Origin of the sequence: Pseudomonas sp. SWRI77 (assembly GCF_014269105.1) — a bacterium.
In the GTDB taxonomy this organism is placed as follows: Bacteria; Pseudomonadota; Gammaproteobacteria; order Pseudomonadales; family Pseudomonadaceae; genus Aquipseudomonas; species Aquipseudomonas capeferrum.
Window position 1 is genome coordinate 112818 of sequence record NZ_JABWRV010000008.1, and the last position, 56992, is coordinate 169809.

The following is a 56992-nucleotide window of genomic DNA, read 5'->3' on the forward strand; positions in this document are numbered from 1 at the left end:
TTGCTGCCGGAGCGTTTCGGCAATGCCGACTACGTATTCGCCGCCAACCCGTCGCGGCATGTCGAGGAAGGCAGCAAGGACGAGAGCTACAGTTATATCCGCCCATTGATGACCATCACCCCCAGCGCCATCCGCCAGGGCCTGCCGGTGAACATCGACTACGGCGCCAACGATACCGACGAGCTGGCCGAAGAACTGCTGAGCGACAAATACCGCAACGCGACGGTCTACACGGCCTGGTCCCACGGGTACCTTCCCGAACTCATCAATACCGTGGCCGGCAAGGCCCTGGGTGAAGAGCGGGTGATCACCGAGGACTGGAACGGCGATGATTTCGACACGCTGTACGTGCTGACCCTGACCTGGCACGACGGCAAGGCCAGCCTGCTCAGCCGTAACGTGCGCCAAGGCCTCAACGACGGCGCGCATAGCTGCCCGACCTGATCCGCTGTTACTGTCTTGGCAGGGAAGCCGAAACAGGGGCACTGCAAGATGCAAAAAGTCACGATCATTGGCGGCGGGGTGATTGGCCTGGCGACAGCCTATGCGCTGGTGCGCGAGGGGCTGGCTGTGGACCTGATCGAGGCGCGGGACCGCCTGGCGTCTGCCACCAGTTTCGCCAACGGCGGGCAGCTGTCTTACCGCTATGTGGCGCCATTGGCCGACGCCGGTGTGCTCTGGCAGGCGTTGGGCTGGATGCTGCAGGGGGACTCGCCGCTGCGCTTGCGGTTGCGCCTGGACCCGGCGCAGTGGCGCTGGTTGATGGCGTTCATGCTGGCCTGCCGGCGCAGCGTCAACCGCCGCAACGGTGCACAACTGCTGACGTTGGCGCTGGAAAGCCAGGCCGCCCTGGCGCGTTGGCGCGAGGCCGATGGGCTCACCGATTTCGCCTGGCGGCGTAACGGCAAACTGGTCGCCTTCCGCAGCGAGCGGGCGTTCGCCCATGGGCGTGAGCGCCTGCTTGATCGGAGCAGCCAACGGGTACTCGATGCCGCCGAACTGCGCGCCTTGGAGCCGGCATTGGCCGAGGCGCCGTTCGTGGGCGGGGTTCTGACGCCTGACGAGGAAGTCGCCGACTGTCACCGTTTTTGTGAACGCCTGGCCGAGCGCTTGCGCGCATCCGGGCAGTGCCGGTTCCTGCTTGGCAGGCCCGTGACGCGGCTGGTCGCCCATCAGGATCAGGTCGTTGCGCTGCACCTGGGGGGCGAGCAGGTTGACGTTCAGCGCCTGGTGCTGTGCGCGGGGCATCGCAGTGCAGGGCTGGCGCTACCGGGCTTGAGGCTGCCGGTCTATCCGCTGAAGGGCTACAGCCTGACAGCGCCGATCAACACGGAACATCGGGCGCCAGAACTCAGCCTTACCGACTACGAGCGCAAGATCGTCTATGCCCGCCTGGACCGGCAATTGCGGGTTGCAGCGATGGTGGACATCGTCGGCTTCGACGAATTGGTGGATGCGCGCAGGCTCAACAGCATGCGCCGTCTGGCACTCAATACGTTGCCCGATGCCGCCGACTACGGGCGGGCGGTAGAGTGGGCGGGGATGCGGCCGGCGACCCCTACCGGGGTGCCGATCATTGGTGCTACGGCTTACCGAAACCTGTGGCTGAATCTGGGGCATGGGGCTCTAGGCTTTACCTTGGCCTGTGGCAGTGGGGAGCGGTTGGCCAGGATGTTGCGCTGACTGCACCGGCCACTTCGCGGGGCAAGCCCGCTCCCACAGGTATTTGCGCTGAGTTGGAGAATAGCGCGCACCTGTGGAAGCGGGCTTGCCCCGCGAAGTGGCTGGTCTTGACGAAGCCCCCTTACCGCCCGAAGCGCATCGGCCAGCCCACCACCTTCTTTACCCTCGGCGTGGCATAGGTGCGTACCTTGGAGGTACTCAAGCCCATGCGCACCAGCGATTCGGCAATGGTCACCGCTGCACTCACACCATCGACCACCGGCACACCGGTACGCTGGCGAATCTGCTCATCCAGCCCGGCCATGCCACCGCAACCCAGGCAGATGACCTCGGCCTTGTCCTCCCGCACGGCGCGTTCGGCCTGTTCGACAATGGCCTCCACGGCACGCTGCGGGTCGGCTTCAAGCTCAAGCACCGCCAGGCCACTGGCGCGCACCGAGGCGCAGCGGTCATACAGCCCAGAGAGCTTCAGGCGGTCCTCGATCAGCGGCACGGTGCGGTCCAGTGTGGTCACCACCGAGTAAGCATGGCCCAGGTACAGGGCAGTGCTGGCGGCTGCATCGGTGATGTCCACCACGGGCACGTTCAGCAGCTCCTGCAGGCCTTCGCGGCCGTGCTCGCCGTAGCCGGCCTGGATCACGGCATCGTAGGGGCCCTCGTAGGCCAGCACCCGGTCCATCACCGCGATGGCGGCCAGGTAGCTTTCGAAGTTGCCCTCCACCGACTCGGCACCAAACCACGGGGTCAGCCCGATGATCTCGGTACCCGGCGCGGCAACGGCGCGTGCCTGCTCGGCGATGGCCTCGGTGATGGCTTCAGTGGTGTTGACGTTGGCAATCAGAATACGCATGGACGGTTCTCCCTGATCAGTGGCTGCTGTGGTCGACGGCGATGCACTCGCCGCTGACATCCAGGTAATGGCGGTTGCGGGGCGCGATCAGCAAATAGACGGCGGCAGCAATACCGGCACCGATCAACCAGGAGAACGGCGCCACGCTGTGGAAGTTGGGCACCAGGGCGAGGACGATGGCCAGCAGTGCGGCCGGCACGAAGGCGGCCACGGCGCGCAGGTTGATGCCCTTGGTGTAGTGGTAGGCGCCAGCCGGGTCTTCGCTGTACAGCTGCGGCACGTTGATGCAGCCTTTGCGCAGCAACCAGTAGTCGGCCATGATCACCCCGTACAGCGGGCCGAGCAGGGCACCGAGGCCCGACAGGAAGTACACGATCACCAGCGGGCTGTTGTACAGGTTCCAGGGCAGGATCAGCACCGCAAGGGTGGCGCTGATCAGGCCGGCACGGCGGAAGTTCAGGTGGCGGGGTGCCAGGTTGCTGAGCACGAAGGCCGGGGCGACGAAGTTGGCCATGATGTTCACCGCCACCGTGACGATCAGGAAGGCCAGGCAGCCCAATACCAGGAACGGTGTGCTGGGAATGCTGGCGACGATCTGGGTCGGGCTGTCGATGATCTGGCCGTTGATCTGGAACTGCGCGCCGCACAGCACCACGGTGATCATCGCGAACACCAGGATGTTCACCGGCAGGCCCCAGAAGTTACCGACGCGGATGGTCTTGCGGCACGGCGAAGAACGCGCGAAGTCGCAGAAGTTGAGCACCAGAGTGCCGTAGATCGCCAACCACAGCGCACCGCCGGCAAAGATGTTGCGCCACATCTCGTAGCCGGTCAGGGGCGCTGCCACCGACCAGGCGATGCGCGCGTCGGCCTTGAAGTACATGAACACCGCCAGGCTGGCCACGGTCAGCAGAATCACCGGGCCGGCAAAGGCCTCGTAGCGGCGCACCATCTCCATGCCGTAGGCGAGGATCACCAGCTGCACCAGCCAGATCGCCACGAAGCACACCCAGCCCAGGCTCGACAGGCCAAGGATGCTGTCATGGTCGTACACGGCCAGTTGCGGCCACACGGCCGTAAGCAGCACGCGCAGCACCACCGAGGCCAAGTAGGTCTGGATACCGAACCAGGCAATGGCGATGACTGCGCGGATCAGCGCCGGTATCTGCGCGCCGTGGATACCGAAAGCGATGCGGCTGATGACCGGGAACGGTACGCCGGTCTTCTGCCCCATGTAGCCGGAAAGGTTCATGAAGAAGTACACCAGCGCAGCGCCGATGCCCAGCGACAAGAGGATCTGCCAGCCGCCCAGCCCCAAGGCGAACAGCCCCATGGCGAAGGAGTAGTTGGCGATGTTGTGCACATCGTTGGTCCATAACGCGAAGATGCTGTAACCGCCCCAGCGCCGGCCTTCGAGGCGTGTCGGGGCAAGGTCGCGGTTGTGCAGGCGCGGGCTCAGGTCGAGTGCTGGCGCAGGCCCGGCAAGGGTGGACGCGGGGTTGCTGCTGGCGACGGAAAGGTCAGGGGCAAGGTTGAGGCTGGTACTCATTCCGGCAGGCTCCTGATGCACGTGGACTGCGATGAGCGGGCAATGCGCACGGGCTCGCCATCTCGTCGGTGCAGCGTTGGCATCACTGGGTTCTGGGCGCGGCGGCCGGGTTCTGGTCGGCGTCGCGAGTTCTTGTGTATTTATGTTTTGCTTAACTTGTATACAAAACACGAACACACAAAAGCGAGTTCCATGCCAGGCGAATAGCGACATCGAAGTTGCCACTATTATGAATCTGTCTTGTTGAACGGTAAGTTAATGAAATAACGTCGATATAAGTTGACCAGTTGAACAGCTATTATTTTTGCGTGCACTTGTTAGTTGATCAAATGGTCAGAAATGGCGCTGAAAAGGTTGTAACGTATTGGGGCAGGGTTGAGAAAAGTGCACACAAAAATGGCACCTAAGGTGACATTCTTGTGTACAAAAAATAGTCAGCTTTCCACTGTGGCTTTCTTTAGGCCGCAGATTCAATCCATCGGCGGCAGGCGTCGCTTCACCGGGCTTTTCTTGATGATCGCGGTATTGGTCTCGGCCAGCACATTGATCCGGTCGAGCAGGGTGTCGAGCTGTTCCATCGAGCGCACATGCAGGCGGGCAATGAAGCAGTCCTCGCCGGTCACCTTGTCGCATTCAGTGAATTCGGGCAGCGCAATGATTTGCCGCTCCACTTCCTGCAGTTGCCCCGGCAGCGGGCGGATACGCACGATCGCCTGCAGTTGATAACCGAAGCTGCGCGGGTCGACATCCACCGTGTAGCCGCGCAACACACCGCGCTCCTCCAGGCGGCGCAAGCGTTCGCTGACGCTGGGGGCGGACAGCCCGCTGATCTGCGCCAGGGCCTTGAGCGAACGCCGCGAGTCTTCCATCAGTGCATTGATCAGCAGTTGGTCGATTGCATCGGTCATGCTTCACCTCGTCAGGCTGTTCGATTGATTTGCCTTGATAGTAAAGGCAGGTTGGCTGATACGCCTTTGATATCCGCTGGAAGGTCACCCTCCGGCCTTTGCATACTGTTGCCATCGTCAACGGGAGGTGTGAGATGGACAGTTCATTGCGCCGTGGCTCGCTGGAAATGGTCGCTGCCATGCTGATTTCCGGGACCATCGGCTGGTTCGTGCTGGTGTCGGGCCAGCCGGTGCTCGATGTGGTGTTCTGGCGGTGTGTGTTCGGCACCGGTACGTTGCTGGTGATCTGTGCGGCCTTGGGCTTCCTCAAGCCGGGGGTGATCGGCCGCACCGCATTTTTGCTGGCGATTGCCAGCGGCGTGGCCATCGTTGGCAACTGGGTGTTGCTGTTCGCCTCCTATTCGCGCGCTTCGATTGCCATCGGCACGGCGGTGTACAACGTGCAGCCGTTTATCCTGGTGGGGCTGGCGGCGTTGTTTCTGGGGGAGAAGATCACCCTGGCCAAGGTCACCTGGCTGAGTGTCGCCTTCCTTGGCATGTTGGCTATCGTCAGTGCCCACGGTGCGGGGCAGGGCAGTGGCGAGGATTACTTGCTGGGCATCGGCCTGGCGCTGGGCGCGGCGTTCTTGTATGCAATCGCTGCGTTGATCATCAAGCGCCTCAAAGGCACGCCGCCGCACCTCATCGCCTTGATCCAGGTGGCAACCGGTGTGCTGCTGCTGGCGCCGTGGGTCAAGTTGGGCGGTCTGCCTGGCGAAACTTCGGCATTGGCCAGCCTGGTGACCCTGGGTATCGTGCACACCGGGGTGATGTATGTGCTGCTGTACAGCGCCATCCAGCGCTTGCCTACGGCACTGACCGGCGCGCTGTCGTTCGTTTACCCGATTGCCGCGATCCTGGTCGACTGGGTGGCCTTCGGGCATCGGCTGGCACCCCTGCAATGGCTCGGCGTGGCGCTGATCCTGCTGGCGGCGGCAGGGATGCAGCAAGGCTGGTGGTTCCGCCCTGCACGGGTTGCAGTCAAGCATTGAAGAGGCGGACAAGGGTAGAATGCCGCTTTTTCCAGCTTGCGACCCGCCATGACCTCGCCGATCCAGACCCTCGAGCAACACCTGCTCACCGCCCTCGACCCCGCCCCGCAGGAAACCCGCCGGCTGTTCCACGGCCGCGGCCGCTGCTGGCCGGGCCTTGAGCAAGTGACTGTGGACTGGCTCCAGGGCGTGCTGTCAGTAGCGCTGTTTCGCGAGCCGCCGGAGGGCCAACTGGCCGAGCTGGAGGCCATGCTGCAGAGCCTGGCCCAGCGCCCGCAATGGGCCGGCCAGGCCATCCTCATCCAGCACCGCTACCTGCCGGACAGCCCCGGCCAATGGTTGCTGGGCGAGCCGTGCCAGCAACGCGAGGTGGTCGAGGATGGCCTGACCTACCTGCTGGACCTGGGCGTGCGCCAGAACAACGGCCTGTTCCTGGACATGCGCTATGGCCGGCGCTGGGTGCGCGAGCAGGCGGCGGGCAAGCGGGTGCTGAACCTGTTCGCCTATACCTGTGGTTTTTCGCTGGCGGCCATCGCCGGGGGCGCCGAACAGGTGGTGAACCTGGACATGGCCAAGTCGGCGTTGTCCCGCGGGCGCGACAATCACCGGCTCAATGGCCACGATGCGTCGCGGGTGGCGTACCTGGGGCATGAATTGTTCAAATCGTGGGGCAAGGTGCGCAAGTACGGCCCTTATGACCTGATCATCATCGACCCGCCGACCTTCCAGAAGGGCAGCTTTGTGTTGACCCAGGACTACGCGAAGATCTTGCGGCGCTTGCCCGAGTTGCTGAACGAGGGAGGCACGGTGCTGGCGTGTGTGAACGACCCGGCGATCGGCCCGGAATTTCTGATCGAGGGCATGGCCGAGCAGGCGCCAACGTTGGCCTTCGTCGAGCGGCTGGAGAACCCGCCGGAGTTTCCTGATGCGGACCCAGCGGGGGGCTTGAAGGCCTTGGTATTCCGCCAGGCCTGAGTCTTCCTGTTGCGCCCCTTCGCGGTTTCCCCGCGAAGGGGCCGGGCCTGCTTGCATCAAGCAGTAACGGCACGCACCGGCAGCGGGTACACCTGGGCAAAGCTCACCTTCTCGGTCTGGTCCACACGTTTCTTGAGTCGTTCATTGAACGCCCGGCTAACCGCATACTGCCCGCCGGAAATGGTACGGAACTGCGCCGTCAGGACAAACCCGTTCAAGTCCATGCGGTCCACCCCGAACACTTGCAGCGGCCCCTGCAGGTTGATGCGCAGCAGCGGGTCGTGGCTGATTGACTGCCCCACCTCGTGGATTAGCGCCAGCGATTCATCGACGTCGCTGTCGTAAGTGAACTGCACCGAGAAGAACGCATAGGCGAACTGGCGCGACTGGTTGGTGACTGCCTTGATCTGGCCGAACGGCACCGAGTGCACGAACCCCTTGCCGTCGCGCAGGCGCAGGGTGCGGATGGTCAGGCTTTCGACGGTGCCGGCGTGGCCTGAGTCGAGCACTACCCAGTCACCGATCGAGATGGTGTCTTCGATCAAGATGAACAGCCCCGTGATCACGTCCTGCACCAGTTGCTGCGAGCCGAAGCCGATGGCCAGGCCGATTACCCCGGCACCGGCCAGCAGCGGTGCGACGTTGATGCCCAGGTTGGCCATGGTGGTGATGGTGCAGATGACGATCAGCACCACTTTTACGGCATTGCGCAGCATCGGCAGGATGGTCCGCACCCGGGTACTCGGCTGGCGCGCCGCGCGGCGCCCGACGGCGGGTTTCAGCGCTTCCTGGATGGCGGTGTCGAGGACCACCCACAGCAGCCAGGTCACCAGCAGAATCAGGCCGATGCTCGACAGCGAATTGCTGATCGCCTGGCCCAGGCTGTTGCTCAGGGCGAAGCCGATCACCGAAACGCCCCAGATGCGCCCGAGCAGCTCGATGAAAGCCACCGCCATGGCGATGCGCAACAGCGCGTGGGCGAGGCTGCGCAGCAGTTCCTTGTAAGGCCGAACCCGTTGCCCGGCATCCGCTTCGCGGGGCGCCAGCAGGTGCTGTAGCAAGGTGCTGAGAAACACCGAGGACACCAGCAGCACGGTAGTCAGCAAAGCCTTTTGCAGCGCCTTCTGGCTTTCTTCGCCGGCGCCGATCAGGTGAATCGCCGAGACCAGGATCATCAACAGGATCGGCAGGTACCACAGCACCGAGAAGATCCGCAGGGTTTCCTGCACGGCCCGGTGTTGCACGCGGTCCTTGAGCGCACGGTTGCGAATCAGATGGGCCACCGGACGGCGCAGGCGGATCACCAGGCTGGCGAAGATGAACGTGGCGGCCAGGCCGGTGAACACGGCGATGCTGGCGGTGATGTTACCGCCCAACTGGCGGGCGATCTGCGGGCTGGTCAAGGCATCGCTCCAGGCCGCCAGGAAGCCGATCAGAAACAGCGGTCGCGGGGCCAGGCGCTTGATCACGGCCACGGCCGGGCGCTTGTGGCCGGCATCAAACAACGTAATCAAGCACAGGATGATCGAGGTCGAGAACAGGCCGCTGCTGGTGGCGTAGGCCAGGCTCAGGCCCAGGGCACGGGCTACCGAGGGGTCGAGGAAACGGCTGATGTAGAGGGTCAGCGGCAGGCTGGCCAGCGCCGGCAGGGTATAGGGCAGCAGGTAGCCGAGCAGGCTGCTGGCGCGCTGGCGCTCGTTCAGCCATGGGGTGGCCGAAGCGCGCTTGCTGAGCCAGCGGCCGAGGCTGGTAAGCACCGCGAAGCTGGCGGCCCAGGTGAGGGTCAGCAAGATGAAGTTGCCCGCCAACTGCAGCGAATCGCTGGCCGAATGGCGGTCGACCAGGCGTTCCATTTCCTTGGCGGCACGGTCGGTGCGCAGGCGCCAGGCATCGACCAGGTGGGCATCGAGGTCAAGCTCCTGGGCGGCGCTGTCCAGGCCGTCGGCCAGGGCGCCGAGCAGCCCGCCTTGCAGGACCGGTTCCGGTTCGGTGGGTTGTTCTCCGGCAGGTGCAGGGTCTGCAGCCAGCAGATGGGTGCTCAGCAGGCAGCCGAGCAGCAGGGTGGAGAGGTAACGCAGCACTGGAGTACTCCTTCGGCCGGGGTGAGCGGGGCAGGGTTACTCAAGGAACTGATTGGTGGGGGTGGGGAAAGTTCGATGGGGTGTGTTGCCAGCACTGGCCTCTGCGCGGGTAAACCCGCTGCCACAGAGGCCGACACTGGCTGGGTCAATTACTGATTGGTGTAGATCTGGTCGAACACGCCCCCGTCGTTGAAGTGGGTTTTTTGCACGGTGCGCCAGTCGCCAAAGGTCTTCTCCACCGACAGGAAGTCCACTTTCGGGAAGCGGTCGGTGTACTTGGCCAGCACTGCCGCATCGCGTGGGCGCAGGTAGTTGTTGGCCGCGATTTCCTGGGCTTCTGGCGACCACAGGTACTTCAGGTACTCCTCGGCCACTGCCTGGGTACCTTTCTTCGCCACCACCCTGTCGACCACGCTCACCGGTGGCTCGGCTTCGGCGGACACACTTGGGTAGACCACTTCGAACTGGTCGCGGCCGAACTCGCGGGCGATCATTTCGGCTTCGTTCTCGAAGGTCACCAGCACGTCACCGATCTGGTTGGTCATGAAGGTGGTGGTGGCGGCGCGGCCACCGGTATCAAGGACTGGCGCCTGCTTGAACAGCTTGCCGACGAAGTCACGGGCCTTGGCCTCGTCACCGCCTTGCTTGAGCACATAGCCCCACGCCGACAGGTAGGTATAGCGGCCGTTACCCGAGGTCTTGGGGTTGGGCACGATCACCTGCACGCCGTCCTTGAGCAGGTCGGGCCAGTCTTTCAGTGCCTTGGGGTTGCCCTTGCGCACGATGAACACGGTGGCCGAGGTGAACGGCGCGCTGTTGTTCGGCAGGCGGGTCACCCAGTTGTCCGGCACCAGTTTGCCGTGATCGACCAAGGCATTGATGTCGGTGGCCATGTTCATGGTGATGACATCGGCCGGCAGGCCATCGATGACTGCACGCGCCTGCTTGCTCGAACCGCCGAAGGACATCTGCACGTTGACCTTCTCGTTGTGCTCGGCCTCCCAGTGCTTCTGGAACGCTGAGTTGTAGTCCTTGTAGAAGTCACGCATCACGTCGTAGGAGACGTTGAGCAGGGTCGGGGCCGCCTGGGCGAAGTTGCCCAGGGCAAGGCCCGCGGCCAGCAGCGAAGCAGTGAACAGTTTTTTCACGACGCATTCCTTGTTCTTGAACAGTATTGGGCAGAGTGCCAGCGACTATAGCGGGTGCCTTGCTGCTGTTTAAAGAACAAAAAACGCTTTGGTTATTCCCGCTTGGGAAACAGCGCATTGCCACAACGCGAGCAGAATGCGGCGCCGTGTTCGTGGCTGTTCTTGCGGCAGGTGGGGCAGTCATGCTGCAACTGTTCACCACGCATGGCGTTGGCCAGCTCTGCGGTGAAGATGCCGGTAGGCACGGCAATGATCGAGTAACCGGTAATCATCACCAGCGACGACAGCACCTGGCCCAGCGGGGTCTTCGGCACAATGTCGCCAAAGCCTACAGTGGTCAGGGTGACAATCGCCCAATAGATGCCTTTGGGAATGCTGGTAAAGCCATGCTCCGGCCCTTCGATCACGTACATCAAGGTGCCGAACACGGTCACCAGGGTCGACACGGTGACCAGGAACACGATGATCTTCTGCTTGCTGCCGCGCAGCGCCGCCATCAGGTAGTTGGCCTGCTTGAGGTACTGGCCGAGCTTGAGCACGCGGAAGATCCGCAGCATGCGGATCACGCGAATGATCAGCAGGTACTGCGCGTCGCTGTAATAGAGGGCGATGACTCCAGGGACGATCGCCAGCAGGTCGACCAGGCCGTAGAAGCTGAAGGCGTAGCGCAAGGGTTTGGGCGAGCAGTACAGGCGCGTCAGGTATTCGGCCAGGAAGATCGCGGTGAAACCCCATTCGATGCCCGCCAGCAGGCCGGCGTAGCCCTGATGGACAGCGTCGATGCTGTCGAGGATCACCGTGACCAGGCTGGCGAGGATGATCAGCAGGAGGGTTTTGTCGAAGCGTCTTCCAGCCACGGTGTCGGTCTGGAAGACGATGATGTAGAGCCGCTCGCGCAGGCTCGCAGGGTTGTTCATTGGCTCGTCCACAAAGCGATAAAGAAAGCGATGGGCTGAGCCTAGGGGCTGCGTTTCAGCTGTGCAAGCGGGATGCATTGCGCCGCTGATTGAGTTGAGCCAGGTAGTTGCCCAGGTGCATGAGCCAGCAGGCTGTGACGAAGGGGGCGGTCAGCCCGGCCACCGGCAACAAGGCGAACAGGGGTTGCAGCAGCAGGGCCAGTGCAATCGCCAGCAGTGTCACCCCTGGTCGCTCGCCTTGCCTGCTGAACGCCAACGCTGCCAATGCGGCGTTGAAGCCGTACAAACCCATCCAGGCTACCTGCGTCTGGTCGGTCAGTAATGCGACGCCACCGCCGATGGCAGAGCCGATCACCGCCCAGGTTGCTGCATAAGGATTGGCAAGGTACATGCCGATGACGATCAGCAGGCCCGCCATTGGCTTGTCGAGCAAGAACACCTGGCCCACGCCACGCAGCAGCGCAGACAGCGGGTCGGCTTCGACAGGGAGTGCGGTCGAGGGCTCGGCCAGCAGCAGGGTACCCCAGCCGAGCAGGACGAAGGGGGCGGTGTAGGCGACCAGCAACTTGCCGCCGCGCTTGCGCCACTGGTGGGTGATGATGCTCGACAGCCCGCCAGCGGCAATGATTAGCGGCGGCAGGATGGCCGACCATGGCAGCACCGCACTGATCAGGATGCCGATCAGCACGCCGTTGTAGCAGTACAAGCCGGCTTGGCGGTCGGCGCGGTCGTAGCCGCGCCGTTGTGCAGTGAGCAGGCCGGCGAGGGCGCCGAGCAGGGCGCCACCGACCAGGCTGGGGGCGGTCAGCAGGATGGCCAGCAGGCAGCACAGGCCGCACAGGGGGTTGCGCAGCAGCAGCACTTGGCTGAAGCCGTTGAGCAGCGCCGTGGCCCAGTCAGGGCACGGGTTGACGAAATTTTTGGTGTACATGGGGCAGTCGGTAAGGTTGAGGGTTGAGCGGTGGGCCTCTTTGGGCCTCGGGTTTTCCGCAGGTCTGGTGTAACGGTGTTCGGGGAGGGCTTTGCCCTCCATTCGCGAGGCAAGCCCGCTCCCACAGGCGCAAGGCAATTGAATGCCATGCAGTCCCTGTGGGAGCGGGCTTGCCCCGCGAAAGGGCCCGGGATCAGACCAAGGTCTCGATCCGTAGCGTATTAGTCGAGCCTGGCTTGCCGAAAGGCACACCAGCGGTGATCAGCAGCGTGTCACCGCGGCTGGCCATGCCTTGGGCCTGGGCAATCTCCAGCGCGGTCGAGCAGATCTCGTCAACCTGGCGCAGGCGGTCGTTGACCACCGAGTGCACGCCCCAGGCCACGCTCAGGCGGCGCGCGGTGTTCAAGTTCGGCGTCAGGTTGAGGATCGGTGCCCGTGGTCGCTCGCGGGCGGCGCGCAGGGTCGAGGCGCCCGACTCGCTGTAGTTGACCAGCACCGCCACCGGCAGGATGCCGCTGATACGGCGGATCGCGCAGCTGATGGCGTCCGACACGGTGGCCTCGGCTTTTGGCCGGCCAACGTCGAGCTGGGCCTGGTAGTCCGGGCCGTTCTCCACCTGGCGGATGATCTTGCTCATCATCTGCACAGCTTCCAGCGGGTAATCGCCCGACGCAGTCTCGGCCGACAGCATCACCGCATCGGCACCTTCGGCCACGGCGTTGGCCACGTCGGTGACTTCGGCACGGGTCGGGGCTGGCGAGAAGCGCATCGACTCAAGCATCTGCGTGGCCACCACCACCGGTTTGCCCAGCTGGCGGCAGGTGTCGATGATGCGTTTCTGGATCTGCGGCACGCTTTCGGCCGGCACTTCCACGCCCAGGTCGCCACGGGCCACCATGATCGCGTCGGACAGCTCGGCGATCGCTTGCAGTTGTTCGACGGCGGACGGCTTCTCGATCTTGGCCATCAGGTAGGCGCGGTCACCGATCAACTGGCGCGCTTCGGTGATGTCTTCCGGGCGCTGCACGAACGACAGGGCTACCCAGTCCACGCCCAGTTCAAGGCCAAAGGTCAGGTCGAGACGGTCTTTTTCAGTCAGCGGGGAGAGCGCCAGCACTGCTTGCGGCACGTTGACGCCCTTGCGGTCGGACAGCTCGCCACCGGCCAGCACTTCGGTGTCGATGGCATCGCTGTGCTTGGCGGTCACCCGCAGGCGCAGCTTGCCGTCGTCGAGCAGCAGGTCCATGCCTGGCTCTAACGCGGCGATGATCTCCGGGTGTGGCAGGTTGACCCGGCGGTTGTCGCCCGGGGCTTTGTCCAGGTCCAGGCGCAGGGCCTGGCCGCGCTGCAGTTGCACCTTGCCTTCGGCAAAGCGGCCAACGCGCAGCTTCGGCCCCTGCAAGTCCATGAGGATGCCCAGCGGGTAGTTCAGTTGCTGCTCGACTTCGCGGATCCACTGGTAGCGCATGGCGTGGTCGGCGTGCTCGCCGTGGCTGAAGTTGAGGCGGAAGATGTTCACCCCGGCTTCGACCAGCTGGCGGATGTCGTCGATACCCTGGGTCGCAGGGCCGAGGGTGGCGAGGATTTTGACTTTTTTATCAGGCGTCATGATTGCGGAGTCTCGAGGATCAGGATGGCGCGGAAGTCGTTGACGTTGGTGCGCGTCGGCTCGGTGACGATCAACGCATCGAGCGCGGCGAAGTAGCCGTAGCCGTTGTTGTTGTCCAACTCGTCGCTGGCCGAAAGGCCCAGGGCTTCGGCACGGGCGTAGCTGCCCGGGGTCATGAAGGCACCGGCGTTTTCTTCGGAGCCATCGATGCCGTCGGTGTCGCCGGCCAGGGCGTACACGCCTGGCAGGCCCTTGAGGTTCTCCGTGAGGCTGAGCAGGAACTCGGCGTTGCGCCCGCCACGGCCGTTGCCGCGCACGGTGACGGTGGTTTCGCCGCCAGAGAGGATCACGCAGGGCGCCTTGAGCGGCTGGCCGTGCAGCACGATCTGCCGGGCAATACCGGCGTGCACCTTGGCCACTTCGCGCGATTCGCCTTCCAGGTCGCCGAGTATCAGCGGGCTGAAACCGGCCTGGCGGGCTTTGACCGCAGCGGCTTCCAGCGACTGCTGGGGCTTGGCGATCAATTGGAAATGGCTGCGAGCCAGGGCCGGGTCATCGGCCTTGACGGTTTCCGAAGCCGGGTTGTTGAGCCAGTCGATAACCGCCTTGGGCGCGTCGATGCTGTAGCGCTTGAGGATGGCCAGGGCGTCGGCGCTGGTGCTCGGGTCGGCGACGGTGGGGCCGGAGGCGATGACGGTGGCCAGGTCGCCAGGCACATCGGAAATCGCATAGGTGTAGACGGTGGCCGGCCAGCAGGCTTTGGCCAGGCGGCCGCCCTTGATCGCCGAGAGGTGCTTGCGTACGCAGTTCATCTCGCCGATGGTGGCGCCAGACTTGAGCAGTGCCTTGTTGATGTGCTGCTTGTCGGCCAGGGTCAGGCCCTCGGCAGGCAGGGCCAACAGGGCGGAACCGCCGCCAGACAATAGGAAGATGACGCGGTCGTCTTCGTTCAGGTTGCTGACCAGTTCCAGCACGCGTTTGGCCACGGCCAGGCCGGCGGCATCGGGGACCGGGTGGGCGGCTTCGACCACCTCGATCTTCTGGCAGTTGGCACCGTGGCCGTAGCGGGTGACGACGAGGCCGGACACTTCGCCCTGCCAGCTTTTCTCGACCACTTCGGCCATGGCGGCTGCGGCCTTGCCGGCGCCGATGACGATGACCCGACCGCTACGGTCGGCGGGCAGGTAGGGTTCGAGGACTTGGCGCGGGTGGGCGGCGGCGATGGCTGTGTCGAACAGCTCGCGAAGAATTTTTTGCGGATCGACCGACATGGCAGGCTCCCAATTATTGTTGTTCTGCAGAATCGAAAACGCCCCTGGAACTGCCTCCGTGCAGGCCGAACCAGGGGCGGTCCCCAGAGCTGCAAGCTTCAAGCTACAAGCCACAAGTAAAAGCAGACCTGCTTTTGCTTGCCGCTCGAGGCTTACAGCTTGAAGCTTATTTCTCGTCGCGGATCGAGAAGTTGGCCATGTGCTCCAGGCCTTTGATCAGCGCCGAGTGGTCCCAGTTGCCGCCGCCCAGGGCCTGGCAGGTGTTGAACACTTGCTGGGCGTTGGAGGTGTTGGGCAGGTTGATGCCCAGCTCCTTGGCGCCTTGCAGGGCCAGGTTCAGGTCCTTCTGGTGCAGGTTGATGCGGAAGCCTGGGTCGAAGGTGCCTTTGATCATGCGCTCGGCGTGTACTTCGAGGATTTTCGACGAAGCGAAGCCGCCCATCAGTGCTTCACGCACCTTGGCAGGGTCGGCGCCGTTCTTGGCGGCGAACAGCAGCGCTTCGCTGACGGCCTGGATGTTCAGGGCGACGATGATCTGGTTGGCGACCTTGGCGGTCTGGCCGTCGCCGTTGCCACCCACGCGGGTGATGTTCTTGCCCATGGCTTCGAACAGCGGCAGTGCGCGCTCGAAGGCTTTCGGGCAACCGCCGACCATGATGCTCAGGGTCGCAGCCTTGGCACCGACTTCACCGCCGGACACCGGGGCGTCCAGGTAGGCGGCGCCAGTGGCCTTGATCTTCTCGGCGAAGGCCTTGGTGGCGGTAGGGGAGATCGAACTCATGTCGATCACTACCTTGTTCGGGCCCACACCTTCGGCCACGCCGTTTTCACCGAACAGGACGGCTTCGACCTGTGGGGTGTCGGGGACCATGACGATGATGAACTCAGCTTCCTGGGCAACTTCTTTCGGGTTGGCCAGGGCCACGGCGCCGGCGGCGATCAGGTCGGCCGGGGCAGCATCGTGGTGGGTGGAGACGAACAGGCTGTGACCTGCTTTTTGCAGGTTCTGAGCCATGGGCTTGCCCATGATGCCGGTGCCGATAAAACCGATTTTAGCCATGAGAGATTACCTCGTTGTATTTGTTGAATCTCGATGGAGCAGGCGACGCGTCCCATTGTAGGAGCGGCCTTGCCGGGGCGCCGGACCGGTCGGAAAGGGGGCGCAGCGCCCCCAGAATTTCGGCCACAGCAAAGATTGCCGGGGCTGCTGCGCAGCCCATTGCGACGCAAGGCCGCTCCTACAAAGTGCGTATTCGCCCTTAAATTGCGTTATGGGTCTTCAGCCAGCCCAGACCTGCTTCGGTCGTGGTCAGTGGCTTGTATTCTGCGCCCACCCAGCCCTGGTAGCCGATGCGGTCCAGGTGCTCGAACAGGAAGCGGTAGTTGATCTCGCCGGTGCCTGGTTCGTTGCGGCCCGGGTTGTCGGCCAGCTGGATGTGGTTGATCAGTTTCAGGTTGCCCTCAATGGTGCGGGCCAGGTCACCTTCCATGATCTGCATGTGGTAGATGTCGTACTGCAGGAACAGGTTGTCGCTGCCGACTTCGGCCTGGATGTCCAGCGCTTGCTGGGTGGTGTTCAGGTAGAAGCCCGGGATGTCGCGGGTGTTGATCATTTCCATGACCAGGCGAATGCCTGCGGCCTTGAGCTTGTCGGCGGCAAAGCGCAGGTTGTCGACGAAGGTCTTGCGCACGTCGGCGCACTGCAGGCCCTGCGGGCGAATGCCGGCCAAAGCGTTGACCTGGGTGTTGCCCAGTACCTTGGCGTATTCGATGGCCTTGTCGACGCCGGCGCGGAATTCTTCGACGCGGTCCGGGTGGCAGGCAATACCGCGTTCACCTTTGCCCCAATCGCCGGCCGGCAGGTTGAACAGCACCTGGGTCAGGCCGTGAGCGTCGAGCTGTTGCTTGATTTCGGCAGCGCTGAAATCGTACGGGAAGAGGTATTCGACACCGCTGAAACCAGCATCGGCGGCGGCCTTGAAGCGGGCCAGGAAGTCCTGTTCGGTGAACAGCATGGACAGGTTGGCAGCGAAGCGAGGCATGGTTGTCTCCTTGCAGATTAAAGCCCCCGGCGCCACATAGGCGGGATGCACGGGGGCGTCAGGCAATCAGTCGAGCATCGAGATCGCGGTTGGCGCGTCGTTGCCGACCAGGGCCAAGTCTTCGAACTCGTTGACGGCGTTGATCTCGGTACCCATGGAAATGTTGGTGACACGCTCGAGGATCACCTCGACCACAACCGGCACGCGGAACTCTTCGGCCATCTTCTGCGCCTTGAGCAGGGCAGGGGCGATTTCGCCTGGTTCGAATACGCGGATGGCCTTGCAGCCCAGGCCTTCGACCACGGCAACGTGGTCGACACCGTAGCTGGCAGCGTCGGTCGAGTTGATGTTCTCGAACGCCAGTTGTACACAGTAATCCATGTCGAAGCCACGCTGCGCCTGGCGGATCAGGCCGAGGTAGGCGTTGTTCACCAGCACGTGAACGTACGGCAGGTTGAACTGCGCACCGACAGCCAGTTCTTCGATCATGAACTGGAAGTCGTAGTCACCCGACAGGGCGACAACCTTGCGCGATGGGTCGGCCTTGACCACGCCCAGGGCGGCAGGGATGGTCCAGCCCAGCGGGCCGGCCTGGCCGCAGTTGATCCAGTTGCGTGGCTTGTACACGTGCAGGAACTGCGCACCGGCGATCTGCGACAGGCCGATGGTGCTGACGTAGCAGGTGTCCTTGCCGAATACCTGGTTCATCTCTTCGTACACGCGCTGCGGCTTGACCGGCACGTTGTCGAAGTGGGTCTTGCGCTGCAGGCTGGCCTTGCGCTGCTGGCAGTCTTCCAGCCAGGCGCTGCGGTCCTTGAGCTTGCCGGCGGCTTTCCACTCGCGGGCCACTTCGAGGAACACGTCCAGCGCCTTGCCGGCGTCCGAGACAATGCCCAGGTCGGGAGTGAACACGCGGCCGATCTGGGTGGGCTCGATGTCCACGTGCACGAATTTGCGGCCTTCGGTGTAAACATCGACGGAGCCGGTGTGGCGGTTGGCCCAACGGTTACCGATACCGAACACCAGGTCGGATTTCAGCAGGGTGGCGTTGCCGTAGCGGTGCGAAGTCTGCAGGCCGACCATGCCGACCATCAGGGCGTGGTCGTCCGGGATGGTGCCCCAGCCCATCAGGGTCGGGATCACCGGTACGCCGGTCAGCTCGGCGAACTCGACCAGCTTGTCGCTGGCGTCGGCGTTGATGATGCCGCCACCTGCAACCAGCAGTGGGCGTTCGGCATCGTTGAGCAGGGCCAGGGCTTTTTCGGCCTGGACGCGGGTGGCGGATGGCTTGTTGACGGCCAGTGGCTCGTAGGCGTCGATGTCGAATTCGATTTCGGCCATCTGCACATCGAACGGCAGGTCGATCAGTACCGGGCCTGGGCGGCCGGTACGCATTTCATAGAAGGCCTTCTGGAACGCGTAAGGCACTTGGCCTGGCTCCAGTACGGTGGTGGCCCACTTGGTGACCGGCTTGACGATGCTGGTGATGTCGACGGCCTGGAAGTCTTCCTTGTGCAGACGTGCACGCGGGGCTTGGCCAGTGATGCAGAGGATTGGAATGGAGTCGGCCGACGCGCTGTACAGGCCGGTGACCATGTCGGTGCCGGCAGGGCCGGAGGTACCGATGCACACGCCGATGTTGCCCGGGTTGGCACGGGTGTAGCCCTCGGCCATGTGCGAGGCACCTTCGACGTGACGAGCGAGGACGTGATCGATGCCACCGACTTTTTTCAGGGCTGAGTACAGCGGGTTGATGGCAGCCCCTGGGATGCCGAACGCGGTATCTACACCTTCACGGCGCATGACCAGAACGGCTGCATCGATTGCTCTCATTTTGCTCATGGGTTGTGCCTCATCGATTTTGTAATTGTATACAACTTGCTTTGCGACAGAGTGTATTCACGCCTGGCGGGCTAGGTCAATGGATTTTCATCGGGGAAGGTGGCTTTCGTCGGAGAGCCCGTGAAAACTGGGTTCTGTCGGATCTGGTACGATCGTTTAAAAATATTGTATACAAAAATATCTTTCGTTGTGTTCTATTTAGGTCATCGGTTTTCAACTGCCCTCAGGGCTTCTCACAACAAGAAGAGGACCTTTTCATGAACGTTCTGAACCTGAAAGTCGCGGTAAGCCTGGTGAATGCCGCGCTGGCCGCAGGCCGCAAGATCAATGCGGCGCCACTGACCGTGGCGGTGCTGGATGCGGGCGGGCACTTGCTGGCGCTGCAGCGGGAAGATGGCGCTAGCCTGATTCGCCCGGAAGTGGCCACCGGTAAAGCCTGGGGTGCGATTGCCTTGGGCAAGGGCTCGCGTTTGCTGGCACTGGATGCGCAGCAACGGCCGGCGTTCTTTGCCGCGCTGAATGGGTTAGGGGAGCGGCCGGTGGTGCCGGCGCCGGGTGGCGTATTGATTCGTGATCAGGACGGCAAGGTGCTGGGTGCGGTAGGGATCAGCGGCGATACGTCGGATATCGACGAGCAGTGCGCGATCAGTGCGATCGAGGAGGTTGGGTTGACGGCGGATGCGGGGGTGGTGGCGTAATAACTTAGATTGTTGGGGCCGCTTTGCGGCCCATCGCGACACAAGGCCGCTCCTACAGGAGCGGCCTGGGCTGCATAGCAGCCCCATTGGCCCGATCAGGCCGCCTCAGGCTCACAGCCCTTGAGCACCAGCCGGATGATGGTCTCGGCCGCCGCGTCATAATCACTGTCGGCCAGCTTGGCCTTGCCCGTCACCGCCGAGATCTGCCAATCGAAATCGGCATAGGTCTGGGTCGCCGCCCAGATGCTGAACATCAGGTGATGCGCATCCACATTGGCAATCTGCCCGCGCTCGATCCAGCCCTGGATGCACTCGATGTTGTGCCGCGCCTGTTCGTTGAGCTGCTCGACCTGGTTGGGCGACAAATGCGGCGCACCGTGCATGATCTCGCTGGCAAACACCTTGGATGCATGCGGCAGGTCGCGCGAGATGCGGATCTTCGAGCGAATGTACGAACTCAACACTTCCTTGGGGTCACCGTCGGCATTGAACGGCGTCGAGGCCTGCATGATCGGCGCGATGATGCTCTCCAGGACCTCGCGGTAGAGGTTGTCCTTGGATTTGAAGTAGTAGTACACGTTTGGCTTGGGCAGGCCGGCCTTGGCCGCGATATCGCTGGTCTTGGTGGCGGCGAAGCCCTTGTCGGCGAATTCCTCGCTGGCCGCGCGCAGGATCAGTTCCTTGTTGCGCTCGCGAATGGTGCTCATGGTCAGGGATCTTCCTCGTGTCTGGCCACCTCTAAGAGGGATCGGGCATGGTAGCACCGGGCTCGACGGGCGCTCAAGGCAGCGACTTTGGGCTAGACTCCGGCGCATTCATTTCACGGGAAACAGGCAAACATGGCAGGCAGCAGTCTACTGGTACTGATCGACGACATCGCCACGGTGCTCGACGACGTGTCACTCATGACCAAAGTCGCGGCGAAGAAGACTGCTGGCGTATTGGGCGACGACCTGGCGCTCAATGCTCAGCAGGTCACTGGCGTACGCGCCGAGCGCGAGATCCCGGTGGTGTGGGCGGTGGCCAAGGGCTCGTTCGTCAACAAGGCGATCCTGGTGCCGGCGGCGTTGCTGATCAGTGCGTTCATCCCTTGGGCGGTAACGCCCTTGTTGATGATCGGCGGCGCTTACCTGTGCTACGAGGGCTTCGAAAAGCTCGCGCACAAGTTCTTGCACAGCAAGGAAGAGGACGAGGCGCAGCATGAGGCGCGCAAGGAAGCCGTGGCCGACGCCAATGTCGACCTGGTGGCCTTCGAGAAAACCAAGATCAAAGGCGCGGTGCGCACCGACTTCATTCTCTCGGCAGAAATCATCGCCATTACCCTGGGCACCGTAGCCGATGCGCCGTTGACCCAGCAGATCATCGTACTGTCGGGTATCGCCATTGTCATGACCATCGGCGTTTACGGGCTGGTGGGCGGCATCGTCAAGCTCGATGACCTGGGCCTGTGGATGACGCAGAAGGCATCGAAGCTGGCCCAGGTGGTGGGTAACGGCATCCTGCGCGCGGCGCCTTACATGATGAAAAGCCTGTCGGTGATCGGCACTGCGGCGATGTTCTTGGTCGGCGGCGGGATTCTGGTGCATGGCATCGGGCCGTTGCATCATGCGATCGAGGCGTTCAGCGAAGGGCGCGGCGGGGCGCTGACGGGCGCATTGCTCAACGGGGGTGTGGGCATTGTTGCGGGCGCTGCCGTGTTGGCGGTCGTAAGCGGTTTGAGCAAGTTGTGGCGGGTAATGCGCCCGGCTCAGTGACCGTGACACAGGGGCCGCAATGCGGCCCCTGTGGTCTTTCAGGTCAGAAGTGAACCTTGACCAGGAAGCTCGCCGTATTCTGGTCGGTCGTGAATGCATCGCTGTCCTTGATGCCGTACTTGTTCTTCCAGTAGTCGTACTCAAAACCTACGTACAGCTGCTTCTCACCCAGGTGCAACGCCTTGCCCAGGTCATATTTGACCTGCGGGTTGAAGTGCAGGTTGGCCTGGTAGGTACCGCGACGGTTCTCGTCGTTGTCCACCACCCAGTCCATGAAACCGTCGATGAGGATGTCGGACGAGCCCACAGGGATGGTGTACGACCACACCGGGGTAATCTGCCAGACGTTGTCACCCGCACGGCTGCCGTCGGTGGTGCGCTGGTAGAAGTTCAGTTGGAAGTAGTCGAAGCCCGGAATGTCCAGGTCGAAGCCAGGGCCGATCAGGTAAGACTCGGTATCCCCCTCGCCAAACTCGTAGGTCATCGCCAACAGCACGTCCTTGACCGGGCCGAACGCCAGCTTCTGGTCGAAGATCTTGCCAAACGACAGGCGCGGGCTGATTTCACCGTAGTAGGTGTTGGGGCCGTTCCCGGCGTCTTTCTTGCCCTGGTAGAAGATCTTGTCGACGAAGATGAAGTTGTCGCCGTACTTCCAGCCATCGGCATGCTCGAACGTCACCGTCTGCTGGATCTCGGGGTTGACCTTGAAGTTCTTGCCCCATAGGTAGGTGAGGCTGTTGTTCTGCCACTGCAGCAGGTCGCCGCCGAAGGTGGTGCCGCAGGCCAGCAGGCCGCCGGCGAGGATCAGGCTGTTGATGGTACGCATTGCGAGTGTCGCTCCCTTGATTGATCTGTTGTCAGCGCTCGTTGTTGGCGCTTTTTTGTCTTTTGAGTCAGCTTTTTTCGATAGGCCACAGCTGTTTGGCAAGAGCTGCGCCAACTTTTCGGGGCTGGCACAACCTTCCTGCTCGACTACGTTCTGAACGGATGAAAAGGGTTTTTCAGGCTGGCAACACGTTGGCCAACCGCCCGAATTCATTGACTGAGCGGTCAGTAAACGCAGGCAGAATCCGTTCTGCCCTGAGCGAGGGGGCGCGCAGATTACTGGCTTGCGCGCCGGTCCTCAAGTGCCCCGTCCTGGAGCGCTGTGAAACAAACTTGTGCGTTTGGTCAGTTTCTTAGAAATGGACTTTGACCAGGGCGCTGGCGACGCTCTGATTACTGTCCACGTTGCCACGGCTGTCGATGCCGTACTTGTCCTTCCAGTAGCTGTATTCAAAGCCTACGTACAACTGCTTGGCGCCCAGGTTCAGGGCCTTGCCCAGGTCATACTTGACCTGTGGGTTGAACTGCAGGTTGGCGTGGTAGGTGCCGCGGCGGGTCTGGTCGTTGTCCACCACCCAGTCCATGTAACCGTCGATCAGGATGTCGGAGCGGCCCACGGGGATGGTGTAGGACCACGCCGGGGTGATCTGCCAGACGTTGTCCCCAGGGCGGCTGCCCTCGGTGTTGCGCACGTAGAAGTTCAAGGTGAAATAGTTGAAGCCGGGGACGGCCAGATCGAAACCGGGGCCGATCAGGTAGGCCTCGTTGTCGCCTTCGCCACGCTCGTAGGTCATGGCGATCAGCACATCCTTGATCGGGCCGAACTCGAATTTGTGGCCGGTCATCTTGCCAAGCGACAGGCGCGGGCTGAATTCACCGTAGTAGGTGGTCACGCCTTTGCCGGGGTCGGCCTTGCCATTGTAGAAAATCTTGTCGACGAACATGAAGGTGTCGCCGTACTTCCATTTGTTGGCGTGCTCGAACGTGATGGTCTGCTGGATACCAGGGTTGACCTTGAAGTCCTTGCCGTACAGGTAGCTCAGGCTTTCGCCGTGCCATTGCAGCCATTCGCCTGCATGCGAGGGGAGGGTGGCCAGCAGGCTGCTGCCCAACAACAGGGACGAGGTGATGCGCTTCATGTTGTGATTCCCGGACTTATTGTTTTTGTTGGCGGTGTTTTTAGCGCGCAGGGGCGCCCCGAGCGGCCCATTCCGGCGGGCCGACGGTGTAGCGGTTACTGCGGGTTTGAGTGAGGGGCGGCCAATGCGCCGCCCCTCGGGCTCAATGCTGGTGACAGGCGTCGTTATGCGCTGCGCGGTCGGCGCCACCGAGGATGTTGAACAACACGTTCAACACCAGGGCGCTGACCGTGGCCATGGCGATGCCACTGTGGGTGATCGGTTCCATCCACTGCGGCATCTGCGCGAAGAAATCCGGGCGCACCACGGGGATCAGCCCGAAACCGACGCTCACCGCCACCAGCAACTGGTTGCGACGGTCGCCGATGTCCGCTTCCTGAAGAATCTTGATCCCGGTGGCGGTGACCATGCCGAACATGGCAATGGACGCGCCGCCCAGTACCGCAGGCGGGATCGAGGCAATCAGGTAGGCCGCCTTGGGCAGCAGGCTGAGCATGATCAACAGCGCACCGGCCACCACGGTAACGTAGCGGCAGCGTACCCCGGTCATCTGCACCAGGCCGATGTTCTGGGCGAACGAGGAATGGGTGAAGGTGTTGAAGAAGCCCGCGATGAACGACGCGCCGGCATCGCACAGCAGGCCGCGACGCAGCATGCCGGGGGTGACTTCACGATCGGTCACCTTGCCCAGGGCGAGGAACATGCCCGTGGACTCGACGAAGATGATCACCACCACCAGGCACATCGACAGGATCGGCGCCAGGCTGAAGGTCGGCATGCCGAAGTGCAGTGGGGTCACCACTTGCAGCCACGGTGCCTGGCTCAGGCCAGACAGGTCGACCATGCCGATGGAGCCGGCCAGGATGTAACCCAGGCCCATGCCCACCAGCACCGAAACGTTGACCCAGAAGCCGCGCATGAAGCGGTTGATCAACAGGATCACGGCCAGCACCAGGCCCGCGACCATCAGGTAGATGGGCGAACCGAAGGCTTCTGCTTCATGGCCGCCACCGGCCCAGTTGACCGCAACCGGGAACAGCGACAGGCCGATCGAGGTGATCACGGTACCGGTAACCAGGGGCGGGAAGAAGCGCACGACCTTGGACATGAAGGGCGCGATCAGCATGCCGAAGAACCCGGCGGCGATGGTCGCGCCGAAGATCCCCTGCAAGCCCACGCCGGGCATGCCGGCCATGGCCACCATGCTGCCGACGGCAGCGAAGCTGGCACCCATCATCACCGGCATGCGGATCCCTACCGGGCCGATACCGAACGACTGGATGATGGTGGCGACGCCTGCAACCAGCAGGTCGGCGTTGATCAGGAAGGCAACTTCTTCACGGGACAATCCAGCAGCCTGGCCAATGATCAAAGGCACGGCAATCGCGCCTCCGTACATCAGCAGTACATGTTGCAGGCCTACCAGAATCAGTTGGAACAGGGGCAGAGGCTGACGCGGCGGCGCAACAGGGATGTACGCCTTGCGTGACTCGGACATGCAGCACCTCGAGTTTTGTTTTTATTCTCGGATCCAAGCGTCAAGCTCCAAGCGGCAAGCTTCAAGAAGAAGCTTGGTGATCCGCGTTGGAGCTTGACGCTCGATGCTTGCTTGTTACCTACGACTTACAGCTTGAGGCTTGAAGCTTGCGGCTTCTATCAGTTGACCTGGGCGCCTTTGGCGATCCAGTCACCAACGAGCTTGCGCTCTTCGGTGGTCATCTGGGTGATGTTGCCCAGCGGCATGATCTGGCTGGCGACCGCTTGCGCCTGGATGCGCGCGGCCTGGGCCTGGATCTGCTGCGGGGTGTCGAACATCACGCCGGCAGGGGCGGCGCTGAACAGTGGGCTGGTCGGTTTCGACGAGTGGCACACGGTGCAGCGTTCCTGGATGACATTGTGGATCTTGTCAAAGTCGCCACCACCGGCCTGGGCAGCGGCCTGGGCCGGTGCTTGCGCAGGTGCGGCTGGCGCTTGCGCAGCCTTGGCGGCGTCCTCGGCGCGCTGCTCGGCAGCGGTCTTGCCACCGACAGCAGTTGCAGGCAGCGGCTGGTACTCGATCTTCGCTGCGGCTTGCTCAGGGCTTACGGCCATCGGTTTCGGGCCGGTGACGTAGGCCAGGCAGATCATCGCCAGGGCGCCTACCGGCAGGGTCCAGGCGTACTTGTTGCTGTCGTGGCGGGTGTTGAAGTAGTGGCGGATCAGAACCGCGGCTACTGCGATACCGGCCAGGATCAGCCAGTTGTACTGGCTACCGTAGGTGCTCGGGAAATGGTTGCTGATCATGATGAACAGCACCGGCAGGGTGAAGTAGTTGTTGTGGCGCGAGCGCAGCAGCCCCTTGGCCGGCAGGCGCGGGTCCGGGGTGGTGTTGCTCTCGATCGCGGCCACCAGCTGGCGCTGGGCCGGCATGATGATGCGGAACACGTTGCCGACCATGATGGTGCCGATGATCGCGCCGGTGTGCAGGTATGCGCCACGGCCGCTGAACACCAGGCTGAAGCCCCAGCAGGCGGCGATGATCAGCACGAACAGCACACCACCGAGCAGCGCTGGCTTCTTGCCCAGGGGCGAGTCGCACAGGAAGTCGTAGATGAACCAGCCAGCGATCAGCGAACCGATACCGATGGCCACGCCTTCGGCACCGCTCAGGGTGCTGCCAGGGGCCAGCAGGTACAGGGCCGGGTTCCAGTAGAACACCACGCACAGCAGGGCGATACCGGACATCCAGGTGAAGTAGGCTTCCCATTTGAACCAGTGCAGGTTCTCGGGCATTTTCGGGGGTGCGAGTTTGTATTTCTCCAGGTGGTAGATACCACCGCCGTGAATCGCCCAGAGATCACCCGACAACCCATCGCGCGGGTTGCTTCGGTTCAGGTGGTTCTCCAGCCAGACGAAGTAGAACGATGCACCGATCCAGGCGACACCGGTGATCATGTGAACCCAGCGAATGCTCAGGTTCAGCCATTCGTGAAGGTGTGCTTCCACAGTATGTACCTCTGCCAATCACCTTGCGATGATCGACCTTTTCTTATTGGTGGGGATTGAGGATCAGCATCTGTTCCTCGGTGAAGTAATGCTCATCGCAGTTGTTGCCAGAACCACTGCGATCAACCACCAGGAAATCATCCCGCTTTTCGATCGTCAGCACCGGGTGGTGCCAGACGCCGCGATGGTAATTGATGCCCTGCCTGCCGTTACTGCGGAAGGCGCGGACCAAACCTGATACAGGTGCATCGCCAACGGGCGCGACCACGATCAGAAAGGGGTTGCCGAGCAGCGGGATGAAAGCCTGGCTGCCCAGCGGATGGCGTTCCAGCATGCGTACGGTCAGCGGCATGTCCAGCGCGTCGGCGCGGAAGATGCTGATGATCGCTTTGTCTTCAGGCTCGGCGGTCTCGACCGTGGCGAGCTTGTGAAAGCGCATGGTCGAGCCGTTGTTGATCATGAAGTGGTCACTGCCATCGGTTTCGATCACGTCACCGAACGGGGCGAAGGCTTCTTTGGTCAGGGGCTCGATCATCAGGGTGCGCATGCGGTTATCTCTTCTATGTTCGTTATTCTTGAAAGGGCTCTAACGTTCGTTGCAGCGGTAATTACAGCTGCAGCAGACGGAACAGGGCGATCAGGTTGATCTGCGCCAGGGCTTCCTTGAATTCGGCATCGCTGTCGTTGTGGATGCGTTTTTCGAAAGCGGCGAGGATCTGGTGCCGGTTGCTGCCCTTGACCGCCATGATGAACGGGAACTGGAACTTGGCCTTGTAGGCGTCGTTGAGCTCGGTGAAACGGGCGAACTCTTCGGCGGTGCACTGGTGGATACCGGCGCCGGCCTGCTCGTTGGTGCTCGATTCGGTCAGCTCGCCCTGGATGGCCGCTTTGCCAGCCAGGTCCGGGTGAGCGTTGATCAGCGCCAACTGGTCGGCGTGGCTGGCGCTGAGCAGGATGTCGCTCATACGCTGGTGCAGCGCCTCGACCTCGTCCAACTCGATCAGGTTGCCCAGGCCATAGGCTTTTTCAGCGACCCACGGCGAGTGCTCGTAGATGTCGGCGAAGGCGGCGACGAATGCGTCACGGCCCAGGGTGGAGGGCTTGAGGGTCTTGAAGGCGGTCATCAGGCGTTCTCTTTCTTGTACGGGTGGGTGGCGTGCCAGTGGCGGGCGATGTCCGCGCGACGGGCGAACCAGACCTGGTCATGGCTCTTGGCGTAGTCGACGAAGCGCTTCAGCGCGGCCAGGCGCGCCGGGCGGCCGACCAGGCGGCAGTGCAGGCCGATGGAGAGCATCTTCGGTGCTTCGGCGCCTTCGGCGTAGAGCACATCGAAGGCGTCCTTGAGGTACTGGAAGAACTGCTCGCCGCAGTTGAAGCCCTGTACCTGGGTGAAGCGCATGTCGTTGGTGTCCAGGGTGTAGGGGATCACCAGGTGCGGCTTGCCGGTCGGGTTGTTCGGCTCCCAGTAGGGCAGGTCGTCGTCGTAGGTGTCGCTGTCATAGAGGAAGCCACCTTCCTCCATCACCAGGCGGCGGGTGTTCGGGCCGGTGCGGCCGGTGTACCAGCCCACCGGGCGCTCGCCGGTCAGTTCGGTGAGGATGCGGATGGCCTCGAGCATGTGCTCGCGCTCCTGCGCTTCATCCATGTTCTGGTAGTCGATCCAGCGGTAGCCGTGGCTGCAGATCTCGTGGCCGGCTTCAGCCATGGCGCGGATCACGTCCGGGTGGCGCTGGGCGGCCATGGCCACGGCGAACACGGTCAGCGGCACGCCGCTGTCCTTGAACAGCTTGAGCAGGCGCCACACGCCGGCACGGCTGCCGTACTCATACAGCGATTCCATGCTCATGTTGCGCTGGCCCTGCAACGGCTGGGCAGCCACCATCTCGGACAGGAAGGCTTCGGACTCTTTGTCACCGTGCAGGATGTTGCGCTCGCCACCTTCTTCGTAGTTCAGGACGAAGGACAGTGCAATGCGGGCGTTGCCCGGCCATTGCGGGTGAGGTGGGTTGTTGCCGTAACCGATCAGGTCGCGAGGATAGTCAGCGCTCACTGCAGTCTTCCTTCTTGTGCGTTAGTGCGGGGGTGGGCGGGCCGCGTCGGGATGTCGCACCACCGGATGGGCTGATTGTATACAACTTCTGAAATCTTTTGTAAGCCTGTTTTTCCGCATTTCTTCCCTTTTGTCGCCTGAGAATCCCTTGCAATAAACCTGCCTGGTTGGTCAGCTAATGACGTGGGTGTCGGCATGGCGTCTGTATTTGCGACTGTATGGCGGCTTTAGGGAGGCGGCGACGGATGGGTTCAAAAAATTGTGTACAATTTGGCGATGGAATGTCTTAATAACGCCATTCCCGCACATCGCAGGCCGTTTGGCGTGATGATGGCCGTGTATTTTTTGCCCACAGATTGAACAAGAGGCGACAAGCAATGGGACGTTTGACCACACACGTACTGGATGCCGCGCATGGCTGCCCGGGCAGCTCGATCAAGGTCGAGCTGTACCGCGTCGAAGGCCAGCAGTTGGAGCTGGTTAACACCGCCCTGACCAACAGCGATGGCCGCGTCGATGCGCCGCTGCTGCAGGGTGACGATTACCGTACCGGCGTTTACCAGCTGCAGTTCAGTGCTGGCGCCTACTACCGTGCTCGCGGCGTACAGCTGCCGGACACGGCGTTTCTGGATGTTGTTGTGCTGCGTTTTGGCATCGACGAGCAGCAGGAGCACTACCACGTGCCGCTGCTGATCTCGCCGTATAGCTATTCGACCTATCGCGGAAGCTAGTTGGTCGCTAGAAGAATCTTCGTAGGTCCTTTGGCCCGCTCTCACACTGGCGGGCTTTTTTTCGTCTGGCGGAAAGTGATGGGGGGCGGCTTGGATGTTGTAGTGGCCATGAGATCGAGCGCCGCGGGGGCGGCGCTTGATCTTGAATGCACTGAAACTCTAAAGCCGGGTAAGCAATGCCTTAAAGGAACACGAACTTGGCAATGAAGATGGCGCACAGCACCCAGAGGCTGGCCGAGATTTCCTTGTACTTGCCAGTGCCCGCCTTCAATGCCACATAGGTGATAAAGCCCAGGGCAATACCGTCGGCGACCGAGAAGGTCAGCGGCATCATGATCACTGTGACGATCGCCGGAATGCTGTCGGTGGCTTCGTCCCAGTGGATATGCGCCATGCTGCCCATCATCAGCATGGCCACGTAGATCAATGCACCCGCAGTGGCATAAGCCGGAATCATCCCGGCCAGCGGCGCGAAGAACATCGCCGCAATGAACAGCAGCCCCACCACCACAGCCGTGAGGCCAGTCCGGCCACCGGCGGCCACGCCTGCGGCACTTTCTACATAGCTGGTTACCGGCGGCACACCGACCACCGCGCCGAATACGCTGGACGCACTGTCTGCCTTCAGCGCCCGTGACAGGTTTTCGATACGCCCATCAGGCGCCACCAGGTTGGCCCGTTGTGCCACGCCCATCAGGGTGCCGGCGGTGTCGAACATGTGCACGAACAGAAACGCCAGCACCACGCTGATCATGCTGACGTTGAACACGCCGGCGACATCCATGGCCATCCAGGTCGGCGCCAGGCTCGGTGGCATCGATACCACCCCGCCAAACTTCACCAGGCCCAGCCCCCAGCCGGCGAGGGTGACGCCGATGATGCTGATCAGGATCGCGCCGAATACCCGTTTGTAGCTGAGGATGGCAATCGACAGGAAGCACACTGCCGCCAGCAGAGGGCCGGGTTCATGCAGCGAGCCCAGCTTGATCAGCGTGGCCGGGCTGTCGACGATGATGCCTGCGGTCTTCAGGCCGATCAGTCCGAGAAACAATCCGACGCCGGCCCCCATCGCATGGCGCAGGCTCAACGGGATGCTGTTGAGCAGCCACTCGCGCACCTTCGACAAGGTGAGGAACATGAACAGCACACCCGAGACGAATACCGCGCCCAGTGCCGTTTCCCAGTTGTAGCCCATGGTGCCGACCACGGTGTAGGTGAAGAAGGCGTTCAGGCCCATGCCGGGCGCCAGGCCCACCGGCCAGTTGGCATACAGGCCCATCAGCAGGCAGCCCAGCGCTGCGGCGATGCAGGTGGCGACGAAGGCCGCGCCGTGATCGATGCCGGCGTCGGCCATGATGTTGGGGTTGACGAAGATGATGTAGGCCATGGTGATGAAGGTGGTCACCCCGGCGATCATTTCAGTTTTGACGGTGCTGCCGTGTTGCTTGAGTTTAAAAATCCGTTCCAGCCAGCTCGTTTCGAGCGGTGGGGCGAGATCCAGCGTAGGGGCTTCGGATTTGCGGCTTTCCACAGCGGGTACTCCTCAAGTCTTTCTTGTTGTGTCGGAGCCATTGTCCTGCGCATGCACTTGGCGGCTCCGCGAGGGGAAGGCAGACGCCTGACCATTTTGTTGACTTATGGGTCAGGAAGTCGCACGGTGGATTATGCTTTTGTGTACAAAGAATGCAAATAATGTTTTATCTTTTGTGCGCACAAATGCGCGTACAACGGCTATATATGTGAAAGGCCACCTGCAGAAACGGGTCAGCCTGTGTACAATGGCGCCATACCTTGGTCCTTCATCCCTTTTCAGGACTTGCCAGCCACCCTCTGACACGCGTTACAGTCAAGGTCCGACTGGTGGATCCACGTGCTCGAGTGCCCATGAACGAACAGCTGCAACCTCTGAAAAAACCTGTGCGCACTGGCAAAGCCGGGCGCAGTGGTACCCAGGACGACATCGTCTACGCGCATATTTTCGAGGCGATCCTCGAACAGCGTCTGGCTCCGGGCACCAAGTTGAGCGAGGAAGCGCTGGGCGAGATCTTCGGCGTCAGCCGCACCATCATCCGTCGCGCCCTGTCGCGCCTGGCCCACGAAAGCGTGGTGCTGTTGCGGCCCAACCGTGGTGCGGTGGTGGCCAGCCCGACGGTTGAAGAGGCGCGCCAGGTGTTCTTCTCGCGGCGCATGGTCGAACGCGCCATCACCGAACTGGCCGTGCAGCACGCCACCCTCGACCAGCTCAACGAGCTGCGGCAGATGGTGCGCGAGGAGCGCGACAGCTTCTCGCGCGGCGATCGGGGGGCGGGTATCCGTCTTTCTGGCGAATTCCACCTCAAGCTGGCCGAAGCGGCGGGCAATGCGCCCTTGGTCAGCTTCCAGCGCAGCCTGGTGTCGCAGACCTCGCTGATCATTGCCCAGTACGAAAGCGGCAACCGCTCGCATTGCTCCTATGACGAGCACATGCAACTGATCGATGCCATCGAAGCGCGTGACGCCGAGCAGGCGGTGAGCTTGATGATGCACCATATGGACCACATCGACAGCAAGCTGAACCTGGACGAGGAGAGTGCCTCGGACGATCTGCATGCGGTGTTCTCGCACCTGCTGAAAAAGCCAAAGGTTTCGGCCAAGGGTTGATCGTTTGCCTCGGTAGATGTGGGGTTTTGCAGGCGCGGGCTTGCCCGCTCCTACACATCAGCCAAAGGTCTGCTAAATTCTTGTGAGCAAACCTTCATCAAGCAGTTGGGCTTGCGCATTCGTTGCGTTCAACTTCTTGAGGAATGGATTCATGAGCATGTCCCTCGGTAAACGCATGGGTGCCGAATTGATCGGCACCTTCTGGCTGGTCCTTGGTGGCTGTGGCAGTGCGGTACTCGCAGCCAGTTCCCCCCTCGGTATCGGCGTTCTCGGTGTTGCTTTCGCCTTCGGCCTTACAGTGCTGACCATGGCCTTCGCCATCGGCCACATTTCCGGCTGTCATCTAAACCCTGCCGTATCGTTCGGGCTGGTGGTGGGCGGGCGTTTCCCGGCCAAAGAGCTGCTGCCCTACGTGATCGCACAGGTAATCGGCGCCATCCTGGCTGCGGGTGTGATCTACCTCATCGCCAGCGGCAAGGCCGGTTTCGAGTTGTCTTCGGGATTGGCTTCAAACGGCTACGCCGACCACTCGCCCGGCGGCTACACACTGGGTGCGGGTTTCATCAGTGAAGTGGTGATGACGGCGATGTTCCTGGTGGTAATCATGGGCGCCACCGACTCCCGCGCCCCAGCAGGTTTCGCGCCGATTGCCATCGGCCTGGCCCTGACCCTGATCCACCTGATCTCCATTCCGGTGACCAATACTTCGGTCAACCCCGCGCGTAGCACGGGGCCGGCACTGTTCGTCGGCGGTTGGGCCCTGCAGCAACTGTGGCTGTTCTGGCTGGCGCCGCTGATCGGGGCTGCGATCGGCGGCGCGTTGTACCGGGGCCTGGCGAAAGAACCTTAGCGCTGGTGCACGCAACGCCCGGCGGCGTAGGTTTCCCGCACGGTGCGGTCATCGCCCAGGGTGGTGAGCACGAACAGGGTCTCTTCGATGCTGTTGGACTGCTGGATACGGTAGTCCAGCAGCGGCGTGGCCTTGTAGTCGAGCACGACGAAGTCGGCATCGTTGCCGGGGCGCAGGCTGCCGATGCGATCGTCCAGGCGCAGTGCGCGGGCGCCGCCGAGGGTGGCCAGGTACAGCGACTTGTAGGGGTGCAGGCGCGCGCCCTGCAACTGCATGACCTTGTACGCCTCGTTGAGGGTGTTGAGCAGCGAGAAGCTGGTGCCAGCGCCCACGTCGGTGCCCAGGCCCACGTTGACCTTGAAGCGCTCGGCCTGGGGCAGGTTGAACAGGCCGCTACCGAGGAACAGGTTGGACGTCGGGCAGAAGGCCACGGCCGAACCGGTTTCGGCCAGGCGCTGGCACTCGTCGTCGCACAGGTGCACGCCATGGGCGAACACCGAGCGCTCGCCGAGCAGCTCGAAGTGGTCGTACACGTCCAGGTAGCCCTTCTGCTCCGGGAACAGTGACTTGACCCAGTCTATTTCCTTGAGGTTTTCCGACAGGTGCGTGTGCATGTACACGCCTGGGTGCTCTTTGAGCAACTGGCCAGCGAGTGTCAGTTGCTCTGGCGTGCTGGTCGGTGCGAAACGTGGGGTCACCGCGTAGTGCAGGCGGCCCTTGCCGTGCCAGCGTTCGATCAATGCCTTGCTTTCGCTGTAACCGGACTCGGCCGTGTCAGTCAGGTAGTCAGGGGCATTGCGGTCCATCATCACCTTGCCGGCGATCATCCGCAGGTCGAGGCGCTCGGCTTCTTCGAACAGGGCGTTGACCGACTCCGGGTGCACGCTGCCAAACACCAGGGCGGTGGTAGTGCCGTTGCGCAGCAGTTCCTTGAGGAAGATTTTCGCGACCTGGTCGGCATGGCCCTTGTCGGCGAACTGTTTCTCGCACGGGAAGGTGTAGGTGTTGAGCCAGTCCAGCAGCTGTTCGCCGTACGAGCCGATCATGCCGGTCTGTGGGAAGTGGATGTGGGTATCGATGAAGCCTGGGGTGATCAGCGCATCCTGGTAATGCACCACTTCGATGCCAGCATCCAGGGTCGGCAGCAGGTCGCTGGCGTGGCCGAGGGCGCTGATGCGGCCATCGTCGACCACCAGCAGGCCGTCTTCGTAGTAGGCGTGGGAGGCGTCCAGGCCGACCTCGGCCGGGTCGGCGATGCTGTGCAGGATGGCGGCACGGTAGGCTTTGCGGGTTGCGGTCATAAAGCGCTCGTCAAATGGCTTGGCTGCGCCGGGAGGGCGGCAGCAACTGGGCAATGGGGCCGGCGTTGGCGGCAGCGTCATGCTGGCCGAAGCAGGCGTTGTAGGTGGCAATGATTTCACCGGCGATGGACACGGCGATCTCGATCGGCAGCTTGCCCTTGACCTCGGCAATGCCCATCGGGCAGCGCATGCGCGCCATGACGGCATCATCGAAGCCGCGCTCGCGCAGGCGGTGCTCGAACTTGGCCCGTTTGGTCTTCGAGCCGATCAGGCCGAACCAGGTGAAATCATTGCGTTTGAGAATGGCGGCGGTCAGTTCCAGGTCGAGCTGGTGGTTGTGGGTCATGACGATGCAGTAGCTGCCGGCTGGCAGGTCGGCCACTTCGTCGACGGGCTCCTCGTTGACCACCTTGGTCACCCCGTTGGGGATGAGCTCGGGAAACTCCTGTTCGCGCGAATCGATCCAGCGCACCCGGCAGGGCAACGCGGCGAGCAAGGGTACCAGAGCGCGGCCGACATGGCCCGCGCCGAACACCGCGATCTGCGCCTGCACGGCGGCCATTGGCTCGAACAGCAGCACGGTCACGCCGCCGCAGCACTGGCCGAGGCTTGCACCCAGGCTGAAGCGCTCCAGGTGCGGGGTGGTGCGCTGGTCTTCGAGCATTTGCCGGGCGATATGCAGGGCCTTGTATTCCAGGTGGCCGCCGCCGATGGTATCGAACAGCGCGGTGGCGCTGACGACCATTTTCGAGCCGGCGTTACGCGGGGTAGAGCCGCGCTCCTCGATGATGGTCACCAGCACGCAGGGTTCACCGCGGGACTGGTGGTCGGCGAGGGCGTTGATCCATTGGTGCATGATCCAACCTCTCTTCTGTCTACGCGGGCCTTGTGTAGGAGCGGCCTTGCGTCGCGAAAGGGCTGCGCAGCGGCCCCAGGATTTCAGCTTCGCTGCTGAGCTGGCTGGGGCCGCTTCGCGCCCCGTTCGCGACGCAAGGCCGCTCCTACACACACACACACAACGGAGCGCAGGCTCAGTGGCTAACGGTTTCCAGTTCCTGCGATGCAGGCTGCGCGGCGGCCACCGCCTTGCGCATCTGCTCGCAACCCCACAACACCCGCTCTGGCGTTGCCGGGGCATCAACCTGGGGTTGCAGGCGATAGTCGGCAATGCTGGCCACGGCGTCCTTGATCGCGCACCAGGCGGCGATGCCAAGCATGAATGGCGGCTCGCCCACGGCCTTGGAATGGAACACCGTGTCTTCCGGGTTCTTGCGGTTTTCCACCAGCTTCACGCGCAGGTCCAGCGGCATGTCGGCCACCGCCGGCACTTTGTAGCTGGCCGGGCCGTTGGTCATCAACTTGCCCTTGGCATTCCACACCAGCTCTTCGGTGGTCAGCCAGCCCATGCCCTGGATGAAACCGCCTTCCACCTGGCCGATATCGATGGCCGGGTTCAGCGAGGCGCCGACGTCATGCAGGATGTCGGCGCGCAGCATCTTGTATTCGCCCGTCAGGGTGTCGACGACCACTTCCACGCAGGCTGCACCGAAGGCGAAGTAGTAGAACGGCCGGCCGCGAGCCTGGCTGCGGTCGTAGAAAATCTTCGGCGTACGGTAGAAGCCGGTGCTCGACAGCGACACCTGGGCAAAGTACGCCTGCTGCACCAGTTGCTCGAAGCTGACGATCTGCTCACGCACGCGCACATGGCCGTTGCGGAACTCGACGTCTTCCTCGGTCACCTGGTAATGCCGTGCGGCGAACTCGGTCAGGCGCTTCTTGAGGATTTCGGCGGCGTTCTGCGCGGCCTTGCCGTTCAGGTCGGCGCCGCTGGAAGCTGCGGTAGGCGAGGTGTTGGGGACCTTGTCGGTGTTGGTGGCGGTGATCTGGATGCGGTCGATGTCGACCTGGAAGATCTGCGCCACCACCTGCGCCACCTTGGTGTTCAGGCCCTGGCCCATCTCGGTGCCGCCGTGGTTCAGGTGGATACTGCCGTCGGTGTAGATGTGGATCAGCGCACCGGCCTGGTTGAGGAAGGTGGCGGTGAACGAGATACCGAACTTGACCGGGGTCAGCGCCAGGCCCTTCTTGAGAATCGGGCTGTTGCCATTGAAGCGGCGAATCGACTCGCGCCGCTCGGCGTAATCGCTGCTGGCCTCAAGCTCGGCGGTCATCTCTTCGAGCATGTTGTGCTCGACGGTCTGGTAGTAGTGGGTGACGTTGCGGTCGGTCTTGCCGTAGTAGTTGGCCTTGCGCACCGCCAGCGGGTCGCGGCCCAGGTGGCGGGCGATATGGTCCATCACCTGCTCGATGGCGACCATGCCCTGCGGGCCGCCAAAGCCGCGGTAGGCGGTGTTGGAGGCGGTGTTGGTCTTGCAGCGGTGGCCGTGCACGGTGGCATCGCCCAGGTAGTAGGCGTTGTCGGAGTGGAACATGGCGCGGTCGACGATCGAACCGGACAGGTCGGGCGAGTAGCCGCAGTTGCCGGCCAGGTCGAAATTGATGCCGTGCAGGCGGCCAGTGTCATCGAAGCCCACGTCGTACTCAACATAGAACGGGTGGCGCTTGCCGGTCATCATCATGTCTTCGACGCGCGGCAGGCGCATCTTGGTTGGCTGGCCGGTCAGGCGCGCAACCACCGCACACAGGCACGCCGGGCTGGCGGCTTGGGTTTCCTTGCCGCCGAAACCACCGCCCATGCGGCGCATGTCGAGGACGATCTTGTTCATCGGCACGTCCAGCACTTCGGCGACCAGCTTCTGCACCTCGGTGGGGTTTTGCGTGGAGCAGTAGACGATCATGCCGCCGTCCTCGGTCGGCATCACCGAGGAGATGTTGGTTTCCAGGTAGAAGTGCTCCTGGCCGCCGATATGCAGGGTGCCTTGCAGGCGGTGCGGGGCGCTGGCCAGGGCGGCGGCGGAGTCACCGCGCTGGTGGGTGTGGCTGTCGAGCACGAAGTGCTTCTTGCGAAACGCTTCGACCACATCCAGTACCGGCTCCAGGTCTTCGTACTCGATGATGGCCGCCATCGCTGCGCGGCGGGCGGTTTCCAAGTCGCGGGCAGCCACGGCGAGCACCGGCTGGCCGAAGAATTCGACCTTGTCGATGGCCAGCAGCGGGTCGCCGGCCACCACCGGGCCGATGTCCTTGAGGCCGGGGATGTCTTCGTGGGTGATGGCGATGCGTACACCCTCGAAGGCATAGCACGGCGTGGTGTCGACACGCAGGATGCGCGCATGGGCGCGGTCGGCGGTGCGCGCATAGACGTGCAACTGGTTGGGGAATTCCAGGCGGTCATCGATGTACACCGCTTCGCCAGCCACGTGCTTGTCGGCACTGTCGTGCTTGACGCTGCGGCCGACCCCGGTGGTCAGGTCCTGGCTGAACAGTTCGGCCATCTCGGCCTGGCTCTTGGCTACGTGATGGTTAGACATAAGCGGTCACCCGGGTTTCGATGTGCGGTGTTTGCTGTTCGATGAAGTACTTGCGCAACAGGTTCTGTGCGGTCAGCAGGCGGTACTCTTTGCTGGCGCGGAAGTCGCTGAGCGGGGTGAAGTCTTCGGCCAGCGCCTGGCAGGCGCGCTCGATGCTGGCCTGGTTCCACGCTTTGCCGCGCAGGGCTGCTTCGCAGGCACGTGCACGCTTTGGAATGGCGGCCATGCCGCCGAAGGCGATCCGCACGCCGCTGACCACACCGTTCTCGATGCTCAGGTTGAACGCTGCGCACACGGCGGAAATGTCGTCGTCCAGGCGCTTGGACACTTTATAGGCGCGGAAGGCCCAGTCATCGCTGGCGCGCGGCACGATGATCTTCTCGATGAACTCGCTGTCCTGGCGCGCGGTGATGCGGTAATCGATGAAGTAGTCTTCCAGCGCCAGGGTGCGCTGGCGTTCGCCCTGGCGCAGCACCACCTGGGCATCCAAGGCAATCAGCAGGGGCGGCGAGTCGCCAATCGGCGAGGCGTTGCCGATATTGCCGCCCAAGGTGCCCTGGTTGCGGATCTGCAGCGAGGCAAACCGGTGCAGCAGGTCGCCAAAGTCGGGGTACTCGGCATTGAGCGCTTCATAGCAGTCGGTGAGCGGGGTAGCCGCGCCGATTTCCAGGTGGCTGGCGGTCTTGTCGATGCGCTTGAGCTCGGCCACGTGGCCGACATAGATCATCACCGGGAGCGTTTTGTGGAACTGGGTCACTTCCAGTGCCAGGTCGGTACCACCGGCCAGCAGGCGTGCTTCGGGGTGCGAGCTGTACAGGTCGGCCAGGTCGGCCACGGTCAACGGCACCAGGCAGCGCTTGTCGCCACTGTTGAGCTCGCCGGTCTGGGTCGGCGCGATGGCCTTGAGGCGGCTGATGGTCTGGGCTTGCTGGGCGTCGAACTGGTCGCGGCAAGGCTGGCGGCAGCTTTGCTCGGCAGCATCGAGGATCGGCCGGTAGCCGGTGCAGCGGCATAGGTTGCCGGCCAGGGCTTCCTGGGCCAGGTGCAGGTCGGGGCCTTGGCTGTTTTTCTGCAGGGCGAACAGCGACATGACGAAGCCTGGGGTGCAGAAGCCGCATTGCGAACCATGGCAGTCGGCCATGGCTTTTTGCACGCTGTGCAGTTCGCCCTGGTGCTTGAGGCCTTCGACGCTGATCAACTGCTTGCCATGCAGCGAAGACACGAAGGTCAGGCACGAATTGAGGCTGCGGTAGCGCAGGGTGTCCTGGCCCTGGTCGTCCTGGGTCAGTTCGCCGACCACCACGGTGCATGCACCGCAGTCACCACTGGCACAGCCTTCCTTGGTGCCGGGTTTGCCCAGGTGCTCGCGCAGGTATTGCAGCACCGTCATGTTTGGGTCCAGGGCGTGCTCATTACGCAGCTCCTGGTTGACGAGAAACTGGATCACGGGGGTGGCCTCGCAATGGTTTTATTGTTGTTGGGCGGACAATAAGCAGACCTGACGAACTGGTCAATATTTTTCTGACTCAAAGGTCAGGAAAATACGCATCTCTACACCCGGCCCTACACATGGCCTTTACTACAAGCATAGATCGCGCCGGGCAGGCGGCTGTCTGGCAGGCCAAATAAAGCGCAAGGCCCCTCTGCGCGCGTGCCGGTCAAGTACGCTACAATCCGCCCCTTGTGCCCAGTTCAATGATTTTGAAGGAAAACCATGACGTTCAAGGCCCCGGACAGCCTCTCCGAGCAGATTGCCGATTACCTGGCCGAACGCATCATCCGCGGCGAGCTGGCGCCAGGCGAGCGCATCCAGGAGCAAAAGGTCACCCAGGCGCTGAATGTCAGCCGCGGTTCGGTGCGTGAGGCACTATTGATCCTCGAACGTCGGCATCTGGTCGCGATTTTGCCGCGCCGTGGCGCCCATGTGACCAAGCTGGACGAGCGCAGCGTGCGCAGCCTGTGCAACCTGATGGGCGAGTTCTACATCCTGCTGGGCAACGCCGTTGCACAAAAATGGCGCCTTGAGGCTGATCTGCGCCCGTTTCTGGAGATCCAGCAGCGTCTGCAGCTAGCCCGCGACAAACGGGACATCAAGGTGTTCGTTGCCGAAAGCTTCGCGGTGATGCGGGCGGCCTATCCGTTCGCCGACAACCCTTACCTGCAGGAAACCGTAGAAAACCTGCAGCCGGCCATGAGCCGCGCCTACTACTTGGCCCTGGACCAGCGCCAGGCCAGCACCGACGACTACTTGCAGCTGTTCGCCTGCCTGCTCGAGGCCGTGGTCTCGCGCGACCTGCCGCGCATCCGCGAGGTGCTCACCGCTTACTGCCAGCGCAGCTGTGAACTGGTGCTGGCGGCGTTGGCCCGGGCCTGACCATGCGCCTCAAATGCATTCGCCTGGCCGGGTTCAAGTCGTTCGTCGACCCGACCACGGTCAACTTCCCCAGCAACATGGCGGCCGTGGTCGGCCCCAACGGTTGCGGCAAGTCCAACATCATCGACGCGGTGCGCTGGGTGATGGGCGAGAGCTCGGCGAAAAACCTGCGCGGCGAGTCGATGACCGACGTCATCTTCAACGGTTCCACCAGCCGCAAGCCGGTCAGCCAGGCCAGCATCGAGCTGGTGTTCGACAACAGCGACAACACCCTGGTAGGTGAATACGCGGCCTACGCCGAGATTTCCATCCGCCGCAAGGTGACCCGCGACGCGCAGAACAGCTACTACCTCAACGGCGCCAAATGCCGTCGCCGCGATATCACCGATATCTTCCTCGGCACCGGCCTTGGGCCGCGCAGCTACTCGATCATCGAGCAGGGCATGATCTCCAAACTGATCGAAGCCAAGCCCGAGGAGCTGCGCAACTTCATCGAGGAGGCGGCGGGCATCTCCAAGTACAAGGAGCGCCGTCGCGAAACCGAAAACCGCATCCGCCGCACCCAGGAAAACCTGGCGCGCCTGACCGACCTGCGCGACGAGCTGGAGCGCCAGCTCGAACGCCTGCACCGCCAGGCCCAGGCCGCCGAGAAGTACCGCGAGTACAAGGCCCAGGAACGCCAGCTCAAGGCGCGCCTGTCGGCCCTGCGCTGGCGCGACCTGGACGAACGCGTACGCCAGCGCGAAGCGGTGATCGGCGACCAGGATGTGTCCCACGAGGCCTTGGTGGCCGAGCAGCGTAACGCCGACGCCAGCATCGAGCGCCTGCGCGATGGCCATCACGAATTGTCCGAACGCTTCAACCAGGTCCAAGGCCGCTTCTATTCGGTGGCAGGCGATATCGCCCGGGTCGAGCAGAGCATCCAGCACGGCCAACAGCGCCTGCGCCAATTGCAGGACGACTTCAAGGAAGCCGAGCGCACGCGCCTGGAGACCGAGTCGCACCTGGGCCATGACCGCACCCTGCTGGCTACCCTTGGCGAAGAACTGGCCATGCTGGTGCCTGAGCAGGAAATGACCCTGGCAGCCGCCGAAGAGGCCGCCGCCACCCTCGAAGAAGCCGAGCTGGGCATGCACGGCTGGCAAGAGCAGTGGGACAGCTTCAACACCCGCTCCGCCGAGCCCCGGCGCCAGGCGGAAGTGCAGCAGGCGCGCCTGCAGCAGCTGGAAACCAGCCTGGAGCGCCTGGCAGAGCGCCAGCGCAAGCTGGGTGAAGAGCGCGACCTGTTGGGCGCTGAGCCACAGGATGCCGCCCTGCTCGAACTGGCCGAACAGTTGGCCAGTAGCGAAATGCTGCTGGACGAGTTGCAGGTGTCCGAAGAGCAAGTGGTCGAGCGCCTCGAAGGCACGCGCGAGCAGTTGCAGCAGGCCACCCAGGCGCAACAGCAGGCGCAGGGCGACCTGCAACGTCTGGGTGGTCGCCTGGCATCGTTGGAGGCCTTGCAGCAGGCTGCGCTGGAGCCTGGCGTAGGCGCCGCAGACTGGTTGCGCGAGCAAGGCCTGGCGCAGCGCCCCCGCCTGGCGGAAGGGCTGCGGGTCGAGCCGGGCTGGGAGCTGGCAGTAGAAACGGTGCTTGGCGCCGACCTGCAGGCGGTGCTGGTCGATGACTTCAACAACCTCGATTTCGCCGACCTGGAGCAAGGCGAGTTGCGCTTGCTGCTGGCCGGCGGCGAGGGTGCGCGGCTGGCGGGCAGCCTGCTGGACAAGGTCGAAGGGCGTACCGACCTGACGCCCTGGCTGGGGCAGGTAAAGCCGGTCGATGACCTGGCCCAGGCGCTGGCGCTGCGGGCCACCCTGAATGAAGGGCAAAGCCTGGTCAGCCGTGACGGTTACTGGGTGGGCCGGCATTTTTTGCGGGTCAGCCGAGGTGGCGAAGCCGAAGGCGGGGTGTTGGCCCGCGGCCAGGAAATCGAACGCCTGGGCCAGGAGCAGTTGGAGCAGCAAGCCGCCCTGGAGCATCTTGAGCAACAGCTTCAAGGCCTGCGCGAGCAGCAGTTGGGCTTTGAAGAGCAGCGCGAGCAGTTGCGCCGCCGTACCCAGGAAGAGAGCCGCCAGCATGGCGAGTTCAAGGCCAGCCTGTCGGCCAGCCGTGCCCGTGCCGAGCAAGTCGAATTGCGCCGCCGCCGTCTGCAGGAAGAACTGACCGAACTGCAGGAGCAGCGCGCCCTGGAACACGAGCAACTGGGCGAGGCGCGGCTGGTGCTGCAGGAAGCCCTGGACCTCATGGCCCAGGACACCGAACAGCGCGAGCAGTTGATGGCCCGTCGCGATACCTTGCGCGAAGGCCTCGATCGCGTTCGCCAGGAGGCGCGCCAGCACAAGGACCATGCCCACCAGCTGGCCGTGCGCCTGGGCTCGCTGCGGGCCCAGCATGACTCCACCCGTCAGGCCCTGGAGCGCTTGGAGCAGCAGGCCGCACGCCTGACCGAGCGCCAGGAGCAACTGAGCCTGAACCTGGAGGAGGGCGAAGCACCCCTCGAAGAGTTGCGCCTGAAGCTCGAAGAGCTGCTGGAGCGGCGCATGAGCGTCGACGAGGAAATGCGCCAGGCCCGCCTGCACATGGACGAGGCCGACCGTGCACTGCGCGACGCCGAAAAACGGCGCAGCCAGGCCGAGCAGCAAGCCCAACTGCTGCGCGGCCAGCTGGAGCAGCTGCGTTTGGAGTGCCAGGGCCTGGATGTGCGGCGCAAGACCCTGCAAGAGCAATTGCTGGCCGACGGTTACGACCTGCAAGGCGTGCTTGCCACGCTCGAAGCCGACGACAGCGAACAGGGCACCGAGCAGGCGCTGGAACAGACCGAGGCGCGTATCCAGCGCCTGGGCGCGATCAACCTGGCAGCGATCGAAGAATACGAGCAACAGTCCGAGCGCAAGCGCTACCTGGACGCGCAGAACGCCGACCTGGTCGAAGCGCTGGAGACCCTCGAAAACGTCATCCGCAAGATCGACAAGGAAACCCGCAACCGCTTCAAAGATACCTTTGATCAGATAAATGCTGGATTACAGGCACTTTTTCCAAAAGTTTTCGGTGGTGGCAGCGCTTATCTGGAACTGACGGGCGAAGATCTACTCGATACAGGGGTGACGATCATGGCGCGACCACCGGGCAAGAAGAACAGCACCATCCATTTGCTGTCCGGTGGCGAGAAGGCACTGACCGCCCTGGCGCTGGTGTTTGCCATTTTCAAGTTGAACCCCGCACCGTTCTGCATGCTCGACGAGGTCGATGCGCCGCTGGACGATGCCAACGTCGGGCGTTACGCGCGGCTGGTGAAGGAAATGAGTGAGAGCGTGCAGTTCATCTACATCACCCATAACAAGATTGCCATGGAGATGGCGGATCAATTGATGGGGGTAACCATGCACGAGCCCGGCTGCTCCCGCCTGGTGGCGGTGGATGTGGAGGAGGCGATGGCAATGGTCGACGCCTGATGAGCGAAGATACGGCACATTCTGTAGTGAAATGGCCCCGTCATGTGCGACAGACGGTGTAAAGTTCTCTTTGGTCGTGCTAGCTTAATGTCACTCGTTTTTTGCGTGGGTAAAACGCCTGTCAGAACATAGAGTTGGCGCCACGTGTTAAAGGGCTTTGAACCCTTTGTTTTCAAGCATATTTTTATAGAGGCACGGGATTACATGGAAATCGGTCTGCGCGAGTGGCTGATCCTCATCGGCATCATTGTCATTGCCGGTATTCTTTTCGACGGCTGGCGCCGCATGCGCGGCGGAAAAGGCAAGTTGAAATTCCGCCTGGATCGCAGTTATACCAACGCCCCCGACGAAGAGGGCGGCGCCGAAGTGCTCGGCCCGTCGCGGGTGTTGGATAACCACAAGGAACCAGAACTGGACGAGAGCGACCTGCCCTCGCTCAGTGCGTCGTCGCGTGATCGCGAGCGCGAGCCCAAGCCGGTCAAGGCCAGCAAACGTGGCAAACGTGCCGCAGAAGTGCCGCAGGGTGACTTGAACCTGGTGGCCGAGTCGCGCGAGCCTGACCTGTTTGCCGATGCCGATGATGACTTTGCTGCCGACAACAACCGCAACAGCGGTGCGTCGTCCGCCAACAACACGGTCAAGGAATTGCCCCCCGCTGAAGAAGTGCTGGTGATCAGCGTTATCTCCCGCGACGAGGGTGGCTTCAAAGGGCCGGCGTTGCTGCAGAACATTCTCGAGAGCGGCCTGCGTTTTGGCGAGATGGACATCTTCCACCGCCACGAGAGCATGGCCGGCCACGGCGAAGTACTGTTCTCCATGGCCAACGCGGTGAAGCCCGGTATTTTCGACCTGGACGATATCGACCACTTCAGCACCCGTGCGGTGAGCTTCTTCCTGGGCCTGCCGGGCCCGCGTCATCCGAAGCAGGCGTTCGACGTGATGGTTGCAGCGGCGCGCAAGTTGGCCCATGAGCTCAATGGTGAACTCAAGGATGATCAGCGCAGCGTGCTGACCGCCCAGACCATCGAGCATTACCGCCAGCGCATCGTCGAGTTCGAGCGCCGCGCGCTGACCCAGAAGCGCTGATAGATCCAGACAAAGAGCAGCCTGCGGGCGCGCTGGTCGGTTCAGGTTTTGAGTGTGCCTGTACTGACCCTTTCGCGGGTCAAGCCCGCTCCCACAGGTACACCGTAAGCCTTGCAGGCAGTGGTGTACCTGTGGGAGCGGGCTTGACCCGCGAAAGGGTCGGCATTGACAACCTCAAACCCTGTTCTGGCACGGTGCCCCAAGGCTGCTTTTTGCTTTGCAAGAGACCCTGACCCATGACCGCCGAATCCCGAATCCACGCCCTGCGCGCCGCACTCGACCAGCATAACTACCGCTACTACGTGCTCGATGAGCCCAGCGTGCCCGATGCCGAATACGACCGCCTGTTCAACGAACTCAAGGCGCTAGAGGCTGAGCACCCGCACCTGGTGACGCCCGACTCGCCAACCCAGCGCGTCGGCGGCCAGGCCTTGGCCGCGTTCAGCCAGGTGCGTCATGAAGTGCCCATGCTCAGCCTGGGCAACGCCTTCGAAGAAGCCGACCTGCGTGAATTCGGCCGTCGTGTGGTCGACGGCCTCGACCAGCCAGGTGCGGTCGACTTCAGCTGCGAACCCAAGCTCGATGGCCTGGCTGTGAGCCTGCTGTACCGTGACGGCCAATTGGTGCAGGGCGCTACCCGCGGCGACGGCACGACCGGTGAAGACATCAGTGCCAACGTGCGCACCGTGCGCAACATCCCGCTAAAGCTCCAGGGCGAAGGCTGGCCGGCGGTGCTGGAAGTGCGTGGCGAGGTGTACATGAGCAAGGCCGGTTTCGACCGGCTCAATGCGGCCCAGGCAGAGGCGGGCGGCAAGACCTTCGCCAACCCGCGTAACGCTGCGGCCGGTAGCCTGCGCCAGCTGGACTCGAAAATCACCGCCAGTCGCCCGCTGGAGTTCTGCTGCTACGGCGTAGGTCAGGTGTCCGAAAGCATCGGCGACAGCCACATTGGCATCCTCGAACAGCTCAAGGCCTGGGGCCTGCCGGTCAGCCGTGAGCTCAGGCATGCCGCCGGCATCGAAGAGTGCCTGGCGTACTACCGCGACATCGGCGAGCGCCGCAACAGCCTGCCTTACGAAATCGACGGTGTGGTGTTCAAGGTCAACAGCCTGGCGTCCCAGCGTGAGCTGGGCTTCCGCGCCCGCGAGCCGCGCTGGGCGATTGCCCACAAGTTCCCGGCCATGGAAGAGCTGACCGAAGTGCTGGATGTCGAATTCCAGGTCGGCCGCACGGGGGCGGTAACCCCTGTGGCGCGTCTGAAGCCGGTCAAGGTGGCTGGTGTGACCGTGTCTAACGCCACCCTGCACAACATGGACGAAATCGCCCGCCTGGGCCTGCGCATCGGCGATACGGTCATCATTCGCCGCGCCGGTGATGTCATCCCGCAAGTCATGCAAGTGGTGCTCGAGCGCCGTCCCGAAGATGCCCGCCCGGTCGAAGTGCCGAGCGAGTGCCCGGTGTGTGGCTCGCAGGTCGAGCGTACCCAGCTGGTCAAACGCAGCAAGGGCAAGGAAACCACCAGCGAAGGCGCGGTGTACCGTTGCGTCGGCCGGCTGGCCTGTGGCGCTCAGCTCAAGCAGGCGATCATCCACTACGTTTCGCGCCGCGCGATGGATATCGACGGCCTGGGCGAGAAGAGTGTCGAGCAGTTGGTGGACGAAGGGTTGATCGGCTCGCCGGCGGACCTGTACAAGTTGGAATTCGACCAGATCGTTGGCCTGGAAGGGTTTGCCGAGGTGTCCAGCAAGAAGCTGCTGGATGCCATCGAAGCCAGCAAGCGCCCGAGCCTGGCGCGTTTCATCTATGCCCTGGGTATTCCAGATGTGGGTGAAGAGACTGCCAAGGTGCTGGCGCGCTCGCTGGGTACGCTGGAGCGGGTGCAGCAGGCCCTGCCGCAGGTGCTGACCTACCTGCCGGACATCGGCCTTGAAGTGGCTTACGAGATCCACAACTTCTTTGAAGACGAACACAACTGCAAGGTCATCGAACAGTTGCTCGCGTGTGGCATGCAATTGCAGGACGAAGGCGACCTGGCCGCCGAGTTTGCTGCCAGCACCACCTTGGCTGGGATGATCGCCAAGCTCGACATTCCCTCGGTCGGCCCGACCGGCGCTGAAAAGCTGGTGGCCAAGCTCGATAGCCTGGACAAGATTATCGCTGCCGATGGCATCGACTTGCGCCAGGCCTTGGCTGCCAAGCAGGCCGAGGCGGTGCGCGAGTTCTTCAAGGACGAAGCGAACCAGAAGTTGGCGCGGGCCATCGAGGCCCAGTTGCTGGCGTTCGGCATGCACTGGCACAGCGAGAAGAAAGTCGCCGAAGGGCTGCCGCTTGCGGGGCAGACCTGGGTGTTGACCGGCACCCTGGAGCGCATGAGCCGCGACATTGCCAAGGAGAAGCTGGAAAGCCTTGGCGCCAAGGTTGCCGGTTCCGTTTCCGGCAAGACCCACTGCGTGGTCGCCGGCCCAGGCGCGGGCTCCAAGCTGGCCAAGGCCAGTGAGCTGGGGGTGAAGGTGCTGGACGAAGACGCGTTCATTGCCTTCCTCGGCGAGCAAGGCATCACCCTCTGACCCTGCGCGGACCTCGTAGGAGCGGCCTTGCGTCGCGAAAGGGGCGCGAAGCGGCCCCAGCAATCTCTGCGGCGAAGCTGAAATCCAGGGGCCGCTGCGCGACCCTTTCGCGACGCAAGGCCGCTCCTACAAAGGCCGTCGTTCGCCAAGGTACCTCCGAATTCAAACAAGTCATTGAGAAATGATGACTTTTTCTCCGGCCAGAGGTTGTAACTTCGCCTCAGACCGGTACAATGGCGCGGCTCGCTGCTTAGCGAGTCGCGTTAGTGGTGGCCCCATCGGTCCCCCCGCATTGATTACCCGTTAACCTGGTCAGGCCCGGAAGGGAGCAGCCATAGCGGGAACATCGAGTGCCGGGGTGTGGCTGGTGGGGCCGCCTCCATTTTTGGGGTCCTAAAACCTCAGCCTTTCAGACTAAGGCCTTCCCTCTGGCCTGTTCTGCGCTCCTGCTGTTGCCAACTTCTGCAATCGCTGAAATTCAAGACTGCCACTTTCGGACACGTTGCCGCGCTCGGGTTGCCCTCATGCACGTTGTAGCCGCTGGGCAGTTGAGAATATCCGGACGCTATGTAAGGGTTGGGCTGCGCCTGCATCCCAGATCGCCTACATGAATGGACTCCGCGAAAATGCACAGCCTACCGATCCTCGAAACTCCGCGCCTCATACTTACGCCGCTGCAGCTCGGTGACGCGGACGCCATTCAGCAACTGTTCCCACACTGGGACATTGTTCGCTACCTGGACAGCCGCGTACCTTGGCCTTACCCAGAAGACGGCGCGCTGGTCTACGTCCGAGACATCGCATTACCCGCCATGAACGCCGGGTGTGAATGGCATTGGATGATTCGCCTGAAGACGGAGCCTGCGCAGATCATCGGAAGCATCAGTCTCTATGACCAGCCGGGCAACAACCGTGGCTTCTGGCTTGCACAGGCATGGCAGAAAAACGGCTACATGCGGGAGGCCTGCGGGGTCATCAACCACTACTGGTTCGAAACGCTTGGGCGTTGCGTCATGCAGGTGCCCAAGGCCGCGAGCAATGACCGATCGCGCAGTGTTTCCGTGCACGAAGGCATGCGGCTGGTGGGAACTGAAGAGGGCCATTTCGTCTGTGGCCCCGTGCTCAAGCAGATCTGGGAGTTGAGCCGTGAGCAGTGGCGTCGACGGGGCGGGCGTTTAGGTAATGAAGTGACGATCTCAACGTAAGCAAATGCTTGCCTTTGCCTGTGCCTTGCCGTGATAAAAAACAGCACCTACCCGCAAGGACTGCTTTCATGAGGTTTCAGCCATTCACGGTGTTCTGCATCGCGTGCTTCCTGCTGTCCATCAGCTATGGCACGACGTTCCTGCTCTCGATGCTGGTACAGACGCTGGGCGGGACTGCAAGCGATGCCGGGCAGGTATTCGCTGTTGCCATGCTAAGTACGTTGCTCTCTGTGCTCGGCTCGGGGCACCTGCTGCAGCGCTTTGGCGCTGCTCGCAGCATCGCTGTGGGGGCGCTCTGCCTGGTCGGGTCATCAGTGGGCTTTGCCATGGTCTCAAGCCTGGGCATCGCTTTGTTGGCATGCGGCTTGATGCTTGGCATCGGCTGGGGGGTGTTCTACACCATTGGCCCCATCATGGTGACGCAAATGGTCGAGCCCACGCGCCGTACCCATTGTTTTGCACTGCTCTCTGGCAGCATGCTGACCGGCATTGGCACCGGGCCCTTGCTGGGCAAGTTCGCCGCTTTTGTTGCACTGCCTACCCAGCTCGCGTTCTGGGTGGCGGCGTGCGCTGCAGGGTTGGCGGGGTTGTACTTTGCTTGGCTCGCTTCGACTTCTCAGGGGCAGCGACCTGCTGAGAAGGTGCAAATCGGGTTGGCGTCCGCGCTCAAAGTGATGAGCTCGCGCTCTGGGCTGTCGATCCTGATGGTAGGGCTAGGCGGGGCAATCTTCGGCACCATGGGCAGTTTCCAGACCAGCTATGCCGCCCGCCTGGGGCTTGATTACTCGACCTTCTTCATTGGCTTCATGGGCGCTGCGATCTCCTGCAGGCTCCTGCTGGCCGGCTGGGTCGTGAAGCAACACCCGCTGGCGACCTCCTGGGTTTTAACCTTGATCATGGCAACGGCCGTGCTGGGGTTCGACCAGTGGGTGCACAGCACGGAAAGTTATCTGGCCATGGCCGTTCTTCTGGGCGTGGGTTACGGCCTGAATTACTCGGTGATCAACGGGCTGGCTGCCAACGAGGCACCGGCAGGGCTTACGGCACAAGCGCTGCTGCTGTTCAGCTTGTCGTATTTCATCGGTGTGTTCGGCTTCCCCTACGTCGCCAGCCAATTGATCACGCAGCTTGGGATCAACGCGATGATGCTGAGCATTGAAGGCGTGGCGTTCCTGGTCGTAGGGCTAAGTACGGCCAGGTGGCTGGCTTCGCGCTTTTCCAGGCCTGCTCTGGTGTAGGTGTTTTTCCCCAAGGGCGCCTGCTGCTGACAGCTTCATCAAACGCTGAAATTTCGGACAGGCCAGGTGATCTACCTCAGGGCACTGCGCTGCATGCCGCAGCCCCTTGCTCATGGCCCGCAAGCGTTTGACCCGGGTGTCGATTTCGTCCGCCTTGGCTATCAGCATCTGTCGATCGACCTGAAGGTCCACCAGCATCGCCCCGATCTCATCCAGGGAAAACCCTGATGCTTGCCCCAAGGCGATCAGTGCCAGCCTATCCGCAATGTCGGCGGCGAACTGGCGTCGCTGGCCACGCCCGGCGAGCGACGTGAGCAGGCCTTTCTTTTCGTAGTAACGCAGGGTCGACGCAGGGACGCCTGTGCGTTTGGCGACATCGGCAATGTCCATCGAGGTCCTTGACTTGAAGTTGACTTCAACTTCTATGCTGCGCGGCAGGTAACTGAACGTCAATCCTAGGGGGCTGAATCAATGACGCTTGCCATGCTACAAGCCGCTTTGCTGATCGGGGTCGGCGCCACCGTGATCATGGACCTATGGGGCGTGTTGCTGCGGCGCTTGGGCATCGCCACCTTGAATTTCGCCATGGTCGGGCGTTGGGCGGGGCATTTGATGAAGGGGCGAGCGCGGCATGAGGCGATTGCCAAGGCGGAGCCTGTGGCCAACGAGGTGGCCTGGGGTTGGCTGATTCACTATGGCATCGGTGTGCTGTTTGCGGTGATGTTGGTGGGGATGGTCGGGGAGGGCTGGCTGAGTGCGCCGACGCTGTGGCCTGCGCTGGCGTGGGGTGTGGTGACAGTGGCGGCGCCGCTGTGCTTCATGCAGCCGTTGATGGGGGCAGGGTTCTTTGCCTCCAGAACGCCGACGCCTGGGCGTAACTGCCTGAAGAGTCTGGTGACGCATTCGGTGTTTGGGGTTGGGTTGTTTTTGAGTGCCGGTTTGATTGCGGTTGTGTGAAGACAGTGCTCAGGCTTACAGCAGTCGCAAGATCAAGAGGCCCGCAAGAAACAACGCCAAAGCAAAGCCCGCACCGAGGCTGAACGGCAATAGCGCTGACCAAGGAGAAAACGATCTGGCCTTGCGCATGTCTTCGGCCAGGGCCTCTACTTCGCGATGGGATTGCTCAACCCTATCTTGAGTGGAACGCGGCATGATCTTTCCTCTTGCCAAAACGAGCGTGCTTAGAGTTTAACCAGCAGGGTCATGATACCCGCAATGGCAGTCAAAATGACCGAGCCGGTTGCGAAGGGGTGCCAGAACGCTTCTTGTCTAAGCTTGCGCTCTTCTGCCATGAATTTAAGTGCTTCTGCAGCTAGCTTGCGATTCTCGATCTGTAGTTTGTCGAGTTCCAGATTGTCTCGATCATCTTGGAGCATGAGGCTGTCTTTTTGAGGGGTAGCGGTAATTATGCGGCATCACTGTTAAGGGTCGATATCGCTCTCTACACCAGATCTTGTAGTCCAATCACCAGCAAAGAAGTTTCCTACATTCGTATAGGCGACTTCCTGCTGTATCTGTAAGGCTCGCAGAAATATCCTACGCATCCCGTCGACTCGCGTCTGATTGTCCTGGGGAACCCCACCCCATAGGCTTTTGCGGTCGCTGTCGGTCCAGCGATCGGGTGTGGAAGCCCGGGAAAGACTTGGAGCAGTTGTCTGTTATGGCAGCTGTGCGCGGGAGGTATTCATACCTGCCGGGTTTTCCATGTGCCTGGTCTTCCACCCCGCGTACAGTTGTCACCCTAATGCGTGGAAGCAAAAGGGTGCAGCTCACCCACATGGAGCCTGCATGAAAAAAATCGTCCCCGACCCACTCCATACCTTCGACTTGCCCCCGGGCAAGTCCCTTTCCCGCGCCATCAGCGAAGGCATCGTGCCAATGCACTTCGCGCTGATGAATGTCTCCCACTACCTGATGTTCGCCTACAGCGACAGCCGCCGAGTTGAGCGTCAGCACTGACCGATTGTCGCGTAGGGCGCAAGGCCGCTATCACATCATCACGGCCTTGGCGCTGCGGCATTCCCGGCATACCCCGCAGCCCGATACCGCTGGCTGATCCGCTCGATCTCCCCCGTCTGCTTCATGCGCACCAGCGCCCTGAGAACCCCCTGCGTCGGTACCGCCGGGTCGCTGCGCACCATGCACCCCAGCTCCTGCTCCTCCAGCACCGCCAGCACCTGCAACTGCTGCCCCGCCGGCAAGCTGTGGTTGAACCACTGCAACGACAGTTCATTGCTCACCGCATGCAGGTATCGCCCCGCGTGCAGCTTCTGCAGGGCCAAAAGTTGGCTGCGGCTGTCTTCGCGGTGCAGCCGGCCCTGTTCGAACAACGGCTGCAGGGTTGAATAGGCATAACCCAGCACGGTGCCGATGGCTTGCGGCGCCAGTTGTTCCGGGCGGGTGGGGCCGGCTTCGCCAGCGCCGCCAACCAGCACGTCGCGCTGATGAATCAACGGGATGCTCCAGACATAATTGCCCGGCCGATCATGAAACCATTGGGGGCTGACATAACAGCGCACGTCGATATCGCCGCTCTCTATGGCCTCCTGCAGGCGCAGGCGTGCCAGTACGTGATACTCCGGGCGTACACCTGCTTCCCGGGCAATGGCCTGCATCAGGTCGAACAGCAAACCCTCCACCGGTTTGTCGCCTTCGACGCGCATCAGCGGCATGCTCCAGCTCTCGGCGACGGAAAAACGCAGCACCGGTTGTTCGGCCAGGCTGTGGGTGGCCCAGAGCAATAGCAGGGGCAACAGTCTTCGCAAGGCACATCCTCCCTGGATAGCGCGCCAGTTTCATAGCTTAGACCAGTCGCGCAGGGTGCAATTTCGGCCCCGCTCCGCTAGCATTAGCGATCTTCCGCTCGATCAGGCTACGATGGTTTTTCGATGAGTTATCAGGTTCTTGCACGAAAATGGCGTCCGCGCTCGTTCCGCGAAATGGTCGGCCAGGCCCATGTGCTCAAGGCCTTGATCAATGCCTTGGACAACCAGCGCCTGCACCATGCCTACCTGTTTACCGGCACCCGTGGCGTGGGCAAGACTACCATTGCCCGCATCATCGCCAAATGCCTGAACTGCGAAACCGGCATCACCTCCACGCCCTGCGGCACCTGTTCGGTGTGCCGGGAGATCGACGAAGGCCGCTTCGTCGACCTGATCGAGATCGACGCCGCCAGCCGCACCAAGGTCGAAGACACCCGCGAGCTGCTGGATAACGTGCAATATGCCCCGAGCCGTGGGCGCTTCAAGGTCTACCTGATCGACGAAGTGCACATGCTCTCGACCCACTCGTTCAACGCCTTGCTCAAGACGCTGGAAGAGCCGCCGCCCTACGTCAAGTTCATCCTCGCCACCACCGACCCGCAGAAATTGCCGGCGACCATCCTCTCGCGCTGCCTGCAGTTCTCGCTGAAGAACATGAGCCCGGAGCGGGTGGTCGAACACCTCAGCCATGTGCTCACCGCCGAAAGCGTGCCGTTCGAGCCCGATGCCCTGTGGTTGCTTGGCCGCGCCGCCGATGGCTCGATGCGCGATGCCATGAGCTTGACCGACCAGGCCATCGCCTTCGGTGAAGGCAAGGTGCTCGCCGCCGATGTGCGCGCCATGCTGGGCAGCCTCGACCACGGCCAGGTCTACGGGGTGTTGCAGGCACTGCTCGAAGGCGATGCGCGGGCGCTGCTGGAGGCCGTGCGCAACCTTGCCGAGCAAGGCCCGGACTGGAGCGGTGTGCTGGCCGAGATGCTCAATGTGCTGCACCGTGTCGCCATCGCCCAGGCGCTGCCAGAGGCGGTGGACAACGGCCAGGGCGACCGTGACCGCGTGTTGGCGCTGGCCCAGGCGCTACCGGCCGAGGACGTGCAGTTCTATTACCAGATGGGCCTGATCGGCCGTCGCGACCTGCCCTTGGCGCCCGACCCGCGCGGCGGCTTCGAGATGGTCCTGCTGCGGATGCTGGCCTTCCGCCCGGCCGATACCGACGATGCACCGAAGCCGGTGCTAAAGCCGGTGGGGGTCAGCCAAGCCACAGCTGATCCTGCAACCCCGGTGGCAGCGGCGCTGGTGGCCCCTGCGCCGCCAGTCGCAGAGCCCGTGGTGCCGGTCGTCGCGCAAGCTGTGCCGGCCCCGGCCGCGCCGGCCGTCGAGCAGGCGCCTGCGGTTGATCAGCCCGCGCCTGTCGTTGAGGTGCCCGTAGAGACCGCAGCACCGGCGCCGGAGCCCGTCGCCGAGGTCATCGACCTGCCTTGGGAAGAGCCTGTAGCGCCTATAGCGCCTGTGCAGCCGGTTGCTGCCGCCCCCGAGCACGTTGTTGCGCCGCAGCCTGCCGTGGCCGAGCCACAGCGTGATCAGCCGGCCTACGACGAGCCGCCGTTCGACCCGTCCGCCTATGCAGCGGCGGGCATGGACCGTGATGACGAGCCGCCGGCGGACGAAGACTATTACATCGGTGACAGCGACCCGGTCGGCTTCAGTTACCTCGATGAACTGGCCGAGCATGTTCAGGAAGAGCAGGCCAAACCCGCTGCCGAACCGCTGCCGGCCGCCAAGCCGGCCACCGGCCTGGCCCTGCAATGGCTGGAATTATTCCCACAGTTGCCTGTCTCCGGTATGACAGGCAACATCGCGGCAAACTGTACGTTGATGGCCGCCGACGGCGACGACTGGCTGCTGCACCTGGACCCTGGCCAGGGCGCGCTGTTCAACGCCACCCAGCAGCGGCGTCTGAACGAGGCGCTCAATCAGCACCTTGGGCGTAACCTGAACCTGCGTATCGAGCTGATTCGCCCAGAGCAGGAAACCCCGGCCCAGGCGGCCTCGCGCAAACGTGCCGAGCGCCAGCAAGACGCGGTGGTGTCGATCGAGCAGGATCCGTTGATCCAGCAGATGATCAAGCAGTTCGGTGCCAAGGTGCGACAGGATACTATTGAGCCTGTAGAGGCCCTGGCCAATCAGGGCCAGTAACGGATAACCATGCGGCCGGCCCGGTGCCAGGCCGCATCACACGACCCAATCGAGGTATACCCCCATGATGAAAGGTGGCATGGCCGGCCTGATGAAGCAGGCTCAGCAGATGCAGGAAAAAATGGCCAAGATGCAGGAAGAACTGGCCAACGCCGAAGTGACCGGCCAATCCGGTGGTGGCTTGGTGAGTGTGGTGATGACCGGTCGTCACGACGTGAAGCGCGTCAGCATCGACCAAAGCCTGATGTCGACTGATGAAGACGACAAGGAAGTGCTCGAAGACCTGATCGCTGCCGCACTGAACGACGCGGTACGCAAGGTGGAGCAGAGCAGCCAGGAAAAAATGGGCGGCATGACCGCTGGCATGCAGTTGCCACCGGGCTTCAAGATGCCGTTCTGATCGACCTTTTGCGTCAAATGGGGAGTAACGGCCGTAGGGTCGTTGCTCCCTTGTTCATTCTGTTCCCCCGACTTGCAGGCCTGTCTACATGAGCTTCAGCCCACTGATCCGCCAACTGATCGACGCTTTGCGCACCCTGCCGGGTGTCGGCCAGAAAACCGCCCAGCGCATGGCCCTGCAGTTGCTCGAACGCGACCGCAGCGGCGGCCTGCGCCTGGCTCAGGCGCTGACCCAGGCCATGGAAGGGGTGGGCCATTGCCGCCAATGCCGCACCCTGACCGAGCAGGAACTGTGCCCGCAGTGTGCCGACCCGCGCCGTGACGACACGCAATTGTGTGTGGTCGAGGGGCCGGTTGATGTGTATGCAGTGGAGCAGACCGGTTACCGCGGCCGCTATTTCGTGCTCAAGGGGCACCTGTCGCCACTCGATGGCCTGGGGCCTGAGGCGATCGGTGTGCCGCAGCTGATGGCGCGGATCGAAGCGCAGGGCACCTTTACCGAGGTGATCCTGGCGACCAACCCGACGGTGGAAGGGGAGGCGACGGCGCATTACATCGCCCAGTTGCTGAACGAGAAAGGCCTGGTGGCGTCGCGGATTGCCCATGGCGTGCCGCTGGGGGGCGAGCTGGAGTTGGTGGATGGCGGGACGCTGGCGCATGCCTTTGCAGGGCGCAGGCCGATTTCACTCTGATTTCAGATCTTGGGGCTGCAAAGCAGCCCCGGTATGTAACTCAATTTTCGTTCAGCGAAAACTCGATCAGGCAGAACGTCGGCACACCCGCCGCCTGCAGCCGGCGCGAACCTTCCAGCTCTGGCAGGTCAATGATCGCCGCCGCCTCAAACACTTGGGCCCCGGTACGACGCACCAGGTTCGCCGCCGCCAGCAGCGTGCCGCCAGTGGCAATCAGGTCATCGAAAATCAGCACCGAGTCGCCTTCACACAGGCTGTCGGCATGCACTTCGAGGAAGGCCTCGCCATACTCGGTCTGGTAACCCTCGCAAAGCACGTCAGCCGGCAGCTTGCCTTGTTTGCGGAACAGGATCAGCGGCTTGTTCAACTGGTGGGCGATGATCGAGCCGATCAGGAAGCCGCGCGCGTCCATGGCGCCGATGTGGCTGAACTCAGCCTCGACATACCGCTCGATGAACTGGTCGGCGACATAGCGCAGCCCGCGCGGGGACTGGAACAACGGGGTGATGTCGCGAAAGATCACGCCCGGTTTGGGGAAGTCCACTACCGGGCGGATCAGGGCTTTGAGGTCGAAGGCTTCGCTGTGCATTGGTGCGGGTATCCTGGAAAAACGATTGCGCCAGTATACCCGTTAACCCAGGCTCAGGCGTCCATTGCACCGCCGGCCAGTGCACACAGCTGGATCGGGTCGAGGATATGCACTTCCTTGCCTTCGGCGCGCAGCAGGCCGTTTTGCTGGAAGCGGGTGAACACCCGCGACACGGTTTCCACCGCCAGGCCCAGGTAATTGCCGATTTCGTTGCGCGACATGCTCAGGCGGAACTGGTTGGCCGAATAGCCGCGGGCGCGGAAGCGCGCGGACAGGTTGACCAGGAAGGTGGCGATGCGTTCGTCGGCGGTTTTCTTCGACAGCAGCAGCATCATCTGCTGGTCGTCACGGATCTCGCGGCTCATTACCCGCATCAACTGGCGGCGCAACTGCGGCAGTTGCACCGAGAGTTCGTCGAGGCGCTCGAAGGGGATTTCGCACACCGACGTGGTCTCCTGGGCCTGGGCCGACACCGGGTAGGCCTCGGTGTCCATGCCGGACAGGCCGACCAGCTCGCTGGGCAGGTGGAAGCCGGTGATCTGCTCTTCGCCGCTGTCACTGAGGCTGAAGGTCTTGAGGGCGCCGGAACGTACTGCATAGACCGAGCCGAAATTGTCACCCTGGCGGAACAGGAACTCGCCTTTTTTCAGCGGCCGGCCACGTTTGACGATTTCATCCAGTGCATCCATGTCTTCCAGGTTGAGCGAAAGAGGCAGGCACAGGGGGGCCAGGCTGCAATCCTTGCAATGGGCCTGGGCATGTGGGCGCAGTTTAACTGGCTCGGACATTTTCAATCGATCCTTGTGGGAAAGCACACATAAGACGTAAGGGTAACTCACGGCGTGGGTGTAGGCCAGCGGGCGCTATTGTGGTGCGTGCTGGCCAGGCCTCGGCGGGTGCGCGCCGAGGCCCTGTGAGTGCCCATAGTGTGCTGGCCAAAGGCGCTTGTCCATGCGGTCGAACGCCTCGCTTTTCAGATCACCCGCGAGAAGCGTTGGCGGTTGTGCATGGCCAGGTAGGCATCGAACACCATGCACACAGAGCGCGCCAACAGGCGGCCGGCAGGCAGGATGCGGATGCCCTTGTCGTCCAGGCTGATCAGGCCGTCCCGCTGCAAGGTCAGCAGTTCTGGCCAGAGGTCGTTGAAGT

General features: G+C 62.7%; 52 protein-coding genes and 1 other RNA gene (2 of these 53 only partly in view). 21 read left to right on the forward strand and 32 right to left on the reverse strand.

Annotation, left to right across the window (positions count from 1 at the left end):
* Nucleotides 1–444 carry the 3' portion of a histidine phosphatase family protein gene (locus HU766_RS10795; RefSeq protein ID WP_186656375.1) on the forward strand. The gene continues 219 nt to the left of window position 1, outside the view, so the window shows 444 of its 663 coding nt (coding positions 220–663); its start codon lies beyond the left edge, outside the window; it ends in the stop codon at nt 442–444.
* A gap of 48 nt (nt 445–492) precedes the next feature.
* A complete protein-coding gene (locus HU766_RS10800) occupies nt 493–1683 on the forward strand; it encodes a D-amino acid dehydrogenase (RefSeq protein ID WP_186656377.1) in 1191 nt (396 codons plus the stop codon).
* Nucleotides 1684–1804: 121 nt separating this feature from the next.
* Here HU766_RS10800 and HU766_RS10805 read toward each other — a convergent pair whose 3' ends face one another.
* From HU766_RS10805 to HU766_RS10815, 3 genes are all read right to left on the reverse strand, one after another.
* On the reverse strand, nt 1805–2533 hold the full coding sequence (locus tag HU766_RS10805) for an aspartate/glutamate racemase family protein (RefSeq protein WP_033699415.1): 729 nt from the start codon (nt 2531–2533) through the stop codon (nt 1805–1807).
* Between the two features lie 16 nt (nt 2534–2549).
* Nucleotides 2550–4082: an NCS1 family nucleobase:cation symporter-1 gene (locus HU766_RS10810; RefSeq protein ID WP_186656379.1), complete on the reverse strand. Its 1533-nt coding sequence runs from the start codon at nt 4080–4082 to the stop codon at nt 2550–2552.
* A gap of 470 nt (nt 4083–4552) precedes the next feature.
* On the reverse strand, nt 4553–4990 hold the full coding sequence (locus HU766_RS10815; protein WP_033699412.1) for an Lrp/AsnC family transcriptional regulator: 438 nt from the start codon (nt 4988–4990) through the stop codon (nt 4553–4555).
* A 134-nt stretch (nt 4991–5124) separates the two neighbouring features.
* Between HU766_RS10815 and HU766_RS10820 the strand changes: the two genes are divergently transcribed.
* Together HU766_RS10820 and HU766_RS10825 are read left to right on the forward strand one after the other, a co-directional pair.
* Complete coding sequence (locus tag HU766_RS10820; RefSeq protein ID WP_186656382.1) at nt 5125–6021, forward strand: DMT family transporter; 897 nt, start codon at nt 5125–5127, stop codon at nt 6019–6021.
* A 48-nt stretch (nt 6022–6069) separates the two neighbouring features.
* Nucleotides 6070–6996: a class I SAM-dependent methyltransferase gene (locus HU766_RS10825; protein ID WP_095063714.1), complete on the forward strand. Its 927-nt coding sequence runs from the start codon at nt 6070–6072 to the stop codon at nt 6994–6996.
* 56 nt (nt 6997–7052) lie between these two features.
* Here HU766_RS10825 and HU766_RS10830 read toward each other — a convergent pair whose 3' ends face one another.
* The 9 genes from HU766_RS10830 to gcl all read right to left on the reverse strand — a co-directional run bounded on the left by HU766_RS10830 (nt 7053) and on the right by gcl (nt 18837).
* Complete coding sequence (locus tag HU766_RS10830; RefSeq protein WP_186656391.1) at nt 7053–9077, reverse strand: mechanosensitive ion channel domain-containing protein; 2025 nt, start codon at nt 9075–9077, stop codon at nt 7053–7055.
* A gap of 149 nt (nt 9078–9226) precedes the next feature.
* Complete coding sequence (locus HU766_RS10835; protein ID WP_186656394.1) at nt 9227–10225, reverse strand: sulfate ABC transporter substrate-binding protein; 999 nt, start codon at nt 10223–10225, stop codon at nt 9227–9229.
* Nucleotides 10226–10317: 92 nt separating this feature from the next.
* Entirely contained in the window at nt 10318–11142 is an 825-nt protein-coding gene (locus tag HU766_RS10840; protein ID WP_033699404.1) for an ion transporter, read from the reverse strand.
* 55 nt (nt 11143–11197) lie between these two features.
* A complete protein-coding gene (locus HU766_RS10845; RefSeq protein ID WP_186656396.1) occupies nt 11198–12073 on the reverse strand; it encodes an urea transporter in 876 nt (291 codons plus the stop codon).
* 193 nt (nt 12074–12266) lie between these two features.
* A complete protein-coding gene (gene pyk, locus HU766_RS10850) occupies nt 12267–13682 on the reverse strand; it encodes a pyruvate kinase (RefSeq protein ID WP_186656398.1) in 1416 nt (471 codons plus the stop codon).
* A complete protein-coding gene (locus tag HU766_RS10855; protein WP_033699399.1) occupies nt 13679–14953 on the reverse strand; it encodes a glycerate kinase in 1275 nt (424 codons plus the stop codon). The genes pyk and HU766_RS10855 overlap by 4 nt, the downstream gene beginning before the upstream one ends.
* Before the next feature lie 166 nt (nt 14954–15119).
* Entirely contained in the window at nt 15120–16013 is an 894-nt protein-coding gene (locus HU766_RS10860; protein WP_033699398.1) for a 2-hydroxy-3-oxopropionate reductase, read from the reverse strand.
* 199 nt (nt 16014–16212) lie between these two features.
* Nucleotides 16213–16995, reverse strand: a complete 783-nt coding sequence (hyi, locus tag HU766_RS10865; RefSeq protein WP_033699395.1) for a hydroxypyruvate isomerase — start codon at nt 16993–16995, stop codon at nt 16213–16215.
* A gap of 66 nt (nt 16996–17061) precedes the next feature.
* Nucleotides 17062–18837, reverse strand: coding sequence for a glyoxylate carboligase (gene gcl, locus HU766_RS10870; RefSeq protein ID WP_033699393.1), 1776 nt, complete (start codon nt 18835–18837; stop codon nt 17062–17064).
* A 257-nt stretch (nt 18838–19094) separates the two neighbouring features.
* Here gcl and HU766_RS10875 point away from each other — a divergent pair, with 257 nt between their 5' ends.
* Nucleotides 19095–19535 (forward strand): heme-binding protein, encoded by a 441-nt coding sequence (locus tag HU766_RS10875; RefSeq protein WP_186656401.1) that lies wholly within the window; start codon nt 19095–19097, stop codon nt 19533–19535.
* 95 nt (nt 19536–19630) lie between these two features.
* Here the strand turns inward: HU766_RS10875 and HU766_RS10880 are convergent, their stop codons facing one another.
* Nucleotides 19631–20242: a TetR/AcrR family transcriptional regulator gene (locus HU766_RS10880; protein ID WP_033699390.1), complete on the reverse strand. Its 612-nt coding sequence runs from the start codon at nt 20240–20242 to the stop codon at nt 19631–19633.
* Nucleotides 20243–20374: 132 nt separating this feature from the next.
* On the opposite strand from HU766_RS10880, the gene HU766_RS10885 reads away from it, so the two are divergent.
* Nucleotides 20375–21289 carry a DUF808 domain-containing protein gene (locus tag HU766_RS10885; protein ID WP_033699388.1) on the forward strand — a complete coding sequence of 305 codons (915 nt, stop codon included), beginning with the start codon at nt 20375–20377 and terminating at the stop codon, nt 21287–21289.
* A gap of 43 nt (nt 21290–21332) precedes the next feature.
* Here HU766_RS10885 and HU766_RS10890 read toward each other — a convergent pair whose 3' ends face one another.
* The 7 genes from HU766_RS10890 to puuE all read right to left on the reverse strand — a co-directional run bounded on the left by HU766_RS10890 (nt 21333) and on the right by puuE (nt 28288).
* On the reverse strand, nt 21333–22115 hold the full coding sequence (locus tag HU766_RS10890) for an outer membrane protein OmpK (RefSeq protein ID WP_027592962.1): 783 nt from the start codon (nt 22113–22115) through the stop codon (nt 21333–21335).
* Between the two features lie 352 nt (nt 22116–22467).
* On the reverse strand, nt 22468–23253 hold the full coding sequence (locus tag HU766_RS10895) for an outer membrane protein OmpK (protein ID WP_186656403.1): 786 nt from the start codon (nt 23251–23253) through the stop codon (nt 22468–22470).
* A gap of 142 nt (nt 23254–23395) precedes the next feature.
* A complete protein-coding gene (locus HU766_RS10900; RefSeq protein WP_033699386.1) occupies nt 23396–24751 on the reverse strand; it encodes a nucleobase:cation symporter-2 family protein in 1356 nt (451 codons plus the stop codon).
* A 158-nt stretch (nt 24752–24909) separates the two neighbouring features.
* Entirely contained in the window at nt 24910–26238 is a 1329-nt protein-coding gene (locus HU766_RS10905; protein WP_033699385.1) for a urate hydroxylase PuuD, read from the reverse strand.
* Between the two features lie 43 nt (nt 26239–26281).
* A complete protein-coding gene (locus HU766_RS10910) occupies nt 26282–26785 on the reverse strand; it encodes an ureidoglycolate lyase (RefSeq protein WP_027592958.1) in 504 nt (167 codons plus the stop codon).
* A gap of 61 nt (nt 26786–26846) precedes the next feature.
* Nucleotides 26847–27362, reverse strand: a complete 516-nt coding sequence (gene uraD, locus HU766_RS10915; protein ID WP_033699383.1) for a 2-oxo-4-hydroxy-4-carboxy-5-ureidoimidazoline decarboxylase — start codon at nt 27360–27362, stop codon at nt 26847–26849.
* A complete protein-coding gene (gene puuE, locus HU766_RS10920; RefSeq protein ID WP_019471481.1) occupies nt 27362–28288 on the reverse strand; it encodes an allantoinase PuuE in 927 nt (308 codons plus the stop codon). The genes uraD and puuE overlap by 1 nt, the downstream gene beginning before the upstream one ends.
* A gap of 377 nt (nt 28289–28665) precedes the next feature.
* Between puuE and uraH the strand changes: the two genes are divergently transcribed.
* A complete protein-coding gene (gene uraH, locus HU766_RS10925; RefSeq protein WP_008091641.1) occupies nt 28666–29019 on the forward strand; it encodes a hydroxyisourate hydrolase in 354 nt (117 codons plus the stop codon).
* A 181-nt stretch (nt 29020–29200) separates the two neighbouring features.
* Here the strand turns inward: uraH and HU766_RS10930 are convergent, their stop codons facing one another.
* Nucleotides 29201–30520 carry an NCS2 family permease gene (locus HU766_RS10930; RefSeq protein ID WP_156311365.1) on the reverse strand — a complete coding sequence of 440 codons (1320 nt, stop codon included), beginning with the start codon at nt 30518–30520 and terminating at the stop codon, nt 29201–29203.
* Between the two features lie 383 nt (nt 30521–30903).
* Between HU766_RS10930 and HU766_RS10935 the strand changes: the two genes are divergently transcribed.
* Nucleotides 30904–31659 (forward strand): GntR family transcriptional regulator, encoded by a 756-nt coding sequence (locus HU766_RS10935; RefSeq protein ID WP_047583646.1) that lies wholly within the window; start codon nt 30904–30906, stop codon nt 31657–31659.
* A 151-nt stretch (nt 31660–31810) separates the two neighbouring features.
* Nucleotides 31811–32509 (forward strand): aquaporin Z, encoded by a 699-nt coding sequence (gene aqpZ / locus HU766_RS10940; RefSeq protein ID WP_033699378.1) that lies wholly within the window; start codon nt 31811–31813, stop codon nt 32507–32509.
* On the opposite strand, the gene guaD is transcribed toward aqpZ, so the two are convergent.
* The 4 genes from guaD to xdhA form a co-directional block, all read right to left on the reverse strand.
* On the reverse strand, nt 32506–33810 hold the full coding sequence (gene guaD / locus HU766_RS10945) for a guanine deaminase (protein ID WP_033699377.1): 1305 nt from the start codon (nt 33808–33810) through the stop codon (nt 32506–32508). The genes aqpZ and guaD overlap by 4 nt on opposite strands.
* A gap of 10 nt (nt 33811–33820) precedes the next feature.
* Nucleotides 33821–34666: a xanthine dehydrogenase accessory protein XdhC gene (gene xdhC / locus HU766_RS10950; RefSeq protein ID WP_095063711.1), complete on the reverse strand. Its 846-nt coding sequence runs from the start codon at nt 34664–34666 to the stop codon at nt 33821–33823.
* Nucleotides 34667–34841: 175 nt separating this feature from the next.
* Entirely contained in the window at nt 34842–37241 is a 2400-nt protein-coding gene (gene xdhB / locus HU766_RS10955; RefSeq protein ID WP_186656404.1) for a xanthine dehydrogenase molybdopterin binding subunit, read from the reverse strand.
* The gene (gene xdhA / locus HU766_RS10960) at nt 37234–38688 is read right to left on the reverse strand and encodes a xanthine dehydrogenase small subunit (RefSeq protein ID WP_186656407.1); all 1455 of its coding nucleotides are present in this window, start codon (nt 38686–38688) and stop codon (nt 37234–37236) included. Before xdhA ends, xdhB begins: the two co-directional genes overlap by 8 nt.
* A gap of 267 nt (nt 38689–38955) precedes the next feature.
* Between xdhA and HU766_RS10965 the strand changes: the two genes are divergently transcribed.
* The 7 genes from HU766_RS10965 to HU766_RS10995 all read left to right on the forward strand — a co-directional run bounded on the left by HU766_RS10965 (nt 38956) and on the right by HU766_RS10995 (nt 49202).
* Complete coding sequence (locus tag HU766_RS10965; RefSeq protein ID WP_033699372.1) at nt 38956–39615, forward strand: GntR family transcriptional regulator; 660 nt, start codon at nt 38956–38958, stop codon at nt 39613–39615.
* A 2-nt stretch (nt 39616–39617) separates the two neighbouring features.
* A complete protein-coding gene (gene smc / locus HU766_RS10970; RefSeq protein WP_033699370.1) occupies nt 39618–43106 on the forward strand; it encodes a chromosome segregation protein SMC in 3489 nt (1162 codons plus the stop codon).
* 204 nt (nt 43107–43310) lie between these two features.
* The gene (gene zipA / locus HU766_RS10975) at nt 43311–44192 is read left to right on the forward strand and encodes a cell division protein ZipA (RefSeq protein WP_095063709.1); all 882 of its coding nucleotides are present in this window, start codon (nt 43311–43313) and stop codon (nt 44190–44192) included.
* Between the two features lie 236 nt (nt 44193–44428).
* Nucleotides 44429–46759 (forward strand): NAD-dependent DNA ligase LigA, encoded by a 2331-nt coding sequence (ligA, locus tag HU766_RS10980; protein ID WP_186656424.1) that lies wholly within the window; start codon nt 44429–44431, stop codon nt 46757–46759.
* A 276-nt stretch (nt 46760–47035) separates the two neighbouring features.
* Nucleotides 47036–47132: signal recognition particle sRNA small type (gene ffs, locus HU766_RS10985), an RNA gene on the forward strand.
* 253 nt (nt 47133–47385) lie between these two features.
* Nucleotides 47386–47964 (forward strand): GNAT family N-acetyltransferase, encoded by a 579-nt coding sequence (locus tag HU766_RS10990; protein WP_186656427.1) that lies wholly within the window; start codon nt 47386–47388, stop codon nt 47962–47964.
* A gap of 68 nt (nt 47965–48032) precedes the next feature.
* On the forward strand, nt 48033–49202 hold the full coding sequence (locus HU766_RS10995) for an MFS transporter (protein ID WP_186656431.1): 1170 nt from the start codon (nt 48033–48035) through the stop codon (nt 49200–49202).
* Here HU766_RS10995 and HU766_RS11000 read toward each other — a convergent pair.
* Entirely contained in the window at nt 49149–49592 is a 444-nt protein-coding gene (locus HU766_RS11000; RefSeq protein ID WP_186656434.1) for a helix-turn-helix domain-containing protein, read from the reverse strand. The genes HU766_RS10995 and HU766_RS11000 overlap by 54 nt on opposite strands.
* An 81-nt stretch (nt 49593–49673) precedes the next feature.
* Here HU766_RS11000 and HU766_RS11005 point away from each other — a divergent pair, with 81 nt between their 5' ends.
* Complete coding sequence (locus tag HU766_RS11005) at nt 49674–50159, forward strand: DUF2938 domain-containing protein (RefSeq protein WP_186656436.1); 486 nt, start codon at nt 49674–49676, stop codon at nt 50157–50159.
* 15 nt (nt 50160–50174) lie between these two features.
* On the opposite strand, the gene HU766_RS11010 is transcribed toward HU766_RS11005, so the two are convergent.
* Both HU766_RS11010 and HU766_RS11015 read right to left on the reverse strand, forming a co-directional pair.
* Nucleotides 50175–50354 carry a hypothetical protein gene (locus tag HU766_RS11010; RefSeq protein ID WP_186656438.1) on the reverse strand — a complete coding sequence of 60 codons (180 nt, stop codon included), beginning with the start codon at nt 50352–50354 and terminating at the stop codon, nt 50175–50177.
* Between the two features lie 29 nt (nt 50355–50383).
* A complete protein-coding gene (locus tag HU766_RS11015) occupies nt 50384–50578 on the reverse strand; it encodes a hypothetical protein (protein WP_186656440.1) in 195 nt (64 codons plus the stop codon).
* Between the two features lie 412 nt (nt 50579–50990).
* Here HU766_RS11015 and HU766_RS11020 point away from each other — a divergent pair, with 412 nt between their 5' ends.
* Nucleotides 50991–51161 carry a hypothetical protein gene (locus tag HU766_RS11020; RefSeq protein WP_186656534.1) on the forward strand — a complete coding sequence of 57 codons (171 nt, stop codon included), beginning with the start codon at nt 50991–50993 and terminating at the stop codon, nt 51159–51161.
* A 38-nt stretch (nt 51162–51199) separates the two neighbouring features.
* Here the strand turns inward: HU766_RS11020 and HU766_RS11025 are convergent, their stop codons facing one another.
* Nucleotides 51200–51967, reverse strand: a complete 768-nt coding sequence (locus tag HU766_RS11025) for an ABC transporter substrate-binding protein (RefSeq protein ID WP_186656442.1) — start codon at nt 51965–51967, stop codon at nt 51200–51202.
* A 123-nt stretch (nt 51968–52090) separates the two neighbouring features.
* Between HU766_RS11025 and dnaX the strand changes: the two genes are divergently transcribed.
* From dnaX to recR, 3 genes are all read left to right on the forward strand, one after another.
* A complete protein-coding gene (dnaX, locus tag HU766_RS11030; RefSeq protein WP_186656444.1) occupies nt 52091–54163 on the forward strand; it encodes a DNA polymerase III subunit gamma/tau in 2073 nt (690 codons plus the stop codon).
* A 64-nt stretch (nt 54164–54227) separates the two neighbouring features.
* The gene (locus HU766_RS11035; RefSeq protein ID WP_008093501.1) at nt 54228–54563 is read left to right on the forward strand and encodes a YbaB/EbfC family nucleoid-associated protein; all 336 of its coding nucleotides are present in this window, start codon (nt 54228–54230) and stop codon (nt 54561–54563) included.
* Nucleotides 54564–54651: 88 nt separating this feature from the next.
* Nucleotides 54652–55254 (forward strand): recombination mediator RecR, encoded by a 603-nt coding sequence (recR, locus tag HU766_RS11040; protein ID WP_033699359.1) that lies wholly within the window; start codon nt 54652–54654, stop codon nt 55252–55254.
* A gap of 40 nt (nt 55255–55294) precedes the next feature.
* Here recR and HU766_RS11045 read toward each other — a convergent pair whose 3' ends face one another.
* From HU766_RS11045 to hemN, 3 genes are all read right to left on the reverse strand, one after another.
* A complete protein-coding gene (locus HU766_RS11045) occupies nt 55295–55843 on the reverse strand; it encodes an adenine phosphoribosyltransferase (RefSeq protein WP_186656446.1) in 549 nt (182 codons plus the stop codon).
* 53 nt (nt 55844–55896) lie between these two features.
* Entirely contained in the window at nt 55897–56631 is a 735-nt protein-coding gene (fnrA, locus tag HU766_RS11050) for a Crp/Fnr family transcriptional regulator FnrA (RefSeq protein WP_033699356.1), read from the reverse strand.
* A gap of 185 nt (nt 56632–56816) precedes the next feature.
* A protein-coding gene (hemN, locus tag HU766_RS11055; RefSeq protein ID WP_033699355.1) for an oxygen-independent coproporphyrinogen III oxidase crosses the window boundary here: on the reverse strand, nt 56817–56992 show its 3' end. The gene runs 1207 nt beyond the window's last position; the window shows 176 of its 1383 coding nt (coding positions 1208–1383); its start codon lies beyond the right edge, outside the window; its stop codon occupies nt 56817–56819.

Excerpts from the sequence above, each read along its gene's own strand:
- HU766_RS10935 (WP_047583646.1), top strand. The coding sequence starts at position 30,904 with ATGAACGAACAGCTGCAACCTCTGAAAAAACCTGTGCGCACTGGCAAA.
- xdhC (WP_095063711.1), bottom strand. The coding sequence starts at position 34,666 with ATGCACCAATGGATCAACGCCCTCGCCGACCACCAGTCCCGCGGTGAA.
- ligA (WP_186656424.1), top strand. The coding sequence starts at position 44,429 with ATGACCGCCGAATCCCGAATCCACGCCCTGCGCGCCGCACTCGACCAG.
- gcl (WP_033699393.1), bottom strand. The coding sequence starts at position 18,837 with ATGAGCAAAATGAGAGCAATCGATGCAGCCGTTCTGGTCATGCGCCGT.
- HU766_RS11000 (WP_186656434.1), bottom strand. The coding sequence starts at position 49,592 with ATGGACATTGCCGATGTCGCCAAACGCACAGGCGTCCCTGCGTCGACC.
- dnaX (WP_186656444.1), top strand. The coding sequence starts at position 52,091 with ATGAGTTATCAGGTTCTTGCACGAAAATGGCGTCCGCGCTCGTTCCGC.
- HU766_RS10890 (WP_027592962.1), bottom strand. The coding sequence starts at position 22,115 with ATGCGTACCATCAACAGCCTGATCCTCGCCGGCGGCCTGCTGGCCTGC.
- uraD (WP_033699383.1), bottom strand. The coding sequence starts at position 27,362 with ATGACCGCCTTCAAGACCCTCAAGCCCTCCACCCTGGGCCGTGACGCA.
- fnrA (WP_033699356.1), bottom strand. The coding sequence starts at position 56,631 with ATGTCCGAGCCAGTTAAACTGCGCCCACATGCCCAGGCCCATTGCAAG.
- HU766_RS10845 (WP_186656396.1), bottom strand. The coding sequence starts at position 12,073 with ATGTACACCAAAAATTTCGTCAACCCGTGCCCTGACTGGGCCACGGCG.
- HU766_RS10885 (WP_033699388.1), top strand. The coding sequence starts at position 20,375 with ATGGCAGGCAGCAGTCTACTGGTACTGATCGACGACATCGCCACGGTG.
- HU766_RS10860 (WP_033699398.1), bottom strand. The coding sequence starts at position 16,013 with ATGGCTAAAATCGGTTTTATCGGCACCGGCATCATGGGCAAGCCCATG.
- HU766_RS10880 (WP_033699390.1), bottom strand. The coding sequence starts at position 20,242 with ATGAGCACCATTCGCGAGCGCAACAAGGAACTGATCCTGCGCGCGGCC.
- HU766_RS10840 (WP_033699404.1), bottom strand. The coding sequence starts at position 11,142 with ATGAACAACCCTGCGAGCCTGCGCGAGCGGCTCTACATCATCGTCTTC.
- xdhB (WP_186656404.1), bottom strand. The coding sequence starts at position 37,241 with ATGTCTAACCATCACGTAGCCAAGAGCCAGGCCGAGATGGCCGAACTG.
- HU766_RS10895 (WP_186656403.1), bottom strand. The coding sequence starts at position 23,253 with ATGAAGCGCATCACCTCGTCCCTGTTGTTGGGCAGCAGCCTGCTGGCC.
- HU766_RS10825 (WP_095063714.1), top strand. The coding sequence starts at position 6,070 with ATGACCTCGCCGATCCAGACCCTCGAGCAACACCTGCTCACCGCCCTC.
- HU766_RS11015 (WP_186656440.1), bottom strand. The coding sequence starts at position 50,578 with ATGCTCCAAGATGATCGAGACAATCTGGAACTCGACAAACTACAGATC.
- HU766_RS10820 (WP_186656382.1), top strand. The coding sequence starts at position 5,125 with ATGGACAGTTCATTGCGCCGTGGCTCGCTGGAAATGGTCGCTGCCATG.
- HU766_RS10875 (WP_186656401.1), top strand. The coding sequence starts at position 19,095 with ATGAACGTTCTGAACCTGAAAGTCGCGGTAAGCCTGGTGAATGCCGCG.
- HU766_RS10995 (WP_186656431.1), top strand. The coding sequence starts at position 48,033 with ATGAGGTTTCAGCCATTCACGGTGTTCTGCATCGCGTGCTTCCTGCTG.
- HU766_RS10900 (WP_033699386.1), bottom strand. The coding sequence starts at position 24,751 with ATGTCCGAGTCACGCAAGGCGTACATCCCTGTTGCGCCGCCGCGTCAG.
- HU766_RS11010 (WP_186656438.1), bottom strand. The coding sequence starts at position 50,354 with ATGCCGCGTTCCACTCAAGATAGGGTTGAGCAATCCCATCGCGAAGTA.
- uraH (WP_008091641.1), top strand. The coding sequence starts at position 28,666 with ATGGGACGTTTGACCACACACGTACTGGATGCCGCGCATGGCTGCCCG.
- recR (WP_033699359.1), top strand. The coding sequence starts at position 54,652 with ATGAGCTTCAGCCCACTGATCCGCCAACTGATCGACGCTTTGCGCACC.
- pyk (WP_186656398.1), bottom strand. The coding sequence starts at position 13,682 with ATGACGCCTGATAAAAAAGTCAAAATCCTCGCCACCCTCGGCCCTGCG.
- aqpZ (WP_033699378.1), top strand. The coding sequence starts at position 31,811 with ATGAGCATGTCCCTCGGTAAACGCATGGGTGCCGAATTGATCGGCACC.
- HU766_RS10990 (WP_186656427.1), top strand. The coding sequence starts at position 47,386 with ATGCACAGCCTACCGATCCTCGAAACTCCGCGCCTCATACTTACGCCG.
- guaD (WP_033699377.1), bottom strand. The coding sequence starts at position 33,810 with ATGACCGCAACCCGCAAAGCCTACCGTGCCGCCATCCTGCACAGCATC.
- HU766_RS10810 (WP_186656379.1), bottom strand. The coding sequence starts at position 4,082 with ATGAGTACCAGCCTCAACCTTGCCCCTGACCTTTCCGTCGCCAGCAGC.
- smc (WP_033699370.1), top strand. The coding sequence starts at position 39,618 with ATGCGCCTCAAATGCATTCGCCTGGCCGGGTTCAAGTCGTTCGTCGAC.
- HU766_RS10805 (WP_033699415.1), bottom strand. The coding sequence starts at position 2,533 with ATGCGTATTCTGATTGCCAACGTCAACACCACTGAAGCCATCACCGAG.
- HU766_RS11005 (WP_186656436.1), top strand. The coding sequence starts at position 49,674 with ATGACGCTTGCCATGCTACAAGCCGCTTTGCTGATCGGGGTCGGCGCC.
- HU766_RS10855 (WP_033699399.1), bottom strand. The coding sequence starts at position 14,953 with ATGTCGGTCGATCCGCAAAAAATTCTTCGCGAGCTGTTCGACACAGCC.
- HU766_RS11035 (WP_008093501.1), top strand. The coding sequence starts at position 54,228 with ATGATGAAAGGTGGCATGGCCGGCCTGATGAAGCAGGCTCAGCAGATG.
- HU766_RS10815 (WP_033699412.1), bottom strand. The coding sequence starts at position 4,990 with ATGACCGATGCAATCGACCAACTGCTGATCAATGCACTGATGGAAGAC.
- HU766_RS11020 (WP_186656534.1), top strand. The coding sequence starts at position 50,991 with ATGAAAAAAATCGTCCCCGACCCACTCCATACCTTCGACTTGCCCCCG.
- HU766_RS10965 (WP_033699372.1), top strand. The coding sequence starts at position 38,956 with ATGACGTTCAAGGCCCCGGACAGCCTCTCCGAGCAGATTGCCGATTAC.
- hyi (WP_033699395.1), bottom strand. The coding sequence starts at position 16,995 with ATGCCTCGCTTCGCTGCCAACCTGTCCATGCTGTTCACCGAACAGGAC.
- HU766_RS10800 (WP_186656377.1), top strand. The coding sequence starts at position 493 with ATGCAAAAAGTCACGATCATTGGCGGCGGGGTGATTGGCCTGGCGACA.
- HU766_RS10910 (WP_027592958.1), bottom strand. The coding sequence starts at position 26,785 with ATGCGCACCCTGATGATCGAGCCCCTGACCAAAGAAGCCTTCGCCCCG.
- HU766_RS11045 (WP_186656446.1), bottom strand. The coding sequence starts at position 55,843 with ATGCACAGCGAAGCCTTCGACCTCAAAGCCCTGATCCGCCCGGTAGTG.
- zipA (WP_095063709.1), top strand. The coding sequence starts at position 43,311 with ATGGAAATCGGTCTGCGCGAGTGGCTGATCCTCATCGGCATCATTGTC.